Source organism: Oceaniferula flava (genome assembly GCF_016811075.1).
In the GTDB taxonomy this organism is placed as follows: domain Bacteria; phylum Verrucomicrobiota; class Verrucomicrobiia; order Verrucomicrobiales; family Akkermansiaceae; genus Oceaniferula; species Oceaniferula flava.
In genome coordinates, this window is the sequence record NZ_JAFBGL010000011.1 from 57672 (window position 1) to 115342 (window position 57671).

Consider the following 57671-nt stretch of genomic DNA (forward strand, 5'->3'; position numbering starts at 1 on the left):
GCACCCACGTGCTGCTCTATGTCGACGGCCGAAAAGAAACGGTCTCCCGCGCCGCGCTGCAAGAGGTGAAAACCCAGGTGGAAAAAGCGAAACACGGCTTATGGGTCGGGCGCAATGTCACTTACACCCTCGATAGCAAAACGATGAACACCCAAGGCGGCTTCTTCCGAGGCGCGCTGGATGAACTTTACGTCTTCGATGCCGCCCTGTCCCAGAGCGAAATTCTCGAGCTGATGGAGCGAGGCAAATAGGAGATTTCCATTTGCCTCAGCGCCTGTAAGCTGAGCGCGCATGAGGCTCGATCGCTTTCTCTTCCATCACACCGACCACGCACGCCGCGATATCCGCCGCATCCTTGCGGCCGGACGGGTGCAGGTGGAGGGTCAGGTGGAAAAAGACACCCGCTGCGAGATCGGCGATTTCACCCAGGTGATGTTAGACGGCAAGCTACTGCGTGATACTTCTCCTGTTTACCTGATGCTGAATAAACCCGCCGGCTACCTCAGCGCCACCACCGATCCGGAACACCCGACGGTGATGGAGCTGATCAATGTGCCGGAGACGCTGCACATTGCGGGTCGCTTGGATCGCGCCAGCACCGGCCTGCTCATTCTCACCAACGACGGAAAATGGTCGCGTCGCCTCACCGAGCCCAAGGAAAACGTGCCCAAGGTCTACCTCGTGGAAACCGCCGAGCCGGTGACCGAAGAAACCCATGACCACTTTGCCCGTGGGATCTACTTCGCCTACGAGGACCTCACCACCGCGCCGGCTGATTTGGAAATCATCACCCCGCACCAGGCGCGGCTAACAATTTACGAAGGGCGCTATCATCAGGTGAAGCGGATGTTTCATGCGGTGGGAAATAAAGTAACGTCACTGCACCGCGAGAGCATGGGCGGCATCATGTTAGACCGCTCCTTGGAGGTCGGAAAATACCGCCCCCTGACCGAAGCCGAAGTTGCATTTTCCAGCGCCCCGCTCGATACTCCGAAGTCGTGACCGATCTCCCCAACCCACGCCTCAGACGCATGCGACTCGCTGCGGGTGCTATTTTAGCGCTGATGGCCATGCTCTATGTTTTCGCCCGCAGCTACCAGACCCAGTGGCCGTGGCTCGAGTGGCTGAGAGCTTTTGCCGAGGCTGGCATGGTGGGGGGACTGGCCGACTGGTTTGCCGTCACCGCCCTGTTCCGCCACCCGCTCGGCCTGCCCATCCCCCACACCGCCGTCATCCCCAAGGAAAAAGACCGTATCGGCGCAGCACTCGCTCAGTTTGTCAGGGGAAACTTTCTCACCGCCGAACTGATCTGCCAGCAAGCCAAAGAACTCATGCTGGTGCCACGCATGGCCAGCTGGATGACCCAACCAGCCAACGCTGACAAACTCGCCCAGCAAACCTTGCAAATGCTACCCACCGCACTGGATGCACTGGAAAAAAACGACGCCCACAAGCTGCTCACCAGCAAACTCACCGAGCAGCTGAAAACGGTTCGGCCTGATGAGATCAGCGGCAAGCTGCTCGATTGGATGCTCGCAGAACAGCGCTACCGCAAATTGTTAGCCCCTGTCCTGCGGCAGCTCTCATCCGCCATCTCGCACAACCGCGGGCGTATCGAAGAAGCCGCGGGGAACAAGGCGCCACTCAACAAGGTCCCGTTGTTAGGAAGGATATCACGCGCCATTGCCGAGGACATCTCCGAGCGAACCACCGGCAGCATCGAGGCCAAACTCATCGCCGCCAGCGAGGACGAAACCGAGCCGCTCTGGGACATCATTGACGAGCAACTGACCGCCGCCCGGGAACAATTTTCCAACAATCCGGAACTGAGGTCCCAGCTCGAAAGCATCCGCGACCAGTGGCTGGAAGACCCTCACAGTGGCGAACTGGCCGAGCGCTTGTGGCAGCAAGTGCGCCGTAGTCTCGATCGAGATCTCCAGAGTGAGGTTCCCAAAACGGTCGATCACCTCAGCTCCATCATCGTCTCCGCCGGCACCGCCATCGATCACAACCCAGAGCTCGCGCAGCGGATTGAGAACACGCTGCTGGAAGGCATCGATCAAATCCTCACCCAGCACGGCGAGCACATCGAAGCCATGATCCGCAACACCATCGAGCAGTGGGACGCCGCTACCTTAATCCAAAAGCTCGAACAACAAGTCGGCCCCGATCTTCAGTTCATCCGCATCAACGGCACTTTGATCGGGGGACTTGTGGGAGTCAGTCTGCACGCCATTGGCCTGCTAATCTGGCATTGATCAGCAACGCACGGCAAGCACGGAGACCTCGGAGTCATGCATCAGCCGCTCGGCATTGGTGCCGATGAACATGCTGGCGAGCTTCGACTGCCGGCGTGTGCCCAGCACAGCGAGGTCCGCATCACTTTCATTGATGTGGTAGGTCAGTTCCACCGAGGGAACCACCGATTCCAAAATCTTGGTTGTGTGCGTAATCCCCTTCAACCTATCGGCGAAGTCGGCCAAGCTCTGGTCCATCTGTTCCTGCGTTTGCGCGCGCACTTTGGCGACGTAGGTGGCCGTGTCCGACTCTCCACCTTCCAGAGTTTTACCCCAGATATCTTTATTTGGAGGATAGATCACATGGACAATTTCCAAGAGCGCGCCGTTCGCTTCGGCTTCAGTGATTGCCTTTTCCAGAATGGTATTCGAAGACACACTGAAGTCGGTGCAGACGATGATTTTTTTGAAGTCACCCTCCTGCCAGTCGCGCACTAACAGAACATCGGATGGAACCAGACGAACGCAGCGCGAAGCAATGGTGCCTAGACGGCGTTTGCTCATATCGTTGGCCGCGATGACCAGCATCCCAGCATCGTGCTCTTTAGTCAGTCGGTCCAGCTCATCCGCAGCCCGGCCTGTGCAGACCACACACTGCACACTTTCACCCGGCACAGTGGACTCCACCAAAGCTTCAAGCTTCTCGAGAGCTTCTTTTTCCAACGCGGCCTCAGCCTCCCCTGCGGACTTGCCCCAGTGGTGTAAATGTGATGCACAGAGAACATGCACAGCAATCACCGGAACTCCCGCAGCACGTCCGGCGTGGACCGCATGTTTGAGAACATTTTCAGATGGTGACGAAAAATCGATACCGGCAATAATAGGTTGAGTTTTTTTCATAATAAGAGTCTGTTAGGAAATGCTTCGGGCAGCGTGCCGTCAAGTGCACGAGCCACCCACAGCATTCGGCCATAAAGCCACTACTGTCAAGGAGCATCGGGTGAACAAAGAGGGAAATCCCAAAGCGTTAGGAAATCTAACATAAACACTTGAAGTAGGTCTATCACAACGCTCCACGCACATTCCAAAAGGCCATCCCTGAGTCGTCTTGCGGCTGCCGTTCGCGCCCTCACCATTTCAACAGTATCTGCTCTTTCCCTGCCTTAGCTTAAGGCTCGAAAAAGAAGACCAGCCGACGATACACCTCCAGCAATCTCAGCGCGTCTCTCGGTCCGCTGTTCAGGCCGCCCAATTTTGCCCAGTTCATAGCACTCAGCCCCCCATTTTAGCGACTTTTCACGGCTACGCCATAGCCTCGCACTAATGACCATGCAAATGCTTGTCATTTCCACGCTCATCCACTATCAGTCCCAAATGTCCGCCGAAATGGAACACACAGTCGCCTCCGCCGCCACGCTGGAGGGAACCTCCCTGCACACTGGGGAAAAAGTCAGCCTCACCGTGAAACCTGCACCTGCAGGGCACGGGTTCAAATTTCGCCGCGTCGATCTGGACGACCAACCGTTCATCGATGCCGATGTCGATAAGGTGCAGACCGTCGAACGCGCGACCACCCTGGCCGAGGGATCTGTGAAGGTGCACACTGTCGAACACATCCTCTCCGCGCTCTGCGGCATGGGCGTCGACAATGCCATCATCGAAATGGACGCCAACGAGCCACCCATCGGCGACGGCTCATCAGCTCCCTACGTCGAGCTGATCAAGCAAGCCGGCATCGAGCAGCAGGACAAGCCGCGCAAAGTTTACGAAATCCGCGAGCCGATTCACATGGAAACTGGCAATGGCTCACTGATCACCATCGTGCCGGACAAAAAGTTCCGTGTCTCAGTAACCAACGTCGGTCCCGACGGCCGATTCACCCAGTATTTCTCCAGCGAAGTCACTCCTGAACTCTACGAAAAGGAAATCGCTCCCGCTCGCACCTTCGTGTATTACGAAGACGTCAAGCCTCTGCTCGACAAAGGCTTAATCAAAGGTGGCAGCCTGGAAAATGCCGTGGTTGTCCGCGGCGAGGAAGTCATGAGCAAGGAGCCGATGCGATACAACAATGAGTTTGCCCGTCACAAGGCACTCGATGTCATCGGCGATCTCATGCTCAGCGGCAAGCGGATCATGGGACACGTCATCTGTGTCAAACCCGGCCACGGCCCGAACACCAAGATGGCATCCACCCTCAAGAACGAATACATGCGCATGCGCACCATGGTGCCACCCGTCACCATCCCAGAAGGTGAAGCCGTGCTCGATGTCAATGAGGTGATGAAGATCCTGCCTCACCGTTACCCCTTCCTGATGGTCGATCGCGTGGTCGATTTCGAAGGTGACAACAAGTGCACCGGCGTGAAAAACGTCACCATCAACGAACCCTTCTTCCAAGGTCACTTCCCAGGCCACCCGGTGATGCCCGGCGTGCTGCAGGTAGAGGCCATGGCCCAGGTCGCCTCCATCCTGATGCTGCGCAAACCTGAGAACCAAGGGAAAATTGGTTACTTCATGAGCGTCGACAAGGTCAAGTGGCGCAAGCCGGTCCTCCCCGGCGACACCCTCTTCATCGAGGCTGAAATCCTCAAGATCCGCCGCAGCATCGGCTCCGCCATCTGCCGCTGTATCGTCAATGGCGAGGTGGTTTCCTCCGGTGAACTCAAGTTCGCCCTGATCGATTCCTAATCCTGCGGCTCCCCGATTCCCAAGAGCATGATTCACTCAACTGCCATTATCGACCCCGCCGCGGAAATTGCCGACGGCGTGGAGGTGGGCGCCTACTGCGTGGTGGGTGCGAATGTCTCCATCGGCAAAGGCAGCGTGCTGAAATCGCACGTGGTCATCGAGGGCCACACCAGCATCGGTGAGAACAACATCTTCTTCCCCTTCTCGGCGATCGGTCAGATCACCCAGGACCTGAAATATGTCGGAGAACCCACCGCCCTGCACATCGGCGATCACAATACCTTCCGCGAGAACACCACGATTCACCGTGGCACGACCGAGGAGGTTCCCACCACGATTGGGAGCCACAACCTGTTTCTCTCATACTCCCACGTGGCGCATGACTGCCAGGTGGGCAACCACTGCATCCTCTCCAACAATGGGACCCTCGGGGGGCACTGCACCGTCGGTGATCACGCGATTATTTCCGGACTCTCCGGCGCCCACCAGTTCTGCCACATCGGCGAGCACGCCCTAGTCGGCGGCTGCACCAAGATCGTGCAGGACGTGCCACCCTACATGATTGTCGATGGCAACCCGGCCGCCGTGCGCAGCCCCAACCTCGTGGGACTTCAGCGCCGTGGCTTCAGCGAGGAAGCCCGCCGCTCGATCAAGAACGCCTACCGCAAGCTCTTCCTCAGTAAGAAATACAGCCTCACCTCCTTGATCGACGAACTCGAAGGCACCGAGACGGCCCAGGAAACTCACGTCAAGCGACTGATTGAGTTCATCCGCCAGAGTGAACGCGGAGTCATCCGTTAGGCCGTTAGACAATTCACGTTTTCATCGACGTGACAATCATCGACAATCATCGACAATCATCGACAATACTCGTCAGCTACGGAGCACGTAGTTAGGCCCGCTAAGCACAGGTCGTTAGACAACATCCAAGCTCGGATGATATTTTAAATATGCTATCATAGCTAAGCTATTAAACAGCAATTCATTCGGTTTAGTATATACATGTTATACACTAACATTATTTTTTTTATAGATTGCCCTGACATTAGATTCTATCCATAATAACATCGTTATGAAATCTACTCTATTCCCCGTGTTGACAGCGCTTGCGCTTTCCTCCGCCGCTCATGCCGGCTCCGATTACTCCGCTAAAGCTATCCCTACAGCAGCCGCTCCTTCTTGCCTTTGGACATGGTTTGCCGGTGGTTCTGCTGGTTACCTTTCAGGTGATTGGGACGAAGATATTTACACCATGCATGTAGGCGCTGAGCTGACATGTGCAGGAAGCAATGCTTCGCATGCGGTTTACCTTGAAGTAGGCTACACCGAGAAACAAGATAACCTGAACTATGGTTATCAATACCAGAGCATTAATGCCATTGCTGCTCCTATGTTAGAAATCGACTACGAAGTAGACATCGTGCCTATCACCTTGAACTACAAGTATGAACAAACACTTACTGATAGCCTGAATTGGTACATCGGTGCTGGCGCAGGTATCGCTCTTTATGACGCTGAAGCCGACAGCTCATACTATGGTCACGCTTCCAAAGACGACACCGTATTTTACGCACACATTTTCGCCGGCATCACCTACAATATCACTCCAGCATTTGAAGTGTTCTCAGGTGTTCGCTATGTCTTCATGGACGATCCTGGCTTCTTCGACGATTCTGATCTCGAGGACGACTTGAACCCAGATGGCGATCTACACATTGAGTTAGGCGGTCGCTATAACTTCTAATGGACTAGCCAAGTTCACAATATCTCTAAGCCCACACGGTTTTCCGTGTGGGCTTTTTTTTGCATACAATGCATTCGCACCCGTCAGGCATTCGATGAACATGAAGTCATCATATCATGAAAATTGTGTTTCGATATGATTCCACAGTTACTCAGTCAGGATGATTACTCAGGCTCATTAACAATATGATTGCAATCTAACGAACTCTACATCAATATATAAAAGCTATGAAAACCACCACTATATCATTACTAGCCGGCCTCACTCTGGTCACTGCAGCCCAAGCTGGAGAAAGCTACTCACCCAAAGGAAAAACCATCATCGCGCCCCCTCCGGCACCATCCTGCCTATGGACTTGGTTTGCCGGTGGCTCCTATGGTAAGATGGATGCCGATCATTGGGATGAAGATATTTACACCCTGCATCTTGGTATCGAGCGCACCTGCGTATCTAACCCATGCGGATCACACGCCTTCTTCCTAGAAGTAGGATACACCGAGAAGGACGAAGACCTGTTTATTCCTACCAGCACGAATCTGACCAATGGTTTCGATCAGTATGGTAACATCGACATGGAGTGGGAAATCATTCCTATTACCTTGAACTATAAGTTTGAATGCAACTTAACAGGTAACCTGAACTGGTATGTCGGTGCAGGTGCCGGTATCGCACTGGTCGACTTCGAGGCTTCGAGCAGTTACGACAATGTCGATTTTGACGACACCGTGTTCTATGCGCATATCTTCGCCGGATTAACCTACAACGTAAGTGAGTCCTTTGAAATCTACGCAGGCGCTCGCTACGTCATCATGGACAACCCTGATCTCTCAGGAACCGTGTATGATGAAGTCGCCGACCTCGATGGAGGAATCCACTATGAGCTCGGCGCTCGCTTCAACTTCTAAGTAAAACCAACCCTCGTATTGCAAAAACCCGCATGGCTCAGGCTGTGCGGGTTTTTTATGAGCTGCGGAGACGTGCCCGAATGAAAGCCACAGAAGTCAGGCCAATCATCAGGTAGCTAAACCAATCTCCCGCCATCGCATACAAGCTCACAGGGCCGTGTTTTGGGGCGTAGGCATGACCGTAATGGCTGGCACGCACGAAGGGTCGTCCATTTTCGTCCTCGATCACCTGGCGCTCACCAGTCACGGGGTCCTTGAGCGAACCGGTGGCGGTGATGATGGCACTGACCCCGGTGTTGGCCGAGCGGATCATGGGACGACGAAGCTCGATGGCGCGGAACTTGGAGTTTGCCAGATGCTGCAGCGCTTGCTCGCTTTCCTTGAACCAGCCGTCGTTGGTGACGTTGACAATGACCTGGGGCTCACGCCGGACAAACTTCCTGGTCAGTCGCCCGACCGTATCTTCAAAACACACGGTCGGGATCACCTGCATATCGGCGCCCGAAACCGGCACGGTCAGGGGTTCGGTGGAGGTGCCTGCGGTGAACCCTCCTGCAAACGAGGCCCCTGATGAGAATTTGAAAATATCACGCAGGAACGGCAGTTGCTCGTCAAAGGGGATGTATTCGCCGAAGAGCACGAGATGTTTTTTACGGTAGGTCTGGATGCTTTGCTCGAGCAAGCCGTCCGGGCGCACGGTGGCCAGCGAGTTATACTGTCCGCCTCCTTCTTTGAAGCGGGCAAATTCACCATCGAACTCGGCTTCAAATTCATTCATCCCGAGCAGCAGGGTGAAGTTCCCCAGCGGAAGAACCTCTTTCTCGAGCACATGGCGGGTTTCGCCGTAGATAAAGTAACCGTCGACGCCCTCGGCGAATAACAGGGGCAGCGGCAGGGCACTTTCGGGCCAGACGACCAGGTCGGGGGTCTGGAGTTCCACCTCGTCGCCATTGACGTTCTGCTGCACGCTCTCGACATTTTCCTGCTCCAGCTTAGCGAGCGCAGCAGCGGTGGAGTCCGCGTAACCTTGGCGGATATCAGCACTGGCGCGGGGCTCCCACTTGACGTCTTGGGGGATGTTTTCCTGCACCAGCAACACGCGCACGCGATCGGTCTCCCAGCCATTGACATCCTTCACGCGCCAAACGCCGTAGCAGAACTGCACGGCTAACAGCAGGGCGGCGACGCTAAAGTCCAAGCGCGGTCTGAGTTTGCCGGTTTGCGCTTCCGCCCCAAGTCTGCGGCACGTCTGAATGATCACCGCACTCATGAAGACAGGGGTGAAGGCCAGACCGGTCACTCCCACCAAATCCGCCGCTTGGGCCAGCACCGGGGTGTTGTGAAAAGTGACGCCGAGACCATTCCATCCGAATCCGGTAAACAACCATCCGCGCAACCATTCGATCGCCACCCAGGCGGCGGCATTGATCAGAGCAAACTTGAGCGAACGAAAGGAGTCGTCCAGCACGCCACCGAGCAGGCCGGTTTTTTTCCCCGCTTGTTTCGCCGCAATCTTTTGCTGAATCGCGCTTCCCTGGACGTCGTCACGGTTGACCGCGCGCTTCCGCCACGGGTTTCCCAAAGTGACGGCAATCAAGCCCCAGAGGCCGAAGTAGAGAGCCAGAAAGGCAGCCAGCACCATCGCGCCGAGACCACTCACCGTCCAGACCCACTTCAAGTTCACCGCCCAGAACACCAGTCCGGCGGTGTAGGCGATGCCAAAGCCGTAACGCTTCCGGCTGCCACGCCAAATGGCAGGTAGCAGCGGCAACATCCACACCCAGACGAGTCCAGACAGGTTCCAGTCGGGAAAACAGAGCGCCAGCAGAAGGCCACTGACCGCAGCCAGCACCCATGGCCAGAGACACTTGGGAAAATTCTTCATCGCCATGAGCTAGCTCGGGTGTCCCATATCGGCCTAGGCCATGCGGGACTTGGCATCGGCCTCGAGCGCGGACCACAGTGAGTCCAGCCCGGCAGCTACCTTTTTCTTACTTGCCGCCAGATCCTCGGCGGGGGCGTCTTTGCCAAAGAGGTAATACTTGATCTTCGGCTCGGTCCCGGACGGACGCACCGCGCAGGAGCGACCGTCGGCCAGCTCGATGATCAACATGCCTTCCTTGGGAATGGCATCGCCCTCGGCATCTTCGAAATCGTCCTTGGAGAAATCGCGCACCCGTGTGACGGCGGCACCGTCGATCTCGCTCGGTGGGTTGGAGGAGTAGGAGGCGGCCAGCGACTTGATCTGAGCGGCACCGTCGGCACCTTCCATGACCAGCGCTTTACCCACCTCGAGGTGGTAACCGAACTCCTTGTAAAGGTCGTCCAACAAAGCTGCAAGGCTCTGCCCCACGCTCTTGGCATAGGCGGCGAGTTCGGCAAACATGACGGCCGCGCCGTTGCCATCCTTGTCGCGGATGGTATCGGTGCCGAGGTATCCGTAACTTTCCTCGCCACCAAAGATGAAGAAGCGGGAGTATTCCAGACGCAGCGCCCGGCTCTGCTCCTGGCTGAGCTTACGGTAGTCGCCTTTTTTATCAGCGGGGATCGCCTGCTCATATTTCTCGAGTTTGGCGGAGATGTATTTGAAGCCGGTGAGGGTATCGACGATGCCTACACCGAATTTCTCGGCAATGGCGCGCTGCAGCTCGGTGGTGACGAAGGTCTTGATGAGCACGGCACGGCTGCGATTGGAATCGGTGATGATGCCTTGGTCGAAGAAGGTTTTGGTCCGATACCAGGCCATCAGCGAACCGATCTGATTGCCGGTGAGGATTTGCATTTCCCCGGCGTCGTTGCGAACGGCCACCCCCATGCGATCGTTGTCCGGGTCGGTGCCGATGACAATTTCCGCACCTTCCTTTTTCGCCAGCTCAATCCCCATGGCAAGCGCCTCGGCGTTCTCAGGGTTCGGCGATTTGACGGTGGGGAATCGTCCATCTTGAATGTCTTGCTCAGGCACGGTGAGCACATCGAAGCCGAGCTCGGTCAGTAGCGGCACAATGCAGTGCCCGCCTGTGCCGTGGAGGTTGGTGAAGACGACCTTGGTTTTGTCGTCGCTGTTCTCCAGCAGATCGGGGCGAAGCAGCAGGCCTTTGGCATCGTCCATGTAAACACGATCGGCTTCGGCACCGAGCACGTTCAACAGGCCTCGACCCGCCTCGGCCACCGGCTCGTAGGCCTCGCTAGTGATGGCATTGACCTCATTGATCACACCCTCGGCATTCTCACCGACGAGCTGAGCGCCTTGATTGAAGTAGGCTTTGAAGCCGTTGTCGTGAGACGGGTTGTGGCTCGCGGTGAGTACCACTCCCGCATCCGCATTAAGTGCGCGGATGGCGTAGGAAATTTGCGGCGTCGACCGTGGTCCGTCGAAGAGGTGCACATCGCATCCCAGATCGGTGCAGATCTTGGCGCAGAACTCGGCAAAATCGCGGGAGAAATGACGGGTGTCGTGACCGATGACAAAGGCGGGCTTGCGGGCCTCACCTTGCTCCGCGAGGTAGCGTTTGAGGTAGATCACCATGCCGCGAATGGCACGGCTGACGTTGTAGAAATTCATCGAAGCCGTTCCCACACAGGGGTGCTCCGGGCGCTCGTTCGGGCCTCCTTTTCCAAGCTCTGCATCGGTGACCACCCGGCCAATCGTGCGACCACGCAGGCCGCCGGTGCCAAATGCCAGCGTTTTGTAAAATCGATCATTCAGCTCCTGCCACTCGTCGGCGGCGATCAGCTCTTGAATCGAGGCCTCAGCCACAGGACTGGTGGTGCCTTGCAGAAGGGCTAGGATGTTTTCGCGAGAAGATTCCAGTAAGCTGCCAGCAGCCACTGCTTGATCAAGGGAGGTCTGAATATCGGCCATTTCGGGCTGGATGATAGAGAGAGATCATGAGATTGCAACCCCGTGATGCAGCATAAACTAGAGAACGCGATCGAAAAACGCAGCCACCTGCTAGACGAGCAGACCAACGCCCTGCGGCTGGTCGATGGCGTTGGCGACGGGCTGCCGGACGTCTTTCTGGAAACCTTCGCATCACACTGGGTGGTCTCCACCCGCGACGGTCGACTCCACCCGGAGATCCGTGCATGGCTGCAGCAACAGGCACATTCTTGTTACTGGAAACGTCTCGATCAGCACGAAAAGGAAAACCCACAGCACATCGCCGGCCCGAAGCAAGACGAGCCCTTCATCGCCCGCGAAAGTGGTGTCAATTACAAGATCCACCTGCAAGCGGGCTACTCCCAAGGTATTTTCCTCGACCAGCGACTGAACCGTATCCGCGTGCGCGAGCACTCCGGCCCAGGGAAAACTGTGCTGAACACCTTCGCCTACACCGGCGCTTTTTCGGTCTGCGCCGCCCTCGCCGGAGCCACCACCACCACCCTCGACCTATCTCAAATCTATCTCGACTGGGCACGCGACAACTTCCGCGCCAACGATCTGGCTCCGGACGACCACTACTTTTGCAAAGGCGACACCTTCCACTGGCTAAAACGTTTCGCCCGCCAGGGCCGCACCTTCGATGGCATCATCCTCGATCCCCCGACCTTCTCACGCGACGACAAGGGCAAGGTCTTCCGGGTGGAGAAAGATTACGGTCGCCTCGTCGAGCTCGCCTACGCCTGCCTCGCCCCCGGCGGCTGGATGCTCTGCTGCACCAACTGCCGAAAACTCGACCCCCGCGACTTCTCTCGCATGGTCCGCGATGCCGCCCCTTCCAGCACCATCACCGCGCTCGACATGCCCGAGGAATATACCGGCGAGAACTATCTGAAATCACTCTGGGTGCAGAAACGATAGCTTTCTTGCGCTGCAAGCCACAGATGTTAGCGTCACCGCATGGACGACTATAACCGCCGGCACTTCATCCGCACCTCCCTTCCGGGATTCCTCGGTCTGGGGCTTGCCCTGCCCGGCATCACAGCTCTCGCTACCCGCGCCAATGCCTACCAGGGTCGACTCCCAGAGGACGGAGCCATCAACTGGGACGCCTTTCTGACTGCAGTGGAAAAGGAAGCGTCCAAGCAGCACCTCGATCACTGGAACCAAGCAGAGTATGTCAAAAAAGCCGCCGCCCTCGCGCTGCGCCTGAACCTGAAAGATCCGGCACTCGCTGAGGCTTTTGAGAAAACCCAGCAAGGGCTCGGCAACCAACGGGCCGACTTCTACAAGCTCGAGCGCCAACGCAACTTCGAGGTCAGCCTCGTGCAGTTCGAAAAGGGCGAACAAATTTCCCACCACGATCACCCCGGCATGACCGGTGTGCTGCTCTGCGCGACAGGGAAAGTGGATGTCTGGAACTACGATTTGTTAGGGAGAAAAAAGAACAGCAAGAATGTCCTGCTTAAAGAAACTGCCCAGTCGACGCTCGCCAAAGGCATGGTCTCCACCCTAACCGCGAAGCAGCGCAATATCCACCGCCTGCAAGCGCACAGCCTGACCCAGCTGGTCGATATTTTTGCCCCTCCCTATAATAAAGAGCGCTCACGCAACAGCAGCTGGTTCACGGTCGATCCCGAACCGTTCAAAGGATACGATCACATCTACGAAGCCACCAAACGTTAAACATGAATCTCTCAGGAAAAACGGCCCTCGTCACCGGCGCCTCATCCGGTATGGGTTTCGCCATCGCGGAACAACTTCAGCAAGCTGGAGCCAGGGTCTTCGGCCTCTGCCGCAACATCAGCAAGATCCCGGCGGCAGTCCACCCGATCAGCTGTGATCTCACCAGCCCCGAGCAGATCGACGCCGCCTTCGCCAGCCTCGACGCACTCGATATCCTGATCAATAACGCCGGCATCGCCATCCTCTCGGGCATTTCCGATGGTGACCCCGCCGACTGGCAGAAAATGTGGCAGGTCAATGTCCACGCCCTCGCCACCTGCTGCCAGAAGTCTCTCGCCCTGTTTCCGGAATCCGGCGGGCAGATTGTCAATATTTCCAGCATGAGTGGCCACCGAGTGCCGCGAACCGGTGGCTTTTACGCCCCCACCAAGTTCGCCGTGCGCGCCATTTCGGACGCCCTGCGCACCGAACTGCGATCTCAGGATAACCCCACCCGTGTCGCCTGCGTCTCGCCCGGCTTCGTGGATACCCCTCTGCTCGATGTCTACTTCAAGGGCCGTGAACAGCAGCTTGAAGAAACCAAGACCTCGATGGATATGCTCACCGCCGAAGATGTCGCCGAGTCTGTCATGCACATCCTCCGCACCCCCGCCCACGTCGACGTTTCCGATATCATGCTTCGCTGCACCCAGCAGAAAATCTAAACCGTTGATAGTCAACAAACGCAAATCGCCTCCTTGCTTTCCAAGCTTGCCGTGATATTGTTCACATCACTTCATGGCGATCTACACCCATAAGCTTAGCTTCCCCTGTCCCGACTGCGGCGGGATCCTGACGATGCGCAGCCCCGATGCCAGCGGCCCTTGCCCGCTTTGCACTAGCCTCATCACCGTGAAGCTTACCGTGGAATCAGCCCCCGTCGCCAAGCTTGGAGGAGAGGAGGAAGATACTCGCCTGACTTGGGACAAACGGGCCTTCCGGCGCTGCTCAGACATCAATAAAAACTCCGCTTCCACACGTTCGGCCCAGGCCCAATAAGTTGCTTCTCAAGCCCTCCGGGAGCGCCCGCTAACTTCTTCCTACTACGTAGGAAAGAGTGTTCTAAAAAAAAATTCCCTTTTCATTCAGGGTTTCCGGGCTTACCCCCCCTTCCATGTCGAAGACCCTTATCATCGCGGAGAAACCCTCCGTCGCCACCGATCTCTCCCGTGCACTTGCCAAGGCACCCGAAGTCGGCAAGTTCGAAAAGAAAGGCAAAGGTCGCGATGTCTATTTTGAAAACGATGGCTATGTCATCACCTCAGCCGTCGGTCACTTGGTCGAGCTGAAGATGCCCCAGGGCCCGATTGGGAAAAATGGCAAACCCCGTAACCTGCCATGGAACTTCGAGGTCCTGCCCGCCATTCCCAGCACCTTCGAACTGCAACCGATCGAACAGTCCGAGACCCGCCTGAAGCAAGTCCTCCGCCTCTGCCGCCGCAAGGACGTGGACACCATCGTTAATGCCTGTGATGCGGGCCGCGAAGGTGAATTGATCTTCCGCTATATCCTCGAGCTCGGCAAAATCGAGAAACCCGTGAAGCGTCTCTGGATGCAGTCGATGACCCAGCAGTCGATCCTCGACGCCTGGAGCCAGCTGCGCAGCGATGACGACATGCAGAACCTCACCGCCGCCGCGAAGTGCCGATCGGAGTCGGACTGGTTGGTCGGCCTGAACTCCACCCGTGCCCTGACCTGTTTCCGCTCGCGCCACGGTGGATTTAATATCACCGCCGCCGGCCGTGTGCAGACCCCCACCCTCGCCATCCTCGCCAAGCGCGAAATGGAAATCCGCGAGTTCATCCCCGAGGCCTACTCGGAAGTCCACGCCGATTTCTCCGTGGAGAAAGGCGAATACGCCGGTCGCTGGATCAATGAGTCGTGGAAGCGCGATCCCCAGCACCCACACTCCCGCGCCGAACGAATCTGGAAAAAAGAAGATGCCGAAGCCATCCGCGAACGATGCGAGGGCAAGACCGGCACCGTCAGCGAGGAGCAGAAACCCACCAAGCAGGCGTCACCCCAACTTTACGATCTCACCACCCTCCAGCGTGAGGCGTCATCACGATTCGGATTCTCCGCCAAGCGCACCCTACAGGTCGCTCAAGCGCTCTACGAGAAATACAAGATGCTCACCTACCCACGAACCGATTCCCGCTACCTGCCGGAAGATTACCTCGGCAACGTGCACGAAACGGTGGACGCCATCGCCCAGCAAGGTGGCGAGCTCGGCAAGCACGCCAAACACGCGCAGTCCGAAAAGCTCATCATCCCCACCAAGCGCGTCTTTAATAACGCCAAGATATCCGATCACTTTGCGATCATTCCCACCGGACGCTTTGTCAAAATGGACGAGGCCGCCGAGAAGCTGTTCGATCTCGTCGCCAAACGTTTCCTCGCCGTCTTCTACCCACACGCCGAGTTCCTCAACACCCGCCGCATCACCCGCATCGAGAACCCCAACGTGACCGATGCCTTCCTGACCACCGGTAAAATTCTGGTCAAGCCCGGCTGGATGGCGGTTTACGGTCGTCAGCCCGGAGTCGCCGCCGGAAAAGACGAACTCTGCTCGGTTTCCGAAGGTGAATCCGCTCAAGTGGAACACATCGAAGTCAAGGACGACGAAACTAAACCACCCGCACGCTTTAATGAAGCCACCCTGCTCTCCGCCATGGAGGGCGCCGGCAAGCTGATCGATGACGAAGAGCTGCGTGAGGCCATGGCCGACCGCGGACTCGGCACTCCCGCCACCCGCGCCGCCACCATTGAAGGCCTGCTGCGCCAGAAATACATCGAACGCGACGGCCGTGATCTTCACGTCACCCGCCGCGGCCTGCGCCTGATCGAGATCACCCAGGAGCTGGGGATCGAATCCCTGGCTTCACCGCAAATGACGGGCGACTGGGAAAGCAAACTGCGCCAGATGGAGCAAGGTAAGCTGTCGCGCCCCGAGTTCATGCGTGAGATCATTGATTTCACCAGTGACATCGTCAACAAAGCGAAAAAATACACCGCCGAGCTGCAGAACAAAACCTTCCCGGACCTCATCGCCACCTGCCCGAACTGTCAGGCGGACAAGCTCAAGGTCACCGATGCCACCATCGAGTGCTACAACCCGGAGTGTGGATTCAGAACCAATCGCCACATCGCCTCCCGCACACTCAGCGATCAGGAAGCGAAGGATCTGTTGGAGAAGAAATTCATCGGACCGCTGGAAGGATTCAAATCCCGCTTCAACCGCCCGTTCGAAGCCGCACTCGAGCTCAAACAGGAAGTTTCCAAAACTGGTAAACTCGGCAAGTGGAAAGTCAGCTTCGTCTTCGATAACGGCGAGGACGAACGCGACGAGCTCACTGACGACCAAATCATCGCCAATGTCACCACCCCCGACGGCAAGGAGGTCAAGATCTACGAAACCGCCAACGCCTGGTATGTGCCCGCCATCACCAACAAGGACAACCCTGACGGCATCCGAATTTCCCGCACGATTCTCCAGTGCGAGATCCCCAGCGAGCAAGGGGTCAAGCTGATCGAGAAAGGTAAAACCGACCTCCTCCCCGGCTTCGTCTCCAAGCGCACCAAGCGCGCCTTCTCCGCCTACCTCACCTACGATTCAGAAACCGGCAAGATCGGCTTCGAGTTCGAACCACGGAAGAAGACGGCGAAGAAAAAATCAGCGAAGAAGAAGTAGCCTCGTCGCGTAGTGTCAGGATGCTGCGTTTGCTACTCATCAGCCTGACCCTCGCCCAGACGACTCTGGCAGCGCCCGCCGTGCTGCTAGCGGAGGGTTTTGATACGATTGGCCGCAAGAGCCTCGCTGCGAAGCTGTTGAAAAAAAGTCAGGTCTCCCTGGCGAAGTCGGCCGGTCCGGATGGCAGCGACGCCATCCGCGTGGCCTACATCCCCTACGCACGCGGCAGCGAACGGATCACCACCAACTTCCCCCTCAGCCGCAAGGTCACCGCCGCCACGCTGAGTTTTGATGTCTGTTTTGAGAACGGCTTTGATTTTGCCAAAGGTGGAAAGCTACATGGACTTGGCCCCGTCAAGCCGGTGACCGGCGGGCAGCCACGAAAGCCCAACCAGTGGAGCGCGCGCCTGATGTTCAGGAAGGGCGGCGCGGCATCGACATACATTTACGATCAGCACCCCACCGCCACCTACGGCATCGGAGAGCGCAGCCCGGCCCCCGTTTTCCGTCCCGGAAGATGGCATCACGTCGACCTCCAAGTCTCACTCAACCACGGTGCGAAAGCAAACGGCCTGGTCCACCTGTTCATCGATGGCAAGAAGGTCGCCAGCAGTCAAAACCTTCGGATCCGTGGCCTGGAGAACGATGCCACCTTGATTCACTGTTTCATGTTCTGCACCTTCCATGGCGGTCATACCGAAGCCTGGTCGCCAAGAGACACCGATGGACAACCGGCAACCGTGCACGCGCTTTTTGACAATATCGTCGTTAGAGAAGGTCTCACCCTCGCTCCACACATACCCTAACTCCAGTTAGAACTCTGATTTCCCCCTAATCCGGTGGCATCATTGGTCAATTTCTCCAACAATCTTCGCATATCCTGAAATTCGATTGTCAGCCCTCGCGCCTGTGGTAAAAAGCGGATGCCATGAGCACGATCAATTCTACTACGCACCCCGCCCTCACCAAATGGGTGGAAAAAATGACCCATCTCTGCCAGCCAGCCGACGTCCGCTGGTGTGACGGCTCGCAAGCCGAATGGGATGAACTCACCCAGCTGCTCTGCGACAGCGGCACCTTCACCAAGCTCAATCCTGAGATCCGCCCGAACTCATTCCTCGCCCGCTCATCCCCTGGTGATGTTGCCCGCGTGGAGGATCGCACTTTCATCTGCACCCGCCGTCCCGACCTCGCCGGACCGACCAACAACTGGGCGGAGTCGAGCGAGATGTTAGAAAAAATGCACGATATCTTCTCCGGCTGCATGCAAGGCCGCACAATGTATATCATCCCCTTCTGCATGGGCCCCATCGATTCCCCACTCGCCAAGATCGGCGTGCAGGTCACCGATTCCGCCTACGTCGTGGTCAACATGAAGATCATGGCCAACATGGGAGCCGATGTGCTGAAACGTCTGGAAGACGAAAAGAGCGGCGCCGCGCCGAAGAAGCGCGATGGCCACAGCCTCTTCATCCCCTGCGCTCACAGTGTGGGCATGCCACTCACCGAAGGTGTGGAAGACATCCCATGGCCATGCAATGACGATAAATACATCTGCCATTTCCCCGAAACCCGCGAAGTCTGGTCCTATGGATCAGGCTACGGTGGCAATGCCTTGTTAGGGAAAAAATGCCTCGCCCTGCGCATCGCCTCGAACATCGCCCGCGAGCACAACTGGATGGCCGAGCACATGCTGATCCTCGGGCTGGAGTCACCGGAGGGCGAAAAAACTTACCTCTCCGCCGCGTTCCCATCGGCCTGTGGCAAGACCAACCTCGCCATGCTGGTGCCACCGAAGAAATACGCCGATGCCGGCTGGAAGACCACCATCGTCGGTGATGATATCGCCTGGCTCTGGCCACACGAGGACGGCACCCTGCACGCCATCAACCCGGAAAACGGCTACTTCGGCGTGGCTCCCGGCACTTCATACGATACGAATCCCATCGCGATGGACTCGATGAAGGAAAACGTCATCTTCACCAACGTCGCCCTGACCGACGACGGCGATGTCTGGTGGGAAGGCCTCACCAAGGAAGCCCCGTCTCATCTGATCGACTGGAAAGGTAACGACTGGACACCGGAATCAGAGACCCCGGCAGCGCACCCGAACGCCCGCTTCACCGCTCCCGCCCACCAGTGCCCCACCATCGACCCAGATTGGCAAAACCCGGACGGGGTGCCCATTTCCGCCATCGTCTTCGGAGGTCGTCGCCCCTCGACCATGCCGCTGGTTTACCAAGCCTTCAACTGGTCGCACGGTGTTTACATCGGTGCTACCATGGGCTCGGAAGTCACCGCTGCCGCCATCGGGCTCAAAGCCGGTGTCCGGCGCGACCCCTTCGCCATGCTGCCCTTCACCGGTTACAACATGGGCGAATACTTCGGCCACTGGCTGTCGATGCGCAACAAGATCAAACACGTGCCGCGTATTTTCCACGTCAACTGGTTCCGTCTCGACGAAAATGGCAAGTTCCTCTGGCCTGGCTTCGGCGATAACATGCGGGTTCTGGAATGGATCACCAAGCGCTGCCAAGGCCGCATCCCCGGCCACGAAACCCAAATCGGCTGGACCCCACACTTCGAGGACTTCGATGTCGATGGCATCGAGAACTTCTCCGAGGAAGACTTCGATAAGGCCATGGCCTACGACAAGGACGAGTGGAAAGAAGAACTGCTCTCCCAAGGTGAGCTGTTCTTGAAACTCTACGATCACCTGCCCAAGGAATTGGTCTATCAGCGCGAGCTGTTAGCATCACGCCTTTCCTAACGGCACATGCATTCGATTCACTGATCTCAACCGGCACTGGACCTGATCCAGTCGGTTGAGATTGGCTGTCGGGTTCTTTTTCAAACCATCCGTCGGCGCAATCGAGGCCGTAGGCTGGAACTAGCTCTCATACTTCTTGCGGAACTCGCCAGGAGTCATTCCGGCTTCGCGCTTGAAGAACACGACAAATGGACGTGCATCGTTAAAACCGACGGCACTGGCAATCTGCTCAAGGGTGCGACTGGTGGTTAACAGCAAGCGCCTTGCTTTCTCGGCCCGCAGTTGACGAATGTCCTGAGCCGGAGATGAGCCCAGCAGTGCGCGGTATCTTTTTTCAAACGTGCTTCTGGCCAGCGGCAATGACTGCGTTAATTCATCAACGGTTAGACCACGGCAGGCATTGTCCCTGATCATCGCACGCGCCTTGAGCACTACCATGTCAGGGTTGCTCTCTCCGACGGTCGACTCCCGCACGCGGATCTCACTGGCATCCACTTCCACCCGCGAACTTCCTTCGTGGCTACCTTCGACCAGACGAACTAACAACTGAATCGCTTTCTCCGCAATTTCCTGAGTGGGCATCACAATGCTGGATAGCTCCGGCGTGCAAAGTCGTGCATTGATCGAGTCAAAGCGACCCAAGATGCCCACCTGTTCAGGCACGCGGACATCGTAAGCGGTGCAAAAATCGGCAAAGAGCCTGCCGCGCATGTCATGAGAGGTATACACTCCCGTGCGCTTCTCAAGACCGAGTAATTTCTCTCTGAGCTCCGGCACCTCGCGCTCAAATTCTTGAAAGCTCCCCGCGCGAATCCCCTCAGGAAGCGTCATCGACCAAAAAGGAATATGCCGACGTTCGCACTCGGCCCGCAGGCAATCTTGCACGGGGTGATAATCCAGCGGATGCTCGGTATCCAACATCCCAATTTCTTCATATCCCAGTGCTGAAAAATGCTCGCAGATCAATGTGGCTGTCGATTCTTGACGCACCAGGACCTGAGCATGGTCACTACGGAGGCAGGCAAAGATATTCACCACCGGCAGCGCCAGTTCCTTCAGCCAAGGAGCATCGAACTGGTCGTTGTCGAAGGAACACAAAATCGCATCCGGCTGATACCCTTGGGGGAATTCCACCGGCTCGTTGAAATCGGTGTGGATGAAGTTCCTGAAGTGACAATGTTCACGAATGCCCCTGATTTCCAAAAGACGGTCCATCAGATTCAAGAGAAACGAATACCAGTCCGGAAAAATGACAGCAATATTGTAGCAAGGTTTGTCGGCCATGAGGGGAATGACCAATATACTGACCTAAAAAGGAAATTTGACGATCAAATGTTTCTCAGCCTGTGAGTATATATCAGCCGGACCAAATCCGTTTTTGTTCGCTCTCACGAACTCATCCATCACTCAACACTTGCAATGAAACCTACCTTCCTCGCCATCTCCCTACTTGGCCTCACGTGGCTCCCCAGCCTTAGTCACGCCGCTCCTACGCCGCCTAACATCGTCATCCTTTTCTCAGACGATGCAGGATACGCCGATTTCGGTTTCCAGCCGGATTGTGCCGAGGAGATGAAACAGCTGACCCCCAACATCGATACCATTGCCCGCGATGGCGTCCGACTATCCAATGCTTACATGTCCGGCTGTGTTTGCTCACCATCGCGCGCGGGTCTGATGACTGGGCGCTATCAAGAACGGTTTGGTTTCGATAACAACCTGCCACCGGGCCACAAAAATGGCGTCGATCTCGATGAAACCTTCGGCGTGAAACGCTTGCAAAAGCTCGGCTACAAGACCGCCCTGATCGGCAAATGGCACCTTGGCTATCCGGCGGAATACCACCCGAACGAACGAGGCTACGATTGGTTTTACGGCCTACTTCAAGGTTCACGTGGATACCATCCCTACAAGAAACCATCTCCCCACCGGGTGATCCTTGATAATAAAAAACCCACTCCCGAGGAGGGTTACATCACCGACCGCTTCGGTGACGCGGCCTGCCAGTTTATCCAAGAGAACAAAGGCGAGCCGTTCTACCTCTTCGTTTCCTTCACCGCCCCACACTCACCCAATCAGCCCAACAAGAAGGACCTCGATCGCATCAAGCACATCAAGAAAAACATGCGCCGCAACTACGCCGGACTGATGGTCTCGCTGGATGACAACGTCGGCAAAATTCTCAAAACTATCAAGGACAGCGGCATCGAGGACAACACCCTGGTCATTTTCACCAACGATAACGGAGGCCAAACCGCCACGGGCGCGAACAACGGCCGGCTGAAAGGGAAAAAAGGCAGCCTCTGGGAAGGTGGCGTGCGCGTACCGTGGGCGATGCGTTGGCCGGGAAAAATCAAGGCAGGCACCGTGGTCAACGACCCCATTATCTCGCTCGACATCCTCCCCACTGTGGTCGATTTGACAGATCATCCGGTGGCCGACTCGTGGAACTTGGATGGTCGTAGCATGCTTCCTCTGATGACAGGAAAAGCCGCCTCGCTGCCTGAACGCACCCTGCACTGGCGCCAGCACGGCCCTGAGGGTAGCATCTCGCTTCGTCGTGGGAAATGGAAGCTCATCCACAACCGCGGCATCGAAGGCGCGACTCCGGAGCTTTATGACTTGGAGAACGATCTCGGAGAAAGTAAGAACGTGGCTGCTCAAAATCCGGAACTGGTGAAATCCCTGTTGTCCGATATGAAACAGTGGGAAAGCCAGCTTCAAGATCCGCTCTGGGGGCCAGGCTCCCCATCGAGAAAGTCCAAGAAATAAACTCCCCCCTGTGAAACGCACCCTACTCCTCATCGCCGCCTGCCTGCTCCCCCTGACCGCGCGTGCGGGAGAGAAGCCGAACATCCTCTGGATTTACGTCGAGGACCTCTCACCCTGGCTCGCCTCATACGGTCATCCAGTGAACGAAGGGCAGACGCCGGCACTCGATCAGATGAGCCAGCAGGGGCTGAGGTTTAGTCGGTGTTTTGTCCCCGCCCCCGTCTGCTCGGCCTGTCGCTCCGCGCTGATCACCGGTGTTTACCAAACAACCACCGGCACCCACCACCATCGATCATCGCGGACGGCCGAATCCCGGATTCAGCTTCCCGAGGGAATCCAGACCTTGCCGGAATTGTTCCGTGCCCATGGCTACGCCACCTTTAACAACGGCAAGGACGACTACAATTTCTCCTACCAGCGCGACCAGCTCTACTCCCTCGGCAATCCTAAAAAGCAAAAGGGGTTCTACGGCAAAAAGGGAAAAGGCCACTGGTCTCAGGTGCCGAAAGGGCAGCCATGGTTTGGTCAAATCCAGCTGGCAGGGGGCAAAGCACGCACCCAATCGCTGAGCAATAAGGTCGATCCCGACCGCATGCAGCTGCCCGCCTACTTCCCCAACGAGGACCTGTTCCGCAAGGAGTGGGCGCACCACTACGATACTGTGCGAGTCACCGATCGCGAGGTGGGCAAGATCATGGCCCGACTGAAAAAGGATGGGCTGTTAGAAAACACCGTTGTCTTTTTCTTCTCCGATCACGGCAACAACCACTCGCTGCGTCACAAGCAATTCTGTTACGAAGGAGGCGTGCACGTGCCACTGATCATCACCGGCCCGGGGGTTCCTGAAAAGTCGGTGCGCAGCGAACTGATTAGCGCGCTGGACATCTCGGCCACCAGCCTGGCTATGGCAGGCATCGAGCTGCCGGGCTACTTGCATGGCCAGAACCTGTTGGCCGACGACTATCAGCCGCGCCGCTACATCATCTCCGCCCGCGATCGCTGCGACTACGCCATCGACCGCATCCGCACCGTGCGCAGTGAGAAGTTCCGCTATATCCGGAATTTCATGACCGACCGCATCCTCCTGCAACCGCAGTATCGCGACAAGCAAGCCCCGACCAAACGCCTGCGTGAGCTGCACGCCAGTGGCCAGCTCGGCAAGATCCCCGAGTGGGCATTTTTCGGCAAACGCCCGGCGGAAGAACTTTACGATTTGACCAAGGATCCGGAGCAAATCCATAACCTCGCCGAGGACCCTGCCTTCGCTGCCGAACTGAAAGAACATCGCCAGGTCCTAGAGCAGTGGATCCAAGACAGCAACGATCGTGGTGAGCAGCCGGAATCCCTCGCCGGCCTGCGTGCCGTCTATCAGCGCTGGGGCCAGCAATGTGTCAACCCGGAGTTCGATACGGTCAAGAAAGCGGCTGAATAGAGGTGCCTTGGCCCTTGCCCTGCGAGTGGGCCAAGCTCGGCAGCTCGGCACTTTTCCGATCTATTGATTTGTCGAAGCGCCCGCATTCCCATAGCTTGCCTACTCCATGATGGCAAAATTGACTGCACTCGCCCTGCTCCTTCTCACCCTCGGCTCCGCCTCCCACACCATGGCCGGGGAGCCCACCCTGAAACTTCCCATCAGAGTCCACCTGATCACCGGGGTGGAGATGGTGAGAGAAATTCCCGGCCCTGACGGCAAACCGCACCGAACGGTCATGGGAATGCCACTGACGGTCGAAAGCACTGCTCCGATCATGCAGCAGGTGAACGAGATCTGGGAACCAGCCGGGATCCAATGGGTCGTCGACCCCGCAAAGGGTGGCGGCGGCATCGTCGCAGAGAAAGCCGGCGGTGGAAAACTGAGCCCCGAGCGGCTCCAACAACTGGCACAGGCGGCGGCTGGCCGACAGCGCAAGGTCCCCGGCCCCTACATGACCCGCATTTTCCCGGCACTGGCCGATCCGGCACAGAACGAATCGATTGGCGCCGATGGCACATTCAATGACGCAGCGGCCAAGATGTATCACCTTTACCTCTTCCCCTATGTTGGGCAGACGCTGCAAGGCACCGCGCATCTGCCGGGCACTTTTGCCATCGTGGGGGTCCATTCCGACAAGCGTCCGCACAAAGCCGGCTACCCGAAACCGCGTCCCCTGCTCATCGCCGGAGATGCCAAACCGACCTTATCCATCGCCAATTTCCCCGCTGCCGGAGCGCTCTCCGCCACCATCGCCCACGAGCTGGGACACAACCTCACTCTGACCCACCGCGACGAGGGCATGAAAGACAACCTGATGAAAGGGCATGTGAAAATCCGGCTCGCCCCGAATCAGATCCGCCAAGCACGCGCCCAGGCGATGAAGGGTCCATTGATCAAAGAAGAACCCACCGGCTCGGTGCGGATGGAGTCTCTGCCGGGCGACGGCGTCTGGGTGTCGCCACTGCCAGTGGAGTATCAACACGACGGCAGCCCCCTGCGCGCCACCATCTGGTTTGATAAGCAATTGTTAGGCGACGGACAAGGCTACCAGCGCCGCGCCAAAGAATTCTCAGGAGCAGCCCGCCGCAGCCTCAGGAAACAAGTCATCCAGGCACTGAAATCTGAAAACCAACGCTCGCTCGCCGCCGCTGACGATAGCTTGCAAAGCCTGCTCAAGGCCGAGGTCATCAGCGAGCTCGATCCCCACTGGATCGTCAACGGATTCACCTGCAACATCCGGCACAAAGACATCGCCCAACTCAAAAGCGTGCCCGGGGTGCGCAAAATCTTCCTGCGTGTGCCGCGTAAGGTTTCCGAACCGCAAGCCCCCGAGCAGCCAGTGGTGCCGGTGATCGAGGCGCCCACGGAACCTTCCTACCAGCAGATCCCGTGGTATGTCACCCAGCTACAGGCCGATCGCGTCTGGAAGGAGTTTGGTGCCGCCGGCCAGGGCACGCTGAACGTCATCCACGATAAGAACTTCATCTTCTCCGATCATCTCAACAGAACGGTCTACCGCAACCCGCGCGAAACACCCAACAATAGCATCGATGACGACGGCAATGGCTACATCGATGATGTCCACGGTTACAATTTCGATCGTCAATCCACCGTGCTCTACACCCGACCGTTTCACGGCAACCCGAAGAACCGAACCATCCTGCATGGCACCAGTTGTGCTACCATCGTCAGTGGTGCGGCGGCGCTGAGCAGGGCGCCGCAGTATGGCGTGGCACCCCTCAGCCGCTGGGCGGGCGTGATCAACCTCGGAGGCATCGAACGCTCTGTGGAATGGGCGATCGAACAAGGGGCGGACACCTACAGCATGAGCTTTTCGCGGCGGAACTTCGGCGAGTATCAATCGCACTGGCGCAAGGTCATGGAGCATGGCTCGTTCTGCGGCGTTTATTTCGTCTCCGGTGCCGGCAACCGAAAGTTAGACGACCCCCACCCTTTCCTGATGAACATTCCCCAGAGTATTCCCGCTGCCGTTTTTGCTGCCGCCGGGGTTCACAAGGACCTCAGTAAAACCTCCTTCTCATGTGTTGGCCCGGTGACTTGGAATACCGAACACTATCAGGACGGCGTGGTGCAGAAGCCGGAAGTCTGCGCATTCAACTACCAAGTGCCCTGCCTCTTCCCCAATGGCGAAACGGTGCCAGCCCTCCTCAATGGCAACTCCTACGCCGGACCGATGTTCTGCGGAGCGATCTCACTGATGCTCTCCGCCGATCCGGACTTACTGCCCTGGGATTTGCAAGAAATCATCACCAGCACCGCCCGCGACGTGGGCCCCGAGGGACTGGATTATGAAACAGGCCACGGACTGATCGATTGCTACGCGGCCGTCAAGGAAGTGCTCCGTCGTAAGGCGCTACGCTAACGGAAACCAAGCATTCGCCGCTAAGATGCCATGGTGAGCACGTCCAATGCCGGATTGGCACTGCCGTAGCTGACGAGCTGGATATCGAGCCCCGCGCTGAACTTGGAGCGCAGGGCGCGATCGATGGCATCGATGATCCAAGCCTCCGAGTTGCCAAAAGCCCCACCGCCTAACAAAGTCAAATAGACGCTGCGATTGCCCGTTTCCGCCGCATTGATTTGCGCCGCACAGAGAGTCGCTTCATAAGCCGCCTCCAGCACCAGCCTGGCAAAACCCGACCAAGCAGCTGGAGCATGGCTGGAATAAGCGACCGGTAAGGCGGACGCATAGACTTGGCTGACGAGATGCGAGCATGATCGGATAGTGACCTGCGTGCTTCGCTGAAAGCCCACCTGAAGATGCCCCTTGAGCGTCTCCCGCTCGGCCGAAGTGGCGCGATCGAGCACGGTGGAAATTTCCACCAGACCACTGGCGCTGGCCAGTGCGTAACCATTTTGCATCGTCCAGAGTCGATCAGATACATTGCCAAGTGCTGCACCCAAGCCAGCCAAGGCATCCAACTGCCGGGTCGCAGTCTGGCCGATCTGACCATGGATATCGGCGAAATAATGACGGTAGATTGTTCCCGCTCCTGCCGCGATCGCGCAGGCTGGGCCCTGAGTAAAATCCTGTCCATAGATCCCCACTCCCTGCTCCGGTGTGACCTGGGACGAGATCATCTCCAAGAGGTTGAATTGAGAGGCCACTTGGAACAGGGCCCCAGCATTCTGAGGGTCCGCGTGCAGGTTCTGAACATTGGCCACGAGCTGACGCACCCGGGGAGCTGAGCCATCGACCCATTTGCAGGCACGCTGCCGAAGGTCTGCCAAAGAAGCGAGTTCCAGCGTGCCGCAGGTCCAGCGGCCCCCATTGACACGCGATCGGATCTCGGCGCCGGAGCACTCCAAATTGGCCCTAACGGCATCCGATTCCGTCTCTGCAAATCCAGTGAGTTCTTCGAACCAGGTCATTGTTTTGCAGTGAACACCCTGGCACCGGGTTTATCTTTTACATAGGCCCAGGCCCATTGTAGCAGGACGGAGAGCTTGCTGCGGAAGCCGATAAGAAAGAGCAGGTGAATAAACAGCCAAGTCATCCAGGCCAGATAGCCGCGCAGTTTCATGCTGCCCATCTTCACCACCGCCGCATTTTTCCCAATGATGGCCATGATTCCCTTGTCTTTGAAAATGAAAGGAGCTGAGGGATGCTCGCCGGGTGCGCTGGTGAGATCGACAATGCGATCGCCAATGTACTCGCCCATCTGTGTGGCTGCAGGAGCCAGGCCGGGGACCTGTTGTCCTTTGGCATCGGTGTGAGCCGTGACATCCCCTGCCAGATAGACATTGGACATCCCCGGGGCCGTAAGATCCGGATTGGTTTTCACGCGGCCACCACGATCGGTATCCACACCTAACATCCGGGTCAAGGGACTCGCGCCCACTCCCGCGGCCCAGATCAAGGTCTCTGCGTGAATCGGCTCGCGCTCATCAAAGGTCAGGGTATGCCGCTCCACCCCGGTGACGCGGTGACCCAGGACAATCTCCACGCCCAAATGCTCGAGACGCTCTTGGGTGTATTTCGATTGGTCGGGGTCGAAGGGTTTGAGGATGCGATCACCGCTCTGGATCAAAATGACTCGCAGGCTATTGATATCGAGTCGGCGGAAATTCGTTTTGAGCGCACGTCTGGCGAGATCGGAATAGGCGCCAGCGAGCTCCACCCCGGTCGGGCCACCGCCTACAATGGCGATGGTCATCAGGCGTTTACGCTCCTCCGGATCATCAGTGAGTTCGGCACGTTCCAAGGCACCAAAGACACAGCGCCGCACCTTGAAAGCATCATCTAACGATTTCAAGCCCAGCGTGTGTGCCGCCCATTCATCTTTACCAAAATAAGACGTCTGCGCGCCGGCTGCCACCACCAGATAATCGTAGTCGTAGGTTCTGATCGGTGAGCTCACCTGCGACTTTTCCGTATCGATACCGGTGATGGTATCCATCAGCACGGTCACATTGGCGGCGCGACTCATGAGCTGGCGCAGTGATCTGGCGATGTCTGGTGCGGAGAGTGCGGCGGTGGCCACCTGATAGAGCAGTGGCTGGAACAGGTGATGGTTTTCCTTATCGATCAAAGTCACCCGGACGCCAGGCCGGTTGGCCAATTTTTTAGCACAGGATAATCCTGCAAATCCGCCACCGATGATGAGCACATGTTTGGTATCTTCCACAGGTATAGCATGGAGAGAGATCCTCGTCCGTCAAGAAGGCAGGAACAGAAAAACGGGAGGACTCCATCCCTCCCGTTTGCTTGGTTTTATGCTCTGATCCCCTGTTTACGGCAGAACAGTAGCAGGGCCAAAAAGCCCAGATCAAGAATGGCTGAAGCTGCCGGCTCTGGGAGGGCGATCCACATAGGTGGCATCTTTAGGGTATAGTTACAGCGTAGCCACTAGTAGAGGCCCAGCATACACAATGAAACAAAACACGAGGAGACCGAAGTCTCCCCGCGTTCCGAACACACATAAAAAAAATTATCGCCGACGTCGCAGAAGCAGGGCGATACCACCAAGCCCTAACAATGCCGTGGAAGATGGCTCTGGCACAACTTGCACCTGCAGGAGACCATCGGTTGTATTATAGACCACCTCGAGCGACTGCCCTGCTCCAAGACCACTCGCATTGACATTGCCGAAGACACCCGCAGCACCGCCAAACCCACTGACGTTATTAACCAGTGTATAGCTATCTCCCATTGTAGGTGCAGCTGCAAAATTGAGCGCCAAGGTCGAGGTATCGCCAAGTTCCAAGGCTAGTGAGCTCCCAGGGATCGTTAAGTGGTTCAGTGAGCTATCAAATGAGAATGACAGAATACCAGCGTCCCCAATGACCAATTCATCCCCCAAGTTTCCTGACCATGACGTTCCTGAGCTCAGATTGAGTGAACCGCTAATCACCTCAAGAGCCTTAGAAATTTGAGCCGTTGAACCGTCTTCAAATGAAAGCGTTCCGCCATTGGTAATAAACACATCAGCTGAAGCACCCGCCACATCGATAGTCCCACCTAAATTGACATTGATCGTGCCGCCATCGACAAAAATATCTGGATTTGAGCTCACGGTGCCTGAACGAAGCTGAAGCTCGTTAGCACCGGTGTTCAGAGTCCCTTTGACAACGATATCAGTAACCGAGGGGCTATTGTTGAGCATGATATAATCTGCCGACATTGTAGCTGTAGCACCGGCTGCAATTTCCCCAAGGCCATTGCTTGCGTCGGGCAGTCCGTTGTCCCAGTTACCAGCTGTATTAAAATCGCCAATTCCGGTAAAAATAGTCAGCGCCTGAGCAGGCAAAACCAGAAGACCGCCTAGTAGAAGTGTCGTAGTGTGTGTGTTCATGATGGGTTTCTCAATAATGATTAAGTCCTACGCAAGCTAGCCCAACTATGCCGTCTTCATTGAAGACAAAATTTCATTCAACATGGTCAATTTTAGTTATCGATGCCAATGAACTGGAAAGACCGTCACCTCCCGGCCATCGAAACGGTGGGGGGCTACCTCCTACGGCGCTGGACCAGTGCTATCCCACCGAGATCCAGCATGGCTGCGTATGAGGGCTCGAGCTTGGACTCAAGTTGAGACCGGAAACCCAACACAGCATCAGCTCGCTGCCTATCGAGAGCCTCACTGCACAAAAAAACGGGGAGACCGAAGTCTCCCCGTTTGCTTGGAAAAGTTGGACGAAAGCCCTACAAGCCGGCTTCTGCCTTGCGGGCTTTTTCGGCGCGTTTGCGTTCGTGCGGATCGAGGATGCGCTTGCGCAGACGGAGGTGACTTGGGGTTGCTTCCAGCAGCTCGTCGGCCTCAATGTATTCGATGGCGCGCTCAAGGGACATCTTGATTGGAGGCGCGAGGCCCACGGTGATGCCCTTGGTGGCGGAACGGTGGTTGGTCAAGCTCTTGGCTTTCACTGGGTTCACCGGAAGGTCGTCCTTCCGTGGGTTTTCACCGATGATCTGACCTTCGTAAACTTCGTCACCAGGAGCGACAAAGAGTTTACCACGTTCTTCCAGAGGCAGCAGCGAGTATGCCATCGCAGTGCCGGTGCTCATGCTGACCAGAGTGCCGGTGTTACGAGTGGTGATCTCGCCACAGTGTGGAGCGTATTCCTTGAACAGGTGAGACATCACACCGTGACCACTGGTAAGGTTGAGAAGTTCGAACTCAAACCCGATCAGTCCACGAGTGGAAATGGTGGCCTCGATGGTGGCTCCGTGGGCGTTGGTGCCCATGTCCTCGATGCGTGCGCGGCGGTTGGCCAGCGACTTCATCACACCACCGGTGTATTCCTCAGGCACTTCAACGAAGAGCGACTCGAATGGCTCTTCGAGCTCGCCACTTTCGGACTTACGGGTGATCACCATTGGACGGGAGACGAGCACTTCATAACCTTCACGGCGCATGGTTTCCACCAGCACAGAGATCTGCATGGCGCCACGAGCGGCGACTTCGAACACGCCGGCCTTGTCGGTGTCTTCCACCTCGATGGAGACGTTGGTCTTCAGCTCGCGGTCGAGACGGTCTTTGATCGCACGGGAGGTAACGTGTTTTCCTTCGCGACCACCGTAAGGGCCGTCGTTGATGGAGAACTGCATTTTCACGGTGGGAGGATCAATAGCGACGAATGGCAGCGCTTCGACTTCGGCGTCCGCAGACAGGGTGTCACCAATGTCAATATCTTCAAAACCTGCAACCCCCACAATGTTCCCAGCCACACCTTCAGCAGACTCTTGATTAGAAAGTGAACTGTATTCGAAAACTTTAGTCACCTTGCCGCGCACCTTGCTTCCGTCCTTGCAGATCCGGAAAATGCTATCGCCTTTTTTCACTGAACCAGACTGAACTTTGCCCATGGCAACACGACCGACATAATCATCCCAATCGATGTTCGATGCCAACATTTTGAAAGCAGCGTCAGGATCCGAGTCAGGTGCTTGAACGTGTTCGATGATAGTTTCCAGCAGTGGCGTGACGTCCTTTTGCTCGTCATCGAGAGATTTTACAAAGAAGCCATTCTTGGCGGATCCGTAGACGAAGGGAGCTTCGAACTGCTCTTCGCTGGCTTCGAGTTCGAGGAAGAGCTCGAGCACGCGATCGTGCACGCCTTCAGGATCTGAGTGGTCACGGTCGATCTTGTTCACCACAACGATGGGGGTCAGCCCTTGCTGCAGGGCTTTTCTCAGCACGAAGCGAGTCTGTGCCTGGGGGCCATCATGGGCGTCCACGAGAAGGAGCACGCCGTCCACCATCTTCATCACCCGCTCCACCTCGCCACCGAAGTCGGCGTGGCCTGGGGTATCGACGATGTTGACGGTGTAGTCGTTCCATTTGACGGAAGTATTCTTCGCCTTAATGGTGATGCCTTTTTCACGTTCCAAGTCCATGGAGTCCATGGCGCGCTCGCCAGCCTGTTGGTGTTCGCCGTATGCGCCGCCGGCCTTGAGCAGCTCGTCAACGAGAGTGGTCTTGCCATGGTCAACGTGAGCGATGATGGCGATATTGCGGATGTTATTGGTCATGAGTATCTTGTTGGGCTGTGTGCACGGCGAACATTCTGTCGATCAGGCGCGCGGAGACTCTTCGATTTTTCACAAATTGCAATCACGAAATCCTTGAGGCTGCGAGAGTTTACTCCGGCAGACAGCTTGAGCTCGGGTGCAGCAGAGGCTCCCGAACGATTCATCGAGTGATGTTTCCCCGCCCATAGGCTGGGGGGGTTCAGAAAATTGAGGTCTCTACTCAGCCAGCTTAGCGATGCGTTGGGCGGCGGCATCCAACTCGCAATCACTGGCTAGAATGAACAAGCCCTGCCCTTCGTTGAGGCAGTGGTAAATGACGATGACATCATCCATTTCCACCGTCATCCGGTAGACATTACGCCCTGACTCGTGCATTTGCTGGCAGTTCGACAGGAAAAGCTTGGCGGTCTTCGAGGCGGCCTCATGGCTGAGGAAGGTCTCATTATAAAGCACTTCCCCTTCGTCATCACAGACGGCAAAGCCGAGAAGTTCCGAGCGATCGTAAAGTGGCTGGAGGTGCTCACGGATTTTAAGATGCTTCTGATCTGGCTCTGCGGCAGCGGCAGGCTCTTCGGCAGCAGGCTCGTCGGGAGTGAGTTCCTTCAGACTGATCGGTGGCTGCATCGGCTTAGGAGCTGGTGCGACTGCTGTGTGTGTGTTGGTATCGCTCATAGTGCTGGGTTTATTTAAGTCAGGTCCTCGATGTCGTTGAGAGCCGTGAGACAATCGCGCAAACTATCTTGATGGGACTCGAGAATGGCACAGTCGACATCCATCGCCCCTGCTTCGGACGCATCGCCGCCTTCTGCATGGCGCACCGCGGCTACCACGGTGTAGTCTTCTTCGTCGCTAACGATTCTCATCTGGCCATCATTGCCAAACACCTCGTTTAAAGGGGCAAAAGCTTGGGCAAAGTAGCTGGCATTCTCACCGACAAATCCGGCATAAATGCCCTCGGGCACTTCATACTCATTTGCCAAGTTTACGAGTGCCGAGGTCTCAACCGGGGCAATGGTTTGGTCTGCATTCATATCGGTCTATTAATAAGGTAAAGATTAACTCGCAAGTTCAGGCTCTTCCAGCTGGTCAAGCATAGCCTGCTTAATTTCATCATCTGGGATCTGCAAGCGGAGGGCATTGTGTTCTGGCAGGCCTGCTTGACGAATTTTCTCACAGGCGCTCTCGATATCATATTCCACTTTGCGTGATTCCACGCACTCTTCCACGGTGTCTAAAATAACATATTCAGCCCGTTTATCATCGCTACGCGGCTGGCCCACCGAACCCACGTTGACAAAAAACTGATGCTCTCCGGTCAGTTCAATTTTCTCGAAATCTCGATTGGTCCGTCTTGCCTCAGTAGAAAAATAAATCTGCTGATGGATATGCCCGAAGAAACACACACGGGTTTTTTGAAAATGGAAGTGGAGAATTGCCTCGATGCCATTGACCACGTAGTGCCAGTTTTCAGGCTCATACAAGCTGGCGTGCACGATCTCCATGGTTCCCACCCGACGGCTCATCGGTAGATTTTTCAACCACTCAACCTGAGCCGGACGCAAGTTGTCGCGGGTCCACTCAAGTGACGCTCTGGCCCTGCCGTTCACGCCTTCCGGGATCTCGTCGCCGGACGCGTAGGCATCGTGGTTTCCCTTAACCACGGCGCAGTTGAGCCCGCGGATGATATCCACACAAGCTGCAGGATTGGCATTGTATCCTACAATGTCGCCCAGGCAGATGAAGCGTTTCACGCCTTGCTCGTTTGCGTCTTTGATGACACTGGTGAGAGCCTCAAGATTAGCGTGAATGTCTGAGATGATTCCGTATTTCATAACACATGATGGGACTGAACGACAAACGGGGGTCGGCAGAAGTTATCAACATAGCTAAAATTTCCCCCTTTGTAAACAAGCTAAGTCAAATGTTAATCAGAGCTGCACTTGAAACAAAAAAAGAACCCGCTGCCAGCAGCGGGTTCCAAGGGGTGATATAAGGATCAATTTCCGAGCAACTTACCTCCTGCGGCGCAGCATCATTGCGACGGCACTCAGGCCGAGTAAAGCACTGGACGAAGGCTCTGGCACAGCAGCCAGATCCGCATTCACCACAATATTGCCAATACCGACGCCGCGCTGACTGACATTGCCATTGGTGCTCCCCGTTGAGAGAGGATCGATCAAAAAATCGACAGAGGCGACCGATCCGATACCAGACAAATCCCAACTCACACCCGTGGCTGCCGACTCTCCGCCGCTGCCGGAAATGCTGGCTCCCGTTTCGCTGCTGAGCAGGGTCCACGAACTGCCTCCATTCAGGCTGTAATACATCGACCAGTCGGCCGAGACCGTGCCACCCAAGCCTGTGCCTTCAGCAAAGGTATCTGCGGTGGCCGATTGGCCTACGAAATTGAATAAATCCGATCCTGTCGCAGAGACGCTGAAGGTCACCCAGGAGGAATTACCCACAGGAGTAATAGTCGGACCAGAATCCAGTTCGCGTAAACTACTGAATTGAATAGCATTGGTGACACCGAAGTCGTTGGTCTTCCGGTTGGCACTTTCCTGATTACCGGCACTTAAGGCTCCGGTTCCGGTGGCATGATCGGTCAGGTTCGTCGTTGTCCAAGAAGACTGGGCCGAACTATCTGAAGCTAGCACGGGGTTGTTGCTCGTGTGAGTGAAGCTATCGAATTTAGCAACGACAGTGGCGTGAGTGTTGGATGCGGCGATGAGGGCGGCCAATAAGATCATTTGATATTTCATAGTGATTTGCATTAGGTTGAGTGAACATATTTCATCCTACATTTCCCCGCCTTTATGTCGTTGCGATCTTGCGTGAATTTTTTATGATATTGCGCAAAGTGAAAGGCAGCACCACATCCCAACTCCATCAAGCCCCAACCATCGGCCTGGTGCTTGATTTCTTTAATCCCCGTATTTTGGAAGGGGTGCATGCCTTCTTGGAGCAGTATGATCTGCGCCTGGACGCCCGATGGTCGGTGCGCGGAGATTGGACACCCAAAGAGCCTGGGTGGGACGGGGTGATATACGGCGTGGTCGATAATCCGGAGCTGCATCAGCGGATTCAACAATGGAACATCCCCAAGATCTCACTCACTGCGGAAAAAGCAGACGAGTGCTCGGTCCTGCCCGATTATGTTCAATGCGGTATGATGGCGGCCCGGGAGCTAGTGGATGCCGGTGCGGCCAGCTTGTTTACAGTCACTCTAACTCCACGCGAAATCGACACCCAGTTCGCTCAAGGAGTCACGGAATTTGCGCGCAGCCATGAGATCCCTCACCACCAGCGTCGAATCAAGATGCCGAGTCTGAAAAAAATGCAGCAGCTTCTGCTTCGTGAAGTCAACTCACTCCCGCGGCCCTTGGGCTTCTGTCAGCCCCATGCCTCGGTATTTTACAGCACCCAGCCGGTCTTGATCGACGCCGGCTACCGCATTCCGGAGGATGTCTCGATGGTGGTGATTGATAAGGATGTGCAGTCCACCCCCAGCCTCGCCACCGTGCCCCTGACCACCGTCGAACTCAACGAGTGGCACCGAGGGTTTGTAGCTGCAGAGATGCTGCATCAACTCCTCAACGGGGAAACACTGACGCAGAAACAGCTCATCATTCCGGCCAAGGGGATCACCCAGCGGGCCAGCACCGGCCACCTTCGCATCGAGGATCAGGTGGTGGGCAAGGCGCTGTCCTTCATGCGACAGAATTTTAGACGGCCGATCGGAGTGGACGATATCGTAGCCGTCGCCGGCACCTCACGCAGGACGGCGGAGAACCGCTTCCGCGAGACTTTCAACCTCGGCATCCATCAGGAATTGACCCGCTTGCGCATCGAGGAAGCGAAGCGACAGCTCAGTCAGCGCGATGTCAGTGTGACCACGGTGGCGGGCCGGTGCGGATTTTCATCGGTGCACTATTTCTCCACCGCCTTCAAACGTGAGACCGGCCAATCTCCGAAAAGCTATCAGCTCGGGGCGAAGTGACGTTTTGCCGCCAAGGCCAGCGCCGCAACGGCAGCGAGACCGGCCACGGCCAACCAGAGATCACGATCCGACCAGCCACCGCCTACTTTCCCAGCGCTTTATTGGCGCGGGGCATCGAAACGTGTCTGATGTAGGGATCGTTCGGGTTTTTCTTCGCATAGTCCTGGTGATACTCCTCCGCCTTCCAGAATTTCTTGATAGGCACGATCTTGGTAGCCACCTTTTTACCGAGTTGCTTCTCATGCTCGATCTTCGACTGCTCCATGGTCCACTGTTCGGCGGCATCCGTGTAGTAGAGCTCGGACCGGTAGTGCTTGCCAAAATCGGGAGCCACACCGCGAGTATTGGTGGCATCATGGCTGCTCCAAAAGTAGCCTAACAAAGTTTTCAAATCGGTCTTCTCATCGTCGTAGGTGATCTGGATCGCCTCGGCGTGGCCAGTTTTCCCTGCGCTCACTTGCTCGTAGGTCGGGTTCTTTTCGTCACCGCCGGTGTAGCCAGAGACCACATCGGTCACCCCAGGGAGCTGTTCGTAAATTTCCTCCATGCACCAGAAACATCCGGCGGCGAAGACCGCTTTCTTTTCTTTGGCAAACAGGGCGCCCGGCAGCAGCAGCGCAGCCGTTAGGATAGGGATGATTTTTTTCATGGTTGTGTGGATTTGAATGATTGGGCGAGCTCGGGAAACCCTTCTTTTTCCAGATCTTCCGCCGGAATGAAGCGTAGGGCCGCCGAGTTCATGCAGTAGCGAAGTCCAGTGGGTTCCGGTCCATCGCTGAAGACATGGCCGAGGTGGGTATCGGCATACACCGATCGGATTTCCGTGCGGAATCCATCGCGACGTTCTTTGATCGCGTCTTCGGAGATGGGTCGGGTGAAACTCGGCCAGCCGGTGCCGGAAACGTATTTATCCTCGGAGCTGAACAAGGGCTCGCCGCTGACTATTGAGACGTAAATGCCCTCGCGTTTGTTGTCCCAGTATTTGTTTTTAAAGGCGGACTCGGTGGCGTTGCGCTGAGTGACCTTATACTGCAGCGGTGTCAGTTTCTTCCGCAACACCGTATCGGGAATCTGGGCTTCACCACCGTCGGAAACCCGACTGCAAGATGTCACCACGATCGCTACCGCAGCGCATGCCGCAATTTTAAGGAAACCAGAGGAAAGCATTTTCATGACTGGTTATAAGAGTAGCACAGCTCGGTAGCTATTCCATATTTTTGGCGAGGCCCGCCGTCACAGTTAACGCTTGCGCCCGAGGGGGGATTTCAGAATGCTGTTTGATATGAGCGATACTTCAACACCCAAGCTAGTCAACCTGACATTGCGAGACGGTCAGCAATCGACCCTCGACGCCGCAGACTGGGTCTTCGAGCCACGCGATTTTGCCAAAATCATCGCCGCATCGGCCAAGGCCGGGTTCCACGGTGCGGAAATTGCCGGAGGTCAAAGTTTTCAGATCGCCATCAGTCGCGGCTACAATCCCTTCACCATCTTGGGAGCTGTGAGTCATGCGCTTTCGGAGTCCGAGGACATGCAGGACTTCGAACTGCAAATGCTTTTCCGCGGTGCCAATGCCCTGGGTTTCCGCCACTACGATAAGGATGTGTTAGAAATAACGCTCAATGAATTCATCAAAAACGGCATCACCAAAATCCGTTTCTTCGACGCCCTCAATGACATCGAGAACCTGGAACTGCCGGAATCCGTGAAAGCCGCCGAGGGAGTGGTGCTGGAGGGGGCCATCTGCTTCACCCATTACCCAGAAGCCCCCGAGCGCTACTCCGATGAATATTTCTGCCACTACGCGCAAGCCCTGATCGATGCCGGATACAATGCCATCGCCATCAAGGACATGTCCGGACAGCTCACCGACGACCGCATTTCCACCCTACTCCCCGCTCTGATGAAGGTGCTCGAGCCGGGAGACATTCCGCTCACCCTGCACTGCCACTCGACCAATACCGAGAACTCCTCCGCCGCCATTGCGCGCGCCATCGAGTTCGGTGTGGATGTCATCGAGACCGCTGAGGGCTGCCTGGCCGGCGGCTCCTCCCACCACGCGCTCTCGGCCGTCGCTCCGCAGCTGATCAGCGATCAGGATAGCTACGACAAACTTGGCAACCGCATCAATCAAATCTGGGGAGAAATGCCCGACCGCAAGGATCAGGAAATCCCCCAGGAACTGAAAGAGCAGCTCTGCGCAGCGGGTGTGCCCGGCGGTGCCATGCCCTTTGTCATCCGCGATCTGCAACAACAGGAATCCACCATCCGCGCGAAGTATCTTTCGTCACCGAAGGCCACGGACAAGACCATCGACCTCGAGGAGTTTTCCACCATCGTCGATCTCTTCATCGCGGAGCTGAAACGCGTCTGCCAGGATGCCGCTCTGCCGCTGCTGGTGACACCGACCGCGGACATATGCTGCAAACAAGCGATCGCCAACCTCGCCATCGGTGCCGACCCCTACTCGGACTCGCTGGCGGATCGTTACCTCAATCGCGGCGGTCAGCCGAACCCAGACCCACGCTTCGCCAAGCTCATCCTCGGCTACTACGGCGAGCTGAAAGCTTATGATGGCAATGGCGGCGTGCATCAGCCGAAGCCTGAGGTCATTCAATTTTTCGAATCAAACAACCGCCTGCAACTCACCGCCATCGAGCGCCACCCATCGCACACCGTCGGAGGCAACGACCTCCGCGAAGCACAGCACTCGGCCTGGCAGCTCATTCAACGGCTCGGCACCAAGGCACTGTCCTTCGCCGACTTCGATCAGCTCACCATCCTCTACGCCCTCAAACCCGCCGGAGCCGTGCAGGTGGATCCCATTGAGCAAGCGGTGGAATCCTACGTCGAGCGCTCGGAGCGGGCGAAGATCGACGGCAGCGGCAGCACCTTCCCTGACTACGAGGCGCTGATGCAGCCCATGCTCAGCCACCTCAGTGCCATGTTTGTCCTCCGCCCGGATCTCGAGGTGAAGGACATCCCCCTTTTCCCGCTGGAAAAACTCGGCAAAAACCTCTGTAGCCACCTCTTCGATATCTATATCGATCTCCCGATCTGGACCAGTGTCACTTCGCTGAGCAATCACCTGTCCAAGCTACTGTCATCGTCGCACATTTCACCTGAATTGTTAGAAGCAGTGCGCAACGTCAGCATGAGTCTGGCGAAACTCGATGCCCGCCCTGACCGACAAGACAAAGACAAGCTCACCAAAGCGCTCGATAGCTTCAGTAAGCTGACCATATCCGACCTCCTCAACAGCATTGCCCTGATCAACAGCTTCATTAACGACATCGCCAAATACGGAACCAACCCCAAAGCCTACGCAGGTCGCAGCATCGGCTTCGAGGACATGCCATGGCTCACCAAGACCTCCGGAAGCTACCAGGCCACCGACCCCTGGGAGTCGCGCATTCAACAAAGCATCACCGGCAAATACCTCCGCCTGGAAAACGACTTCCAACGCCGCTCGGAGAATTGGAAAGCTTAGCCAAGACGATTATGAAACCATCGATCGAAATCGAATACTGCACCGGCTGCCGCTGGCTGCTGCGCGCCGCATGGACCGCGCAGGAGCTGCTGACCACGTTTGAAGATGAGCTGGGGTCGGTCACATTGAAACCCTCCGAGGTCAGTGGCGGTTTTTTTGTCCGGGCCGATGGCACCATGCTCTGGGATCGCAAACAGCGCGGTGGCTTTCCTGAGATGAAAGAGCTCAAGCAAATCATCCGTGACCACATCGCCCCCGAGCGAGACTTAGGTCACAGCGACAAAGACGCTTGAGGTAGGGTTGTTTGGCTCAAACAACCGGATCAGAGGCATTCATCGTCACTGACTAGAAAGCTTTCCAACCGCAAAGAAGCTCCCACCGCATCCGCGAGGTATGTAATCCACGAGGAGTAGCGACGCGCCGCTGTGATGACCTGCCGCGGACTCACCATCCGGCTGTTTGGGCCAAACAGCCCTACCGTTGCTGTTGGTGTTGGAGGAGGTCAATGGTTTTGGGGAGCACATGGCTTCGTCTGTAGGATGTGATGAAGCGAGGCCGTTATCGTTGTTATTCCTGAACCATCGCACATGACACTCGCACCCCCAGGTGTCTTGTTGGTAGGGTTGTTTGGCCCAAACAACCGGATCAGAGGCATTCAGCGTCACTGACCAGAAAGCTTTCCAACCGCAAAGAAGCTCCCACCGCATCCGCGAGGTATGCAGCCCACGAGGAGTAGCGACACGCCGCTGTGATGACCTGCAGCGGACTCACCATCCGGCTGTTTGGGCCAAACAGCCCTACCGCTGCAGCTGGCGGTCGAGGAAATCGATGGCTTTGGCGATCGCTCTTCCTGGAAACAAAAAGGTGCTGATGTGGCTGCGACCTTTGACCCAGTGGATCTCGTGATGGACCTGATGGTTTTCTAACTTCGGCAGCAAACGATAGGTATGTTCGGGGGGCACGATCTTGTCCTTGGTCCCCTGATAGATGAAAAGCGGTGGCGTCTCCGGCGTCACTTGATTCATGGGCGAGGCGGATCGGTAGATGTCCGCGTCCTCCACGAAGGTCTTGCCGATGAATACCGGCACGACGGGGAAGTCCGGGTCGAGTGTTAGATCTTGTGGAGTAGCGCCGGCAACGACAGCCTGGATCGCCACCCCATCCGGAGGCGATTGAAACCCGAGCATTTCCGCCAAGTGGCCACCTGCGGAATAACCATACAGGCCGATGCGTTGGGGATCGAGATTCAGCCGCTTGGCATGGTCTCTCATCCACTTCAAGGCTTCGCGTAAATCATCCACAGGCGCCGGGTAGTTCCACTCGGGTGCCAGGCGGTAGGTGGCATTCATCACCAGGTATCCACGCCGCGCCAGCTTCTTGGCCAGGTGGCTCATCTGGTAGCGGTTATCATTCTCCGCCCAGCTGCCACCGTGGATGAGCAGGACCGCGGGGGTCGGATGACTGACTAATGGACGATAGATGTCGGCCCGAACCGCCTGCGGCCAATCGCTCGGCGTGTAGATCACCTCTTTTTCCACCGAGAACTTCACCAACGAGCGAGCACCTGAGCCCGACCATCCACAGGCGGACATCACCATCGAAGACGAGCCAATCACCAGCTGGGCCAAACCTCGATAGCCAAATCTCTCTGCCAGGGTCCATCGCATGCAGGAGATATACAACGGAATGCGCATGAAACAAGGGGATCGTCACGCTGCGCCGAGGAGTCGATGAGCCACCTCCTTGCGCGGTTTCCTCGGGGATCCATTGACAAAGGCACCCATTCGCCTCATGGAACGGGTCTGCCAAACCGCAGTGAGCTTTGCTTTTTCCTTCACGGGAAAAGTGAAGCATTGTGGATGCATCGTCTTCAGATGCTGCGTCCGAGGCCTCCGACTGCTCCGTCGGGGGCCTTATTTTTTGCCCGCATTTGGCGGCATCTTAGCCTCCACCGCCTGCTGGTATTGCTGCCGTTTGGCTGCGGCCTGCTGTTGTTTGGCGAGGGCTTGGGGGGCCGTTTGATCGATCTGGCTGCGGAGTTGCTGCAGACGATGGCGGACCTTGTCCAAGTTCGCCGTATCTTGCATGGAGGCCACTTCCTTGGCGAGGGCGGTGAAATCATCCATGCTGGCGTGTTGTTTGTTCCTCAATGCTTCGGCTTCCTGCTTCAGCACGATCGCCTCGGTGTTGATGGCGGCGGCTTGCCAGTGGTGCAGCTGCTGTTGTTGGCGGCTCAGTTGTTTCTTCGCCAATTCGTAGGCCGCTTTGCGTTGCTTCATCGTGGCCTCGGCTTTGGCGAGTTTCTCCTTAGCGGGTTTGATGCCTTGCTCGAAGGACTTCAGATTTTTCTGAGTCTCAGTGATCGGTGCATTTAAGGCGGTGCGCTGCTCTTGCAGGGCCTTGCGCTTGGCGTGCAGGTCATTCCATTGTTTGGAAACCTGCTGCCACTGCTTGTCGGCTTCGGCGAGACGATTGCCGGGGCCTTTTTTCTGATCGACCAGCTTGGCCAAGGCGGTGCTTTTTTCATCGCTGGCTTTTTTCTGGCTGGCGAGTTTTTGGCGATGTTGTTCAAGCTTGGTCTTCGCCACGGCGGCGGCTTGTTGGGCCGCGCTGTCGTCCGGTTTTGCCTCGGCGAGTTTTTGCACTTTCTGTTGCTGGTCGATGAGGCGCTTTTCTTCGCCGATGAGTTTTTTCAACTGCTGATCCGCTTGTTGCTTCTCACGCTGCATGGCGGTGATCGCGGCGCTGTGCTGGCTGAGTTCGCTGCGGGCCTGCTGGACATTTTTGTGTCGCTGGTCGCGCACTTTCCCCATCTCTTTGGCTTGGGCGTAGATCTTCTTGAGCTGACCGTCGAGCTGGCTTCGCTGCGCCTGCAGCTGCTTCGACTTGGCAACTGCATCACGATGCCCTTGCTCGGTCTTGGCCAGCTGCTCCTTGGCCGATTTCCACGTGGATTCACTTTGTTGGAAGGCATCTGCCTGCTCTTTGACCTGGATTGGCAGGCTGACCAACTGGCCTTGGATACCCTTGATCCGCTGGGCGATGCTCGGTGGATTGGCGGCGATGCTGCCGATCTGTTTGGCCGTGACGGGATCCCACACGGTGATGGCGCCGGTGAGAGTGGCGACAAATACCCGCTTGCCGTCCTGGCTGATGGCGACCTCGGTGGGGAGGGATTTGAAGGCGGGCAGCTCCTTGGCGAGGGCGAACGAGGGCTTCCAGATTTTGACTTTTTTATCCCTGCCGCTGGTGACCAGAAACCCACCGCCGTTCAGGTTCCAATCGAGCGCTAACACGCCGCCCTTGTGTGCGGTGATTTTTTTCACCTGCTTGCCGTTTTTCATCGACCAGACAAGGACCGAACCATCCTCCGATGCCGTGGCGAGCAGGTTGGAGTCCGAGCGCCAGGCGACACCCGTGATCGATGCCTTGTGACCGCGCAGTTCATAAAATTCATTGCCCGTCTGCGCCTCCCAGACGTAGATGCCGCCGCCGCGACCACCGGAGGCTAACAGCACTCCATCGGGAGAATAGGCGAGCTGCGTCACCCAGTCTGTATGCTTCTTGATCGAGACGAGCTGCTGATCGTTTCCTGTGTCCCAGAGCTTCACCCGTTTCCCCGGTCCACCCAGTGCCACACCACCAAGGTCGCCACGCAGCGAGGCGGCGAGCACGGAATCGAAGTCCTTGCCTGCGGTGAGGATCGGCTTCCCGCTTTCGATCTCCCAGGTCACCGTGGTGCCGGATTTGCCCCCGATGCCACCACCGGCGAGCAAGTATTTCCCCGACGAGTGGAATGCCAGTGAGCTTGGTTGGCCTTGATCAAAGGGAAGGATGCCGACCAGTTGCAGGCTCTCCGTGTTATACAGCAGCACCTGGCGCTGACCGGTGACGGCTAACAGCGGCGCCCATGGGCTCACTGCCATGTCGGACACGGCGCTGGCACGATCGGTCTGCACCACCGGCTCTAACAAGAGATGGCTCGGCATCGGTGGCGGACCGTCAGGTTTCCCTGCGGTGGGGGCCGCGGTGATCGAGAATGCGGGTTTACGTTTCTTCTTCGGTTTGCCGCTTTTATTTTCTAACAATCCACCATCAATCCATGCGCGGATGACATCGGCATCCTTCTTATCGAGCTTCTCCCCCTTCGGTGGCATCTTGGGTTTCAGCGTGTGGGTGATCACGCCGTAGAGCTTGGAATCGGCGCCCTCACCAGGTTCGGCAATCTTCCCACCCGAGCCACCACGCATCATCGCGCTGTAGTTGGTGAGATCCAAGTCCCCTTTTTGTTTGTCCGGGTTGTGGCAGTTGGTGCAGGACTTTTCAAAGATGGGAAACACGTGGTCCTCATAGTTCGGTGCCGCGTGCGCCGAGGACGAAACCGCCAGTGCCACAGCCACGGCGACGCGACTTAGGATTCCGTAGGGCATGTCGTGTTGGGAATGCATGCTAGTGGTTGAAGATGAATTCTTTGGAGTTCAGAAGCGCCCAGAAAATGTCCTCGAGCACTTCGCGTTTGCTTTGAAAATCGTTGGCGTCCTTGAGGTAGTTTTGCAACTTCGCCATTTCGGCATCGGTGGGTGGTCGCGACAAACAGGTCAGGTAAAGATGCCGGATGATTTCCTCCGGTGTCTTTTTCTCCTTCAGCATGTTCACCACGCGCTGCCCGCTGCGGATGCGGTTGTGGGTGGTGTCGCCATTGAGTAGGTGCAAGGCCTGCGACAGGCTGGGTTCCATTTTAACTTCGCAGGAGCAGACGGTTTCGCGAGTAGCCCGACCGAAGGTTTTCAGGAAATAGGTGGAGGTATTGCCATCCGCGATCTGCACCGCGCGGGCACCTTTGGGCAGGCCTTTGAATTTGTTCGGGGTGGAGGTGACTTGGGAAACGACATCGAGCAGCACCTCGGCGCGGAGTCGGCGCACGCGGGCGTGGGAGAAGTTGCGGGTGTCCGTGGCGTTACTTTCGTTCACTCGGGTCGACCGCTGATAGGTTTGCGATGTGCAGATGTCGCGGACCAGACGTTTGAAATCGAAGTTATAATCGACAAAGTGTTTCGCCAGGTCGTCCATCAACTCGGGGTTCGACGGTGGGTTCGAGATCCGCACATCATCCACCGGCTCGACGATGCCGATGCCAAAGAAATGCGCCCAGATGATGTTCGAGACATTGCGGGCAAACCACGGGTTCTCCGGCTCAGTGAGCCACTGCGCCACCAGTTCCCTGCGCGACTTGCCAGAGGTATCCGGTGCCTCACCGCCGAGGAACTTGGGCTCGGCGGTTTGATTGGTGAGCGGGTTCTTCATCTGGCCGCCGCCATCGAAGATGATCTGCTCGCGCGGGTCTTCCGCTTTCTTGCGTTTCACCTGCGCGAAGAAGGCGGCGAAGCGATAGTATTCCTCCATCGTCCAGCGATCGAAGGGATGGTTGTGACACTGGGCGCACTGGATGCGGGTGCCCATGAAGACCTGGGCGACATTTTCTGTTAGCAGGAGCGTTTCCTGCTCCACTTGGAAAAAATTCGTGGCAGGTGTCGAGAACGTGCCCCCTTTGGAAGTCAGTAGCTCGCGCACGATTTCGTTGAAGGGAGTGTTCGATGCAATGCGCTCGCGCAGCCAGTTATGATAGAGCAGCGCCGCCTTATAGCTGACCTGATTCTGGAAGGTTCTGATCTGCAGCAGCTCCGACCATTTCATCACCCAAATCTCGGTGAACTCCTTGGTCTCGATCAATCGATCCACGAGTGCGGCACGTTTGTTGGGATCCTCGTCGGCTAGAAAAGTGGCACGGTCTTCGGGCGTTGGGAGCCTACCAATGAGGTCGAGATAAACCCGCCGGACGAAGACGGTGTCATCGCAGGTATCCGATGGGATCACGCGCAGTTTGTGCAGCTTCTGATAGACGTGACCATCGATGTAATTCGCCGCCGGCAAGTCCGGCTTGCTGTAGCTCAGCTGATCCGGGATGACGATGGTTTGCATGCCCTCGGTGAAGGTTTGGAAACGTCCCATCAAAAACGACTCACCTCGTTTGGCGGAGGTCAGCAATCCGCTGCGGGCGTCGATTTCCACCGAGTTGTCGTTGCTGGTGCTGTAGGTCGTCAGGCTGGTGACATCGCGGTCGCTGCCGTCGGAATAAATCGCCCTCACCGTGAGCGGAAGTTTTTGCCCGGCACCCTTTAGCACCGCCTGCGTCGGGCGGACTTCGATGGAGGTCGGCAGCACGATATCGCCATCGTCATAATGCGCCCCGTCTTTGATCCAGGCGTGCAGGACCTTATACGCGGCGCTGGATTCATCGAACAGTTTGCCGCCGGTGTGCGGCACTTTTTCGGTCGCTTTGGTCAGCATCAGGCTGTCCTCGGGCAGCGCGAGATTGATTCGGCGACCCGGCATTTCTCGTGTCAGTCGGTAGTGGTCGCCTTGGGGGTCGTAACCGAAAAGTGACAGATTAAATCCATCCTGCCCCCGTGCCGACCCGTGGCATGATCCGGTGTTGCAGCCCGAAGCTGTTAGCACCGGCATGACATCGCGCCGAAAACTCACCGGCCTGGCTTTTTTCGCCTCTTTCACCACCACCTGAACCGTCGCTTTTTTTCCACGGTAGCTGATTTCCACCGATGTCTCACCGTCCACTTGGGGAAAGAGAGTGGTGCCTTCAATGCGGACCAATGCCGCATCGGCAGCGCTGATATCCACCGATGGCGTGACATCGCGCGTGGTGGCATCCTTGTAGTGCCCGATGACAATCAGACGATGGAAGTCCGCGCTGGTCTCCAGGGAAACCTGCTTCGGAAAGACTTCGATGGAGGTGAGATTCGGGTCCGACTGATCGAGATTCGCTTCGCGCCGACTGCGTTCCTTCGCCTGCAACTGCAATCCATCCGGCCAGGGAGCGCCGGCTACGAGCCAGTTTTCCAGTAGCTTGGTTTGCACCTCCGTGAGTGGTGGCCCGCCGCTTACCTTGCCGTCTTTGCTTTTCTCCTCGGTCGGCGGCATGATGTCGTCGTGCCCCGGCGCATGGCGAACCAGCTTGAGCAGCAGGCTGCTTTCGGGAGCTTTCAAGTCCACTGCCAGATCGGTGTCGCCACCTTCTAACAATCCGGCACGGGTATCGAGTCGGAGCGCGCCCTTCTGCTTATCCGCTCCATGACAGCTGACACAGTTCTGTTCCAAAATCGGCTGAATCTCCGTGGCGAAATCCGGAGCTGCGGAGGCGGCTTCGGTGAGCAATGCCGCCACCACACTGTGGCAGACATTTTTCCAAATAGGATGGTTCATCGGATGCTTCATGGCTTGCTTTGGCGGAGTTGTTCCAGGCGTGACAGCGGCTTTTTGGTGGCAGGTTTTTTCGTCGTGGCAGCTGCTTTTTCGCCCTTGGGTTTTGGCGGTGGCGGATTGATTCTCAGCGTGCCGCCCTGGCCAATGTTGTGAGGGATGACGTGACCGCCTTGCTTTGGCAGCACCTGGCAGAAGATCGTGTTGTGATTTCCCTTGGGGGCGTCGGACGCGACTTCGAGATCGAAAACCAGCTCCCGGGTCTTGGCGGTGATCTTTTTCGGCACGGTTTTCACCCCGTGTGGCAGGCCGTGCAGAATCACTTCAGCCTCACCACTGAATGCTCGGTTGTGATTTAGTTTGCAGAGCAGCGAAGTGTTCTGACCGGGAGTGGTCGACGCCATTTCCATGCTTACACTGAGGAAGGGTTCGGAAACTTGCAGGGTGACCGGAGCCGAGGCAACCATCACCGGGCCGGACTTGGTGGTGGCCTCGGCCGTGACACAAATCCGGTGTGCACCCAGCGCCGCATCGCCATTGGCATTGATCTCATAGACGCCCTCGGTCTTGCCCTTGGCAATGGTGATCGACGTTGGTGATCCGACCCCCGCCGGCTTCCACGGCAGCACCACATTCACCGGAGCATCGAAGCCTTTGTCGCGCACAAGCGAGACATATAACTTCGCGGTGCCATTCTTCACGATCGGGACGGGTGGATGTTTCAACCGCACTTGAAACGGCGCCTGCTCGCAGACGGCAACGGTCACCCGACGGTCTTTGGTGCTGTGAAAGGTGCCGGTGTTGTTGATCTCGATGTGATGCACCACCTCGTTCAAGTCGCCTTTGACCCGACTCTCAGGGTTGGCGTCACGGATGGTGAAATGATGCAGCCCTCCGGATAGGGGCGCGTCTACCTTGGCTTCGAAGAATGCGAGGAAAGAGGTCACCCCCTTGGGCACCTTGCCGGCACTCATGGTGACACCGGGCGGTAGGGAGTCGGCCTCTAACACACACTCGCAGCCGGTATTCCTACGCGCGACATTGACCACCGTGGCGTAGCGATTCCCCCGGGGTATGACGATGGCTTTGCGCAGCTGGCTGTTGTTTCTCGCGGCGACAGGTAAGGTGGCCGACAGCGCTGCCTTCCGATGGTTGATTTCCACCCGGTAAACGTAAGCAGGCCCACCATTGCCCAGCTGATCGCGGACGTTGAGAAAATAGTCGCCATCTGCGCTCGGTTTGAAATCGATGATGCTATCCAGCTGCCCCTGGTCGTCATTCCGACTGATCTGCTTCCCTTTGGCATCGCGCAGAATCAGCACGCTATCGAGCGGTGACCGTAGGCTTCGCGCCTTCACCTGAATGCGAAGATTCTGCCCTTTTTTGGCACTGAAGCGGAACCAGTCGACATCGTTTTTCCGCTGAATGATTCCATGAAAGGCACAAGGAGCGGCTAGGGTCGGGCCGACTTCCTTGGAGCCGTTGTTAGGTTCTTTTTCGTTGGCAAATGGCAGTGAACTCACCAGCACCGAGTTTGGCGAGGGCGCCTGCAAGCCGTCTTTTTGGGCAAAGATGGGGAACAACGCAGCTTCCTCGCCCGTGACGCTGGCGGTCACCTGATAATCTCCAGCCGGATCGCCAATCATGGTGAAGGTGGTGGCCACTCCCGGCTTGGCGGCAGGTGGGTAGATCGCGGACGGACGGGTGAAGCCTCCGATGTGCAGGCGGTAACGACAGCGGTTGTTTCCTTCGTAAGACGACTCCCTAACAAGAATTGTATAGTTCCCATCAGCGGGTGCGATGATCGAGGCAAAGGCGTCCTGACGCAGTAGCGGCGCATCATCGGAAGTGGCGAGTTCGAAGCGTTTGCCATCGAGGATGGCGACGTAGGGATCGAAGAACACGCCACCGAGTCGCATGCCCTCGACTTCCACCGAGATGCGCTGACCCTTTTTCGCCTGCACCTGGTAGTAATCGACATCCTCCAGCTCGGCCACGCCGGCCACCGTGGTGTTCCACGGCACGGTCTGAGGTTTGCCAAAATCATTGTTCGGCTCCACCTCCTTGGTCGTGGCAAATTGGCCGACCCAAAAAGTGCGCATGTAGCTCACGCCGCCTCGACAGCGCAAGCGCAGGGCATACTCGCCCAGCTCGGCCTCCGGGGAGATTTTCAGCGCGGCCTTGACCTGCTTCGCGTTCACCGAGGTCAAGCTGGTGACGCTGATGCCCGGTTTGAGAAAGATGATTTCCTCAGGCGACTCCATCCGGTCGCCATGTAGATTGACCACAACCTCCTGACCACGCTGCCCACCGCGCGGCAGCACCGCATTCAACACGGGGGTGAATGCCTGGGCCGATAGAGTCGACACACAGAGGAATGCCAGAGTTTTCAGAGCAGCACGTATCATATCCGTTAGAGAAGAATATCTTTGATCACCTCTCCGCCGTCGACGATCTCGATCGGTCGGCCACCCGGTGCCATCAGCTCCTTATCCGCATTGATGCCCATCTGGTGATAGACGGTCTTGGCAAAATCCTGCACGCCCACCTTATTCTCCTCCGGCTCTGCGGCGAGGGCGTTGGACTTTCCGTAGATCACCCCTTTTTGCACCCCGCCTCCGGCCATCATCACGGAGAAGACTCTGGGCCAGTGGTCGCGACCGTTGGTTTTATTGATCTTCGGTGTGCGCCCAAACTCGGAGGTGAGCAGCACGAGGGTATTGTCCAACATACCGCGCTGGTTCAGGTCCTTGAGCAGGGCGGCCACGGCCTTATCCACGCTCGGCAGCTGCTTCTGGATACCGGTTTTAATGTTATCGTGGTGGTCCCAGCCACCGGCAGTCAGGGAGATAAAGCGCACACCCGCCTCGGCCAATCGACGCGCTAACAACATACGCTGCCCCGCCTGGGTTTTGCCATACATCAGCTTCAGCTTTTCAGGCTCCTTCGAGAGATCAAATGCCTCCCGCGCCTTCTGCGACGAGATCAGCTTGTAGGCGTGCTGATAGAACGAGTCCATGGAATCGAGCGCATCGGAATTTTCCAGACTGCGAAAATGGTCGTCGACGGTGCTAAGCATCGATTTCCGGCGATTAAAGCGTTGCTCATCGACGTCCTTCGGTAAATTCAGATCGCGCACCTTGAAGTTCCCCCTCGCTGGATCGGCGCCCAATCCGAACGGTCCGTAGGCGGAGCTGAGGTAGCCGGAGTTGGCGAACTCATTCGGCACGTTGGGCACGCAGACGTAGGGAGGAAGGTTATTTTTCGGCCCGAACTCGTGCGAGACCACCGAGCCCATCGAAGGAAACTGCAGTGCCGGACTGGGCCGGTAGCCGGTGAACATATTGTGGGTCCCGCGCTCGTGCGCCGCCTCGCCATGCGACATCGATCGGATCACGGTCATCAGATCCGCCACCTTCGCCATTTCCTTCATATGCTCGCCAAAGCGTTCGCCTTTCAGCACGGTGGGGATCGAGCCGAAGGGGCCACGGTATTCGCTGGGTGCGTAAGGTTTGGGATCGAACGATTCCTGCTGCGCCAGTCCGCCGGGCAGGAAAATCTGGATCACCGACTTGGCAACACCCTCTTTCGAGGCATAGGTTTTCTGCGCTCCGAGGGCCTCCATTTTGAGAAATTCCGGCAGTGTCAGACCCAGCCCCGCGAGCAGGCCAACGTGTAAAAATTCGCGCCGTGAGCTGTCGGAGGCAAACGGGTTTCCAGGGCATGAGGGGTTCTTTTTCATAAGCTTAGGGCATAGGTAAAAAATGACGGTGCTAACATAAGCATACGCCACCCTCTCGGAAAACCTATCATCGTTTCCAGCGCAATTTGTCATACCATGAGAGACGACCACGAAGCCGAAAACCACCCGCCGCGACGAAGCCTGTCAGCAGACCAATCAAACGAAAGTTTCTCTGGTAATGCCCATGATCCTTGGCAAAAATACCTCTTATGGTGCAGCCGCAAATTGATGGTTTTGAAATCCTTGGCCTGGTAGGCGAAGGAGCGTGTGGCAGCATTTTCATCGCTCGTGAAGCCGACAATGTAAATCCTGGCACCTGGTATGCCATCCGCGTGTTCAACGCCATCGCGATCAACCGCCCGCTCATCGAAAACATCGCGGGTCGACTCACCAACGGATCCTACCCGGAGGGAGTGGTGCCCATCCTCTGGAAGCAGTCCAGACAGGGCAGCAACTGCATGGTCATGCCGATGCTCGCCGACATCGACGAAGCCAAGGGCACCATTGCACCGCGCTCGCTGCAGGAAACCATCGCCGACTACCCCAAGGACGACGCCTGGGAGACGATCGAAAAGATCGCTCACGCCATCGCCAGCATGCACGGCCGCCGCATCCCCCACGGCAACCTCAAACCAGGCAATGTCTTCTTCGATGAACAGGGCAAGGTGCAGCTTACCGACTTCGCCATGGGCCACATGCCAGGAGTCGGCATGCTACCCTTCACGGACGCCCTGCTCTACGCACCGCCCGAGCAGCTGCGTGAGCCGGACGGCTATGTCTCTGGCAAGGGTTATGGCTGGGACACCTACGCCTTTGCCGTGCTCGCCTTTCGCATGCTCACCGGCAAGTTCCCGCGCTGCGAAGCCACCTTTAAAAAAGTGGCACCCGGCCCGGGCGAACACCACGTCACGGGCATCCAAGCCGATGTGATCAAACTGGCCGAGCGCCTGGAACACCGCGAACTGGAAAACTGGCCGGAAGAAGCCCACGACGACCGCGAACGGAAACGCCGTGAGGTGCTGCAGCGCTGCCTGTCACTCAATCCGGAAGACCGCTACAAAGATCTCAACGAAGTCCTCCAGGCCTGGAGTGATATCGATACCGATGCCGCCGCCGCTTTGGCGAAGAGCAAGCTCAAGAGCAAGGTGAAGCGCAGTCGTGCCGGCATGCTGTTTGCTCTGCTCCTAGCCGGTGCAGGAGCCTTTGGCTGCTTCACGCTGTTCGGTCTCCTGCAGAAAGAAAAAATCGCCCGTCAGGACGACATCGAAGCCCTCAACCAGCGCATCACCGCACTCACCACCGAGCGGGACGAGGCGGCGAAGTCCGAAGCCGAGGCCATCGCGTACAGCCAGAATGCGGCGAAGCGGGAAGATAAACTCCGCAAGCAGCTGATCGCACTTGGGGTGACCAACGATCGGTTGTTAGAATGGATGCTGCGCGACCGCAACACCGACTTGCCGGAACTGCAAAAGACCGGCCCGGACAAAACCGCCGCCGATGCCATGGAGCGTGAACTCAGGGCATTTCTGAAAATGACCGAGGGCGAAGACCAGTTCCAGCCGATCCGCGCCCGCATCATGCTGCAGCTTTCCGAACTGGAAATCCACCGCAAGAACCCCGCTGACGCCGATACATTGTTAGACCGTGCGATCCCCGCTTTGCAAAAAGCCGGCATCAACGAGCCAGGCCAGCCGTATCGGATCGCCCGCGCTCGTTTGATCACGCTGTTGCAGGCGCTCGATCAAAACAACGAAGCTCTAACCAGCAGCTTGCTCCCGAAGGTGCGCAGCGCGATTGCCCAGCTTGAACAGGCCGATCCGGTGGAAACGCAGCGGATCAATGCGACCATGGAGCTCATCGAAGGTCGTTTGGTCGAAGCCTCGGATCCAGCCAAGGCACTGGCACATTTTCAAAAGGCGATCCAGAACCTCGAGGGCATTCACCAAGCGCTGCCGGAAAATGTCAAAATCCGATCGGAGCTCGCGCGCAACATCCTCCATTCCTCCACCTTGGCGGAAAGCCTCGATCGGGTGGAGGACGCGACCAAGCTCCGGGGAGAAGCCGCAAATCATCTGCGCTGGCTACTCGATAAAAACCCGCAGTTCAGCTTCGCGAAGGTGAAACTCGCCGAGATGGAAATCATGGCGGCGGAGGCCGACATGCTCTCGGGCAACGACAGCGCCGGTGAGCGCAAACTGAAGAAGGCGGAGAGTTTGTTAAAAGGAGTCGCCTTAGATGATGTTTCCCCAACGGGTAGCGCCATGCAAGTCGCCGTCGTTAAAGGATTACAGGCAGTTTTACTCCGTGATCGTGGCCGCACCAGTGACGCGGCAAAGAACTTGGACAGAGCCATTGATCTCACCGGCAAGATCGTGGCGGCCAACCCCACTGCCAATGAACCGCTTTATCGCCTGGCAGGATTTCACTGGTCGCGCGCCAGCCTTGCAGGTGATGCAGGAGATTCCAGCACGGAGCTGAAACTCGGCTCGAAGGCCGCCACCATGATGCAACAGCTGCTCAAGAATGGTGCCGGTAAACGTGACAACGAACTGCGCCGATCACTCGCCTATCTCTACGGCGACCTCGGCCACACTGCCAATAACTTGGGGAAAACAGCCGACGCCGTTTCCCACTACAAAAACGCCGCTGTGATGTGGCAAAGCCTGATCGATAAAAACGGTAAGCGTGACGAGTTTGTGGAGGGCCTCAAGTGGAGCCAATCGCGCGCCAAAGCCGCCGCCCGTTAGAAAAGTAACGGGCCAAGAGCGTTTCCACCCTTGGCCCGTGCTGTGATTACTTGCTTAGCGCCCCACGGCCTACAGCTTCGCTGCGGCGGCGGATTTCAGTTCCTCGGCTTTATCGCGCTCAGGCGCGGCGCCTCGTGCTTGGTCCGGCTTGCCTCCACCTTTGCCACCAGCGATGGGGCCGAGCTCTTGGATCAGCTTGCCGGCCATGAGACCGTTGCCACGAGCATCCTCGCCACAGTAGGCGCCGAGGTGGAGGCGTTGGCCATCGTCTACGATCAGGAAGGCAGCTCCAGTAAACTGCTTTTTCTTCAGTCCATTGAGTAGCTCCTGCAGTAGGTTAGCAGGTCCTTCGAAGACTTCGGCGATGTTGCCACCGTTTTCTAACAACGAGACCAATGCCTCGTCCGCCATTTTCGCAGCGGCGCCGGCTTGGGCCTTTTTGAGTTTCTTCTCGGCGTTGATTCCGGCTTCGCGTAGCAGCTCGATGTGCTGTTTAAAGTGCTTGAAGGTGGCGTTGATTTGTTCGAAATCGCCCCCCTCCATCAGCAGGGCTCCCATGATGTGGGGGAATTTTTTCATCTCCACCTTATCCTCGCCCATCTCGGTGAGCTGGCTGTTGGCGGCTTCCAGTTTCGCACGGAGATCGTCTCCTTCGGCATCTGCCTTTTCGATTTCTTCACGCATCCAGTTCCAGGCCGCGTCGCCACAAACGGCTTCGATCCGACGAATACCGGATGCGATCGCCCCTTCTGATTTGATTTTGAAAATTCCGAGGTCCTTGGTGTTGCGCACGTGGGTGCCACCGCAGAGTTCCATCGAGTAGCCGTTGAGGGCTTTCTCCTCGCCGCCGATCTGAACGACCCGAACCAGGTCGCCATACTTGTCGCCGAAGAATTGTTGGATGTCTTTATTTCCTTTGACGTCTTCGTGAGGAACTTCGATCCATGAAACGCTGTCTTCCGCCTTAATGCAGGCGTTGACCCGATCTTCGATGGCATCCAGTTTCTCCTGCGAGACGGCACCGGAGTTGAAGTCGAAGCGGAGTCGGTTCCGGCTGACCATCGACCCTTGCTGGGCAGCGTCTTGGGAAACTTCCTCGTGCAGTGCCCAGTGAAGTAGGTGAGTGGCGGTGTGGTGCGCTTCGATCGGACGACGGCGCGTCGTCTCGATTTCGAGCGTCACGGTATCGCCGACGATGATGTTGGCGGAGAGATCAATGGCGTGGGCGCGGGCATTGCCGAGCTGCTGCACGGAGGTCACGGTGTAGGTCTCGCCTTCGTGAGTGAGCGTTCCCTGGTCGCCCATCTGGCCACCCATCTCGACGTAGAACGGTGTCTTGTCGGTGATGACTAACAAGTGATCCGGCTGTTGATGGATCTCGGTGACTTTCGCCTCGGTGACATCCGCTTCGAAGCCGGTGAACTCGGTTTCCTGATCAGTGGAAATGTCAGCGGCACGGACCAGCTCGCGGGTGCGGGCGGCGCGTCCTTTTTCACGCTGTTCTTCCATCAGCTGTCCGAATTTCTCCATGTCCACCTTCAGCCCGCGCTCTTCGCAAAGCAGCTGGGTGAGGTCGATGGGGAAGCCAAAGGTATCGTAAAGCTGGAAGGCAAAAGCGCCGTCGAGGGAGCCTTCGCTGTTGGCGATTTTGTCCTCGAACATGGCGAGACCGCGGTCGAGGGTTTCATTGAAGCTGGTTTCCTCGCGCTGGAGGTTCTCCTTGATGGCATCGGCGCGTTCGCCGAGCTCCGGGAAGACGCCGGAAAGCTGCTCGACCAGGGTATCGACCAGATCGGCCATGAAGGGTTTGTCACCTGAGAAGCCGAGGGTGCGACCATAGCGCACGGCCCGACGAAGGATGCGACGGAGAACATAGTTACGGCCGTTGTTTCCTAACAAAATACCATCGGCGAGGGAGAAAGAAAGGGTGCGGATGTGGTCGGCAATCACGCGGAAGGCGATGGCCACCTTAAGTTCCTCGGAGAGCTTCGACTTATCGGACTCCACGGATTCCGGGTAGATATCCTCATATTTCTTACCACTGAGTTCCTCGAGCTTGCGGAAGATCGGCTGGAAGGCGTCGGTGGCGTAGTTGGTGGGTTTTTTGGAGAAATCGGTGAAGCCCTTGGTGCCCTGATAGATCGACACAGCGCGCTCGAAGCCCATTCCGGTATCGATGTGCTTGGCCGGCAGGTCGCGGAACGAGCCATCGGCCTCGGCATTGAACTGAATGAACACGAGGTTCCAGATTTCGATGCAGAGATCGGAGTCCATGTTGACCAGCTTGCCATCGGTGTCGCCCTCCGGTGTGAGGTCGACGTGCAGCTCGGAGCAGGGGCCACAAGGACCGGTTTCGCCCATCATCCAGAAGTTGTCTTTGACGTTACCGTTGACGATCTGGCGTTTCGGATCGAGTCCCTTCTTTTCATAGAGCTCGGCCCAGAAATCGTAGGCTTCTTGATCGAAGCTGCCCGGATCTCCTTCGCCGGGCATGTAGACGGTGGCGTAGAGTCGGTCGGCGGGAAATCCCCAACGCTCGACCACCAGTTCCCAGGCCCATTCGATGGCCTGCTTTTTGAAATAATCACCGAAGGACCAGTTCCCCAACATCTCGAACATGGTGTGGTGGTAGGTATCGTAACCGACGTCCTCGAGGTCGTTATGCTTGCCCCCGGCGCGAATGCACTTCTGGGTATCGGTGGCGCGCGGTGGTGAGTAGGGTGCTTTTTCCGTTCCGAGGAAATACGGCACAAACTGGTTCATGCCCGCATTGGTGAACAACAGCCCGGGGCTCTGCGGCATCAGGGATGCGGAGGGCACAATGGTGTGTTGCTTTTCTTTGAAGAAATCGAGAAAGCTCTGGCGGATTTCGGCTGCAGTCATGGAGTCGGTGGTCGGTGATAAGTAAGCAGTGGCCAGTGCTTGGCCGCTACGCGGAGAGTGCTGATACGGGAAGATGAGCGCGGAGTAAAGCGCGGAGGTGCAGCACTTCAGTCTCAGCCCCTTATCAAGATCCGCCTGTGTTGATAGATCTTGTGTTTGAGTCGTCTCCTGCCATGCTTGTACATGGCAGTAATCGCTATTCCACCATCCCCTATCGATCCCATGCACACTTCCATACTCCCCCCCATTCACCGCTTCAGGCAGGCAGTTCTTTCCTCTGGACTCCTTCTGGCCATGGTCTTATCTGCCAGCGCGCAGTTACTCCACTATCGCGTCAGCGACACTGATGATATCTCTACGTCTGTGCCAAACATCGGCTCGCTAGGAGATGGAACCAATTCCGGCACCGGAGCTGTCACCCTGTCGGCCGATGTTCCTACGCTTGGGATTCCCGCAGGCGCAGGGAATCGCTCGATGTCCTTCCCAGGCAATGCCGGTGTGCTGGCCCCGGGCAGCCAACAGCTTCTCAACAGCCAGATCCGCCTGCACGGTGGATTCACCTACGAGGCCTGGGTGAAATACACAGGAAATGGCAATATCAACTCTATCATCGACTACGCCGGCACGGAAAAACTGCGCCGATTGGCTTCGAGCAGCGGCTATTCCATGCTAACAAATGCCTCTCCTGTCACCCCGTTTGTCACAGCGCCGACGAATGAATGGCACTACATCGCCGTTGTTTTTCATAACATCCAGCCTGAAACCACAGCGGGAGAAATCACCGGCGACTATACCTTTTATGTGGATGGTATTGTGCCTCTATCGACGGTCCAGAATGTTACTATCACAGACTTTGGTGATGGCTTGAACCGTAGCATCGGAGTAGGCACCCATCCGCAGCTACTCGCCTCTGATTTCTTCAACGGCCTCATCTACGAGCCCCGCGTGACCTTGGCCGCCGTCACTCCTGAGAACCTTCTCTTTGCCCATCAAATCGTCACCAATACAAACGACGCGGGCGCTGGCTCATTGCGCGCCGCGATTGCTGCGGCCTCCAGTGGCTCCCTCATCACCTTTGATCCGACTCTCGATGGCCAGACAATCACTCTAAGCAGCGGGCAGCTGTTGATTGATAAAAATATTACCATCGATGCTTCCACTCTGACCAGCGGCTTAACGATCGATGCCAATGGCGGCGTCACCAACCATCGCGTCATCGAGATCGAAACCGGGAGCAGCGTCGAGCTCTCTCACCTCACGATTACAGGCGGCAGAACTCCGGATGCGCCCATCGGAGAGCCTGGGGAAAGCGGTGGTGGCATATACTGCGGTGGCAATCTCACCCTCACCCATTGCAATGTATCAAACAACTCCACCGGTAGAGGTGGCGATGATTTCGGTGCCGCTCCCGCTGCCCACGGCGGTGACGGCGGCGGTATCTATATCTACGTGGGCTCCCTCACGCTGAACGATTCCACCGTGACAGGCAACACCACCGGTGATGGTGGAGACGGCCAAGACGGCGGCATAGGTGGCAGCGGCGGCGGCATTTACGTAAGCAGCTCCGGGGCTATCAACATCAACAACTCTACCGTCGACAACAATGCCACTGGTGATGGTGGCGGCGGCAACAACAGTTACGGCGGGGGCGG

General features: G+C 57.0%; 41 protein-coding genes and 1 pseudogene (2 of these 42 cut by a window edge). 22 read left to right on the top strand and 20 right to left on the bottom strand.

The window, feature by feature from the left end; all coding sequences use genetic code 11:
- The 3 genes in view from JO972_RS14820 to JO972_RS14830 are tightly spaced (at most 40 nt apart) and all read left to right on the top strand, a layout consistent with a single transcriptional unit that may run on beyond the window.
- Positions 1–251: the 3' portion of a LamG-like jellyroll fold domain-containing protein gene (locus JO972_RS14820; protein ID WP_309490858.1), read on the top strand. 1336 nt of this gene lie to the left of the window's left edge; the window shows 251 of its 1587 coding nt (coding positions 1337–1587); its start codon lies beyond the left edge, outside the window; its stop codon occupies positions 249–251.
- A gap of 40 nt (positions 252–291) precedes the next feature.
- On the top strand, positions 292–1002 hold the full coding sequence (locus tag JO972_RS14825; RefSeq protein ID WP_309490859.1) for a pseudouridine synthase: 711 nt from the start codon (positions 292–294) through the stop codon (positions 1000–1002).
- Positions 999–2258: a DUF445 domain-containing protein gene (locus JO972_RS14830; RefSeq protein WP_309490860.1), complete on the top strand. Its 1260-nt coding sequence runs from the start codon at positions 999–1001 to the stop codon at positions 2256–2258. The genes JO972_RS14825 and JO972_RS14830 overlap by 4 nt, the downstream gene beginning before the upstream one ends.
- Here the strand turns inward: JO972_RS14830 and JO972_RS14835 are convergent, their stop codons facing one another.
- Complete coding sequence (locus JO972_RS14835) at positions 2259–3137, bottom strand: universal stress protein (RefSeq protein WP_309490861.1); 879 nt, start codon at positions 3135–3137, stop codon at positions 2259–2261.
- A gap of 486 nt (positions 3138–3623) precedes the next feature.
- Here JO972_RS14835 and JO972_RS14840 point away from each other — a divergent pair, with 486 nt between their 5' ends.
- The 4 genes from JO972_RS14840 (at position 3624) to JO972_RS14855 (ending at position 7574) form a co-directional block, all read left to right on the top strand.
- Complete coding sequence (locus tag JO972_RS14840) at positions 3624–4925, top strand: bifunctional UDP-3-O-[3-hydroxymyristoyl] N-acetylglucosamine deacetylase/3-hydroxyacyl-ACP dehydratase (RefSeq protein ID WP_425498324.1); 1302 nt, start codon at positions 3624–3626, stop codon at positions 4923–4925.
- 27 nt (positions 4926–4952) lie between these two features.
- Complete coding sequence (gene lpxA / locus JO972_RS14845; protein WP_309490863.1) at positions 4953–5726, top strand: acyl-ACP--UDP-N-acetylglucosamine O-acyltransferase; 774 nt, start codon at positions 4953–4955, stop codon at positions 5724–5726.
- Positions 5727–5997: 271 nt separating this feature from the next.
- Entirely contained in the window at positions 5998–6669 is a 672-nt protein-coding gene (locus JO972_RS14850) for an outer membrane protein (protein ID WP_309490864.1), read from the top strand.
- 227 nt (positions 6670–6896) lie between these two features.
- Positions 6897–7574: an outer membrane protein gene (locus tag JO972_RS14855; protein ID WP_309490865.1), complete on the top strand. Its 678-nt coding sequence runs from the start codon at positions 6897–6899 to the stop codon at positions 7572–7574.
- A 55-nt stretch (positions 7575–7629) separates the two neighbouring features.
- Here JO972_RS14855 and lnt read toward each other — a convergent pair whose 3' ends face one another.
- Both lnt and JO972_RS14865 read right to left on the bottom strand, forming a co-directional pair.
- Positions 7630–9465 (bottom strand): apolipoprotein N-acyltransferase, encoded by a 1836-nt coding sequence (lnt, locus tag JO972_RS14860; RefSeq protein ID WP_309490866.1) that lies wholly within the window; start codon positions 9463–9465, stop codon positions 7630–7632.
- Between the two features lie 27 nt (positions 9466–9492).
- Positions 9493–11436, bottom strand: a complete 1944-nt coding sequence (locus tag JO972_RS14865; RefSeq protein WP_309490867.1) for a phospho-sugar mutase — start codon at positions 11434–11436, stop codon at positions 9493–9495.
- 45 nt (positions 11437–11481) lie between these two features.
- Between JO972_RS14865 and JO972_RS14870 the strand changes: the two genes are divergently transcribed.
- The 7 genes from JO972_RS14870 (at position 11482) to JO972_RS14900 (ending at position 19640) form a co-directional block, all read left to right on the top strand.
- Entirely contained in the window at positions 11482–12375 is an 894-nt protein-coding gene (locus JO972_RS14870) for a class I SAM-dependent rRNA methyltransferase (RefSeq protein ID WP_309490868.1), read from the top strand.
- Between the two features lie 39 nt (positions 12376–12414).
- Complete coding sequence (locus tag JO972_RS14875) at positions 12415–13140, top strand: cupin domain-containing protein (RefSeq protein WP_309490869.1); 726 nt, start codon at positions 12415–12417, stop codon at positions 13138–13140.
- Between the two features lie 2 nt (positions 13141–13142).
- Entirely contained in the window at positions 13143–13844 is a 702-nt protein-coding gene (locus JO972_RS14880; RefSeq protein WP_309490871.1) for an SDR family oxidoreductase, read from the top strand.
- Between the two features lie 73 nt (positions 13845–13917).
- The gene (locus JO972_RS14885) at positions 13918–14178 is read left to right on the top strand and encodes a hypothetical protein (RefSeq protein ID WP_309490872.1); all 261 of its coding nucleotides are present in this window, start codon (positions 13918–13920) and stop codon (positions 14176–14178) included.
- 115 nt (positions 14179–14293) lie between these two features.
- Entirely contained in the window at positions 14294–16870 is a 2577-nt protein-coding gene (locus JO972_RS14890; RefSeq protein ID WP_309490873.1) for a DNA topoisomerase III, read from the top strand.
- 20 nt (positions 16871–16890) lie between these two features.
- Complete coding sequence (locus tag JO972_RS14895; RefSeq protein WP_309490874.1) at positions 16891–17676, top strand: polysaccharide lyase; 786 nt, start codon at positions 16891–16893, stop codon at positions 17674–17676.
- A gap of 122 nt (positions 17677–17798) precedes the next feature.
- The gene (locus tag JO972_RS14900; RefSeq protein ID WP_309490875.1) at positions 17799–19640 is read left to right on the top strand and encodes a phosphoenolpyruvate carboxykinase (GTP); all 1842 of its coding nucleotides are present in this window, start codon (positions 17799–17801) and stop codon (positions 19638–19640) included.
- Positions 19641–19760: 120 nt separating this feature from the next.
- Here the strand turns inward: JO972_RS14900 and JO972_RS14905 are convergent, their stop codons facing one another.
- Entirely contained in the window at positions 19761–20924 is a 1164-nt protein-coding gene (locus JO972_RS14905; RefSeq protein WP_309490876.1) for a helix-turn-helix domain-containing protein, read from the bottom strand.
- Between the two features lie 135 nt (positions 20925–21059).
- Between JO972_RS14905 and JO972_RS14910 the strand changes: the two genes are divergently transcribed.
- From JO972_RS14910 to JO972_RS14920, 3 genes are all read left to right on the top strand, one after another.
- Positions 21060–22412, top strand: coding sequence for a sulfatase-like hydrolase/transferase (locus JO972_RS14910; RefSeq protein ID WP_309490877.1), 1353 nt, complete (start codon positions 21060–21062; stop codon positions 22410–22412).
- 10 nt (positions 22413–22422) lie between these two features.
- Positions 22423–23844 carry a sulfatase family protein gene (locus JO972_RS14915; protein WP_309490878.1) on the top strand — a complete coding sequence of 474 codons (1422 nt, stop codon included), beginning with the start codon at positions 22423–22425 and terminating at the stop codon, positions 23842–23844.
- 106 nt (positions 23845–23950) lie between these two features.
- Positions 23951–26269: a S8 family peptidase gene (locus JO972_RS14920; RefSeq protein WP_309490879.1), complete on the top strand. Its 2319-nt coding sequence runs from the start codon at positions 23951–23953 to the stop codon at positions 26267–26269.
- 20 nt (positions 26270–26289) lie between these two features.
- On the opposite strand, the gene JO972_RS14925 is transcribed toward JO972_RS14920, so the two are convergent.
- From JO972_RS14925 to JO972_RS14960, 8 genes are all read right to left on the bottom strand, one after another.
- Positions 26290–27279 (bottom strand): hypothetical protein, encoded by a 990-nt coding sequence (locus JO972_RS14925; RefSeq protein WP_309490880.1) that lies wholly within the window; start codon positions 27277–27279, stop codon positions 26290–26292.
- Positions 27276–28535, bottom strand: coding sequence for an NAD(P)/FAD-dependent oxidoreductase (locus tag JO972_RS14930; RefSeq protein WP_309490881.1), 1260 nt, complete (start codon positions 28533–28535; stop codon positions 27276–27278). The genes JO972_RS14925 and JO972_RS14930 overlap by 4 nt, the downstream gene beginning before the upstream one ends.
- 303 nt (positions 28536–28838) lie before the next feature.
- A complete protein-coding gene (locus JO972_RS14935; RefSeq protein ID WP_309490882.1) occupies positions 28839–29702 on the bottom strand; it encodes a PEP-CTERM sorting domain-containing protein in 864 nt (287 codons plus the stop codon).
- 350 nt (positions 29703–30052) lie between these two features.
- The gene (gene typA / locus JO972_RS14940; RefSeq protein ID WP_309490883.1) at positions 30053–31882 is read right to left on the bottom strand and encodes a translational GTPase TypA; all 1830 of its coding nucleotides are present in this window, start codon (positions 31880–31882) and stop codon (positions 30053–30055) included.
- A 216-nt stretch (positions 31883–32098) separates the two neighbouring features.
- The gene (locus tag JO972_RS14945; RefSeq protein WP_309490884.1) at positions 32099–32554 is read right to left on the bottom strand and encodes a hypothetical protein; all 456 of its coding nucleotides are present in this window, start codon (positions 32552–32554) and stop codon (positions 32099–32101) included.
- Between the two features lie 14 nt (positions 32555–32568).
- Positions 32569–32913, bottom strand: a complete 345-nt coding sequence (locus JO972_RS14950) for a hypothetical protein (protein ID WP_309490885.1) — start codon at positions 32911–32913, stop codon at positions 32569–32571.
- A gap of 24 nt (positions 32914–32937) precedes the next feature.
- Positions 32938–33714: a metallophosphoesterase family protein gene (locus JO972_RS14955; RefSeq protein ID WP_309490886.1), complete on the bottom strand. Its 777-nt coding sequence runs from the start codon at positions 33712–33714 to the stop codon at positions 32938–32940.
- Positions 33715–33894: 180 nt separating this feature from the next.
- Positions 33895–34644 carry a PEP-CTERM sorting domain-containing protein gene (locus tag JO972_RS14960; RefSeq protein ID WP_309490887.1) on the bottom strand — a complete coding sequence of 250 codons (750 nt, stop codon included), beginning with the start codon at positions 34642–34644 and terminating at the stop codon, positions 33895–33897.
- 83 nt (positions 34645–34727) lie between these two features.
- On the opposite strand from JO972_RS14960, the gene JO972_RS14965 reads away from it, so the two are divergent.
- Entirely contained in the window at positions 34728–35882 is a 1155-nt protein-coding gene (locus JO972_RS14965; protein ID WP_309490888.1) for a helix-turn-helix domain-containing protein, read from the top strand.
- Between the two features lie 82 nt (positions 35883–35964).
- Here JO972_RS14965 and msrA read toward each other — a convergent pair whose 3' ends face one another.
- Together msrA and msrB are read right to left on the bottom strand one after the other, a co-directional pair.
- Positions 35965–36531, bottom strand: a complete 567-nt coding sequence (msrA, locus tag JO972_RS14970; protein ID WP_309490889.1) for a peptide-methionine (S)-S-oxide reductase MsrA — start codon at positions 36529–36531, stop codon at positions 35965–35967.
- Positions 36528–36938, bottom strand: a pseudogene (gene msrB, locus JO972_RS14975) (peptide-methionine (R)-S-oxide reductase MsrB); the annotation flags it as partial. The pseudogene msrB and the gene msrA, both read right to left, overlap by 4 nt.
- A 226-nt stretch (positions 36939–37164) precedes the next feature.
- Here msrB and JO972_RS14980 point away from each other — a divergent pair.
- Both JO972_RS14980 and JO972_RS14985 read left to right on the top strand, forming a co-directional pair.
- A complete protein-coding gene (locus JO972_RS14980) occupies positions 37165–39372 on the top strand; it encodes a hypothetical protein (RefSeq protein ID WP_309490891.1) in 2208 nt (735 codons plus the stop codon).
- 11 nt (positions 39373–39383) lie between these two features.
- Entirely contained in the window at positions 39384–39665 is a 282-nt protein-coding gene (locus JO972_RS14985) for an Rdx family protein (RefSeq protein WP_309490893.1), read from the top strand.
- Positions 39666–40169: 504 nt separating this feature from the next.
- Here JO972_RS14985 and JO972_RS14990 read toward each other — a convergent pair.
- The 5 genes from JO972_RS14990 to JO972_RS15010 all read right to left on the bottom strand — a co-directional run bounded on the left by JO972_RS14990 (position 40170) and on the right by JO972_RS15010 (position 50389).
- Positions 40170–41066, bottom strand: coding sequence for an alpha/beta hydrolase (locus JO972_RS14990; RefSeq protein ID WP_309490894.1), 897 nt, complete (start codon positions 41064–41066; stop codon positions 40170–40172).
- A 219-nt stretch (positions 41067–41285) separates the two neighbouring features.
- The gene (locus JO972_RS14995) at positions 41286–43820 is read right to left on the bottom strand and encodes a WD40 domain-containing protein (RefSeq protein ID WP_309490895.1); all 2535 of its coding nucleotides are present in this window, start codon (positions 43818–43820) and stop codon (positions 41286–41288) included.
- A gap of 1 nt (position 43821) precedes the next feature.
- Entirely contained in the window at positions 43822–46650 is a 2829-nt protein-coding gene (locus tag JO972_RS15000) for a DUF1549 domain-containing protein (protein ID WP_309490896.1), read from the bottom strand.
- A gap of 8 nt (positions 46651–46658) precedes the next feature.
- Positions 46659–49055: a PPC domain-containing protein gene (locus JO972_RS15005; RefSeq protein ID WP_309490897.1), complete on the bottom strand. Its 2397-nt coding sequence runs from the start codon at positions 49053–49055 to the stop codon at positions 46659–46661.
- A gap of 5 nt (positions 49056–49060) precedes the next feature.
- A complete protein-coding gene (locus JO972_RS15010; RefSeq protein ID WP_309490898.1) occupies positions 49061–50389 on the bottom strand; it encodes a DUF1501 domain-containing protein in 1329 nt (442 codons plus the stop codon).
- 191 nt (positions 50390–50580) lie between these two features.
- Between JO972_RS15010 and JO972_RS15015 the strand changes: the two genes are divergently transcribed.
- Positions 50581–53136, top strand: a complete 2556-nt coding sequence (locus tag JO972_RS15015; protein ID WP_309490899.1) for a protein kinase domain-containing protein — start codon at positions 50581–50583, stop codon at positions 53134–53136.
- Positions 53137–53205: 69 nt separating this feature from the next.
- Here the strand turns inward: JO972_RS15015 and alaS are convergent, their stop codons facing one another.
- Complete coding sequence (gene alaS / locus JO972_RS15020) at positions 53206–56019, bottom strand: alanine--tRNA ligase (RefSeq protein WP_309490900.1); 2814 nt, start codon at positions 56017–56019, stop codon at positions 53206–53208.
- Positions 56020–56241: 222 nt separating this feature from the next.
- Between alaS and JO972_RS15025 the strand changes: the two genes are divergently transcribed.
- Positions 56242–57671, top strand: the 5' end (the start) of a protein-coding gene (locus JO972_RS15025; RefSeq protein ID WP_309490901.1) for a choice-of-anchor Q domain-containing protein. 1522 nt of this gene lie beyond the right edge of the window; the window shows 1430 of its 2952 coding nt (coding positions 1–1430); its start codon is at positions 56242–56244; its stop codon lies beyond the right edge, outside the window.

Excerpts from the sequence above, each read along its gene's own strand:
- JO972_RS14825 (WP_309490859.1), top strand. The coding sequence starts at position 292 with ATGAGGCTCGATCGCTTTCTCTTCCATCACACCGACCACGCACGCCGC.
- JO972_RS14835 (WP_309490861.1), bottom strand. The coding sequence starts at position 3,137 with ATGAAAAAAACTCAACCTATTATTGCCGGTATCGATTTTTCGTCACCA.
- JO972_RS14840 (WP_425498324.1), top strand. The coding sequence starts at position 3,624 with ATGGAACACACAGTCGCCTCCGCCGCCACGCTGGAGGGAACCTCCCTG.
- lpxA (WP_309490863.1), top strand. The coding sequence starts at position 4,953 with ATGATTCACTCAACTGCCATTATCGACCCCGCCGCGGAAATTGCCGAC.
- JO972_RS14850 (WP_309490864.1), top strand. The coding sequence starts at position 5,998 with ATGAAATCTACTCTATTCCCCGTGTTGACAGCGCTTGCGCTTTCCTCC.
- JO972_RS14855 (WP_309490865.1), top strand. The coding sequence starts at position 6,897 with ATGAAAACCACCACTATATCATTACTAGCCGGCCTCACTCTGGTCACT.
- lnt (WP_309490866.1), bottom strand. The coding sequence starts at position 9,465 with ATGGCGATGAAGAATTTTCCCAAGTGTCTCTGGCCATGGGTGCTGGCT.
- JO972_RS14865 (WP_309490867.1), bottom strand. The coding sequence starts at position 11,436 with ATGGCCGATATTCAGACCTCCCTTGATCAAGCAGTGGCTGCTGGCAGC.
- JO972_RS14870 (WP_309490868.1), top strand. The coding sequence starts at position 11,482 with ATGCAGCATAAACTAGAGAACGCGATCGAAAAACGCAGCCACCTGCTA.
- JO972_RS14875 (WP_309490869.1), top strand. The coding sequence starts at position 12,415 with ATGGACGACTATAACCGCCGGCACTTCATCCGCACCTCCCTTCCGGGA.
- JO972_RS14880 (WP_309490871.1), top strand. The coding sequence starts at position 13,143 with ATGAATCTCTCAGGAAAAACGGCCCTCGTCACCGGCGCCTCATCCGGT.
- JO972_RS14885 (WP_309490872.1), top strand. The coding sequence starts at position 13,918 with ATGGCGATCTACACCCATAAGCTTAGCTTCCCCTGTCCCGACTGCGGC.
- JO972_RS14890 (WP_309490873.1), top strand. The coding sequence starts at position 14,294 with ATGTCGAAGACCCTTATCATCGCGGAGAAACCCTCCGTCGCCACCGAT.
- JO972_RS14895 (WP_309490874.1), top strand. The coding sequence starts at position 16,891 with ATGCTGCGTTTGCTACTCATCAGCCTGACCCTCGCCCAGACGACTCTG.
- JO972_RS14900 (WP_309490875.1), top strand. The coding sequence starts at position 17,799 with ATGAGCACGATCAATTCTACTACGCACCCCGCCCTCACCAAATGGGTG.
- JO972_RS14905 (WP_309490876.1), bottom strand. The coding sequence starts at position 20,924 with ATGGCCGACAAACCTTGCTACAATATTGCTGTCATTTTTCCGGACTGG.
- JO972_RS14910 (WP_309490877.1), top strand. The coding sequence starts at position 21,060 with ATGAAACCTACCTTCCTCGCCATCTCCCTACTTGGCCTCACGTGGCTC.
- JO972_RS14920 (WP_309490879.1), top strand. The coding sequence starts at position 23,951 with ATGATGGCAAAATTGACTGCACTCGCCCTGCTCCTTCTCACCCTCGGC.
- JO972_RS14925 (WP_309490880.1), bottom strand. The coding sequence starts at position 27,279 with ATGACCTGGTTCGAAGAACTCACTGGATTTGCAGAGACGGAATCGGAT.
- JO972_RS14935 (WP_309490882.1), bottom strand. The coding sequence starts at position 29,702 with ATGAACACACACACTACGACACTTCTACTAGGCGGTCTTCTGGTTTTG.
- typA (WP_309490883.1), bottom strand. The coding sequence starts at position 31,882 with ATGACCAATAACATCCGCAATATCGCCATCATCGCTCACGTTGACCAT.
- JO972_RS14945 (WP_309490884.1), bottom strand. The coding sequence starts at position 32,554 with ATGAGCGATACCAACACACACACAGCAGTCGCACCAGCTCCTAAGCCG.
- JO972_RS14950 (WP_309490885.1), bottom strand. The coding sequence starts at position 32,913 with ATGAATGCAGACCAAACCATTGCCCCGGTTGAGACCTCGGCACTCGTA.
- JO972_RS14955 (WP_309490886.1), bottom strand. The coding sequence starts at position 33,714 with ATGAAATACGGAATCATCTCAGACATTCACGCTAATCTTGAGGCTCTC.
- JO972_RS14960 (WP_309490887.1), bottom strand. The coding sequence starts at position 34,644 with ATGAAATATCAAATGATCTTATTGGCCGCCCTCATCGCCGCATCCAAC.
- JO972_RS14965 (WP_309490888.1), top strand. The coding sequence starts at position 34,728 with ATGATATTGCGCAAAGTGAAAGGCAGCACCACATCCCAACTCCATCAA.
- msrA (WP_309490889.1), bottom strand. The coding sequence starts at position 36,531 with ATGAAAAAAATCATCCCTATCCTAACGGCTGCGCTGCTGCTGCCGGGC.
- JO972_RS14980 (WP_309490891.1), top strand. The coding sequence starts at position 37,165 with ATGAGCGATACTTCAACACCCAAGCTAGTCAACCTGACATTGCGAGAC.
- JO972_RS14985 (WP_309490893.1), top strand. The coding sequence starts at position 39,384 with ATGAAACCATCGATCGAAATCGAATACTGCACCGGCTGCCGCTGGCTG.
- JO972_RS14990 (WP_309490894.1), bottom strand. The coding sequence starts at position 41,066 with ATGCGCATTCCGTTGTATATCTCCTGCATGCGATGGACCCTGGCAGAG.
- JO972_RS14995 (WP_309490895.1), bottom strand. The coding sequence starts at position 43,820 with ATGCATTCCCAACACGACATGCCCTACGGAATCCTAAGTCGCGTCGCC.
- JO972_RS15000 (WP_309490896.1), bottom strand. The coding sequence starts at position 46,650 with ATGAACCATCCTATTTGGAAAAATGTCTGCCACAGTGTGGTGGCGGCA.
- JO972_RS15005 (WP_309490897.1), bottom strand. The coding sequence starts at position 49,055 with ATGATACGTGCTGCTCTGAAAACTCTGGCATTCCTCTGTGTGTCGACT.
- JO972_RS15010 (WP_309490898.1), bottom strand. The coding sequence starts at position 50,389 with ATGAAAAAGAACCCCTCATGCCCTGGAAACCCGTTTGCCTCCGACAGC.
- alaS (WP_309490900.1), bottom strand. The coding sequence starts at position 56,019 with ATGACTGCAGCCGAAATCCGCCAGAGCTTTCTCGATTTCTTCAAAGAA.